Source organism: Arthrobacter sp. ISL-95 (genome assembly GCF_018613695.1).
Lineage (GTDB): Bacteria > Actinomycetota > Actinomycetes > Actinomycetales > Micrococcaceae > Arthrobacter.
Genome location: NZ_JAGGPR010000005.1, coordinates 360,914 through 418,166, shown reverse-complemented (window position 1 = coordinate 418,166; position 57,253 = coordinate 360,914). Strand labels below are relative to the sequence as shown.

Annotated in this window: 52 protein-coding genes, 2 tRNA genes and 1 pseudogene (2 of these 55 cut by a window edge); 24 read left to right on the top strand and 31 right to left on the bottom strand. The window is 62.5% G+C overall.

Annotated features, from left to right (window positions below; translation table 11 throughout):
* The 5 genes from J7I86_RS08130 to J7I86_RS08110 form a co-directional block, all read right to left on the bottom strand.
* On the bottom strand, positions 1-137 hold the start of the coding sequence (locus J7I86_RS08130; protein WP_214818951.1) for an ankyrin repeat domain-containing protein. 256 nt of this gene lie to the left of the window's left edge; only the first 137 of its 393 coding nucleotides appear in the window; it begins with the start codon at positions 135-137; the stop codon falls past the left edge of the window.
* Positions 134-1,219, bottom strand: coding sequence for a folate-binding protein YgfZ (locus J7I86_RS08125; RefSeq protein ID WP_214818948.1), 1,086 nt, complete (start codon positions 1,217-1,219; stop codon positions 134-136). Before J7I86_RS08125 ends, J7I86_RS08130 begins: the two co-directional genes overlap by 4 nt.
* Before the next feature lie 54 nt (positions 1,220-1,273).
* Entirely contained in the window at positions 1,274-1,993 is a 720-nt protein-coding gene (locus J7I86_RS08120; RefSeq protein WP_214818946.1) for a flavodoxin family protein, read from the bottom strand.
* 51 nt (positions 1,994-2,044) lie between these two features.
* Positions 2,045-2,644 (bottom strand): FABP family protein, encoded by a 600-nt coding sequence (locus J7I86_RS08115; RefSeq protein ID WP_142938340.1) that lies wholly within the window; start codon positions 2,642-2,644, stop codon positions 2,045-2,047.
* 166 nt (positions 2,645-2,810) lie between these two features.
* Positions 2,811-3,545 (bottom strand): permease, encoded by a 735-nt coding sequence (locus J7I86_RS08110; RefSeq protein ID WP_214818944.1) that lies wholly within the window; start codon positions 3,543-3,545, stop codon positions 2,811-2,813.
* Positions 3,546-3,805: 260 nt separating this feature from the next.
* On the opposite strand from J7I86_RS08110, the gene J7I86_RS08105 reads away from it, so the two are divergent.
* The 10 genes from J7I86_RS08105 to asd all read left to right on the top strand — a co-directional run bounded on the left by J7I86_RS08105 (position 3,806) and on the right by asd (position 14,051).
* Positions 3,806-4,504: a response regulator transcription factor gene (locus J7I86_RS08105; protein ID WP_214818942.1), complete on the top strand. Its 699-nt coding sequence runs from the start codon at positions 3,806-3,808 to the stop codon at positions 4,502-4,504.
* 244 nt (positions 4,505-4,748) lie between these two features.
* Positions 4,749-5,720: a mycothiol synthase gene (mshD, locus tag J7I86_RS08100; RefSeq protein WP_214818940.1), complete on the top strand. Its 972-nt coding sequence runs from the start codon at positions 4,749-4,751 to the stop codon at positions 5,718-5,720.
* Positions 5,721-5,824: 104 nt separating this feature from the next.
* Positions 5,825-8,074: an RNA degradosome polyphosphate kinase gene (locus tag J7I86_RS08095; protein ID WP_214818936.1), complete on the top strand. Its 2,250-nt coding sequence runs from the start codon at positions 5,825-5,827 to the stop codon at positions 8,072-8,074.
* A gap of 8 nt (positions 8,075-8,082) precedes the next feature.
* A complete protein-coding gene (locus J7I86_RS08090; RefSeq protein WP_214818935.1) occupies positions 8,083-9,051 on the top strand; it encodes an NUDIX hydrolase in 969 nt (322 codons plus the stop codon).
* Positions 9,052-9,138: 87 nt separating this feature from the next.
* A complete protein-coding gene (locus tag J7I86_RS08085) occupies positions 9,139-10,767 on the top strand; it encodes a hypothetical protein (RefSeq protein ID WP_214818934.1) in 1,629 nt (542 codons plus the stop codon).
* Positions 10,764-11,156, top strand: coding sequence for a GntR family transcriptional regulator (locus J7I86_RS08080; RefSeq protein ID WP_214818933.1), 393 nt, complete (start codon positions 10,764-10,766; stop codon positions 11,154-11,156). Before J7I86_RS08085 ends, J7I86_RS08080 begins: the two co-directional genes overlap by 4 nt.
* The gene (locus J7I86_RS08075) at positions 11,153-11,956 is read left to right on the top strand and encodes a thymidylate synthase (protein ID WP_214818930.1); all 804 of its coding nucleotides are present in this window, start codon (positions 11,153-11,155) and stop codon (positions 11,954-11,956) included. The genes J7I86_RS08080 and J7I86_RS08075 overlap by 4 nt, the downstream gene beginning before the upstream one ends.
* Positions 11,953-12,549 (top strand): dihydrofolate reductase, encoded by a 597-nt coding sequence (locus J7I86_RS08070; protein ID WP_214818929.1) that lies wholly within the window; start codon positions 11,953-11,955, stop codon positions 12,547-12,549. Before J7I86_RS08075 ends, J7I86_RS08070 begins: the two co-directional genes overlap by 4 nt.
* A 10-nt stretch (positions 12,550-12,559) precedes the next feature.
* Positions 12,560-12,787, top strand: coding sequence for an NF038396 family protein (locus J7I86_RS08065; RefSeq protein ID WP_214818923.1), 228 nt, complete (start codon positions 12,560-12,562; stop codon positions 12,785-12,787).
* 109 nt (positions 12,788-12,896) lie between these two features.
* Positions 12,897-14,051 carry an aspartate-semialdehyde dehydrogenase gene (gene asd / locus J7I86_RS08060; RefSeq protein ID WP_214818921.1) on the top strand — a complete coding sequence of 385 codons (1,155 nt, stop codon included), beginning with the start codon at positions 12,897-12,899 and terminating at the stop codon, positions 14,049-14,051.
* A gap of 123 nt (positions 14,052-14,174) precedes the next feature.
* On the opposite strand, the gene J7I86_RS08055 is transcribed toward asd, so the two are convergent.
* Positions 14,175-15,305, bottom strand: a complete 1,131-nt coding sequence (locus tag J7I86_RS08055) for a winged helix DNA-binding domain-containing protein (RefSeq protein ID WP_214818919.1) — start codon at positions 15,303-15,305, stop codon at positions 14,175-14,177.
* A gap of 85 nt (positions 15,306-15,390) precedes the next feature.
* Between J7I86_RS08055 and J7I86_RS08050 the strand changes: the two genes are divergently transcribed.
* Positions 15,391-15,870, top strand: coding sequence for a hypothetical protein (locus J7I86_RS08050; protein ID WP_214818917.1), 480 nt, complete (start codon positions 15,391-15,393; stop codon positions 15,868-15,870).
* Between the two features lie 99 nt (positions 15,871-15,969).
* Here the strand turns inward: J7I86_RS08050 and J7I86_RS08045 are convergent, their stop codons facing one another.
* The 7 genes from J7I86_RS08045 to J7I86_RS08015 all read right to left on the bottom strand — a co-directional run bounded on the left by J7I86_RS08045 (position 15,970) and on the right by J7I86_RS08015 (position 21,577).
* Positions 15,970-17,037, bottom strand: a complete 1,068-nt coding sequence (locus tag J7I86_RS08045) for a UDP-N-acetylmuramate dehydrogenase (protein WP_214818915.1) — start codon at positions 17,035-17,037, stop codon at positions 15,970-15,972.
* A gap of 9 nt (positions 17,038-17,046) precedes the next feature.
* Positions 17,047-18,342 (bottom strand): sugar MFS transporter, encoded by a 1,296-nt coding sequence (locus J7I86_RS08040; protein WP_286179478.1) that lies wholly within the window; start codon positions 18,340-18,342, stop codon positions 17,047-17,049.
* A 41-nt stretch (positions 18,343-18,383) separates the two neighbouring features.
* Complete coding sequence (locus J7I86_RS08035) at positions 18,384-18,821, bottom strand: MaoC family dehydratase (RefSeq protein WP_214818911.1); 438 nt, start codon at positions 18,819-18,821, stop codon at positions 18,384-18,386.
* 2 nt (positions 18,822-18,823) lie between these two features.
* Complete coding sequence (locus J7I86_RS08030) at positions 18,824-19,273, bottom strand: MaoC family dehydratase N-terminal domain-containing protein (RefSeq protein ID WP_214818909.1); 450 nt, start codon at positions 19,271-19,273, stop codon at positions 18,824-18,826.
* Between the two features lie 57 nt (positions 19,274-19,330).
* On the bottom strand, positions 19,331-19,555 hold the full coding sequence (locus J7I86_RS08025) for a DUF3188 domain-containing protein (RefSeq protein WP_214818907.1): 225 nt from the start codon (positions 19,553-19,555) through the stop codon (positions 19,331-19,333).
* Between the two features lie 235 nt (positions 19,556-19,790).
* The gene (locus tag J7I86_RS08020; RefSeq protein WP_214818904.1) at positions 19,791-20,711 is read right to left on the bottom strand and encodes a DUF2797 domain-containing protein; all 921 of its coding nucleotides are present in this window, start codon (positions 20,709-20,711) and stop codon (positions 19,791-19,793) included.
* Positions 20,712-20,713: 2 nt separating this feature from the next.
* Positions 20,714-21,577: a CoA ester lyase gene (locus J7I86_RS08015; RefSeq protein ID WP_214818903.1), complete on the bottom strand. Its 864-nt coding sequence runs from the start codon at positions 21,575-21,577 to the stop codon at positions 20,714-20,716.
* A gap of 378 nt (positions 21,578-21,955) precedes the next feature.
* Here J7I86_RS08015 and J7I86_RS08010 point away from each other — a divergent pair, with 378 nt between their 5' ends.
* The 4 genes and pseudogenes from J7I86_RS08010 (at position 21,956) to J7I86_RS07995 (ending at position 25,772) form a co-directional block, all read left to right on the top strand.
* The gene (locus J7I86_RS08010) at positions 21,956-22,981 is read left to right on the top strand and encodes an ABC transporter substrate-binding protein (protein WP_214818900.1); all 1,026 of its coding nucleotides are present in this window, start codon (positions 21,956-21,958) and stop codon (positions 22,979-22,981) included.
* 2 nt (positions 22,982-22,983) lie between these two features.
* A pseudogene (locus tag J7I86_RS23245) lies at positions 22,984-23,870 on the top strand (ABC transporter ATP-binding protein).
* Positions 23,870-24,790 carry an ABC transporter permease gene (locus J7I86_RS08000; protein WP_214818892.1) on the top strand — a complete coding sequence of 307 codons (921 nt, stop codon included), beginning with the start codon at positions 23,870-23,872 and terminating at the stop codon, positions 24,788-24,790. Before J7I86_RS23245 ends, J7I86_RS08000 begins: the two are co-directional and overlap by 1 nt.
* Before the next feature lie 49 nt (positions 24,791-24,839).
* On the top strand, positions 24,840-25,772 hold the full coding sequence (locus J7I86_RS07995) for a TauD/TfdA family dioxygenase (RefSeq protein WP_214818890.1): 933 nt from the start codon (positions 24,840-24,842) through the stop codon (positions 25,770-25,772).
* A gap of 93 nt (positions 25,773-25,865) precedes the next feature.
* On the opposite strand, the gene J7I86_RS07990 is transcribed toward J7I86_RS07995, so the two are convergent.
* From J7I86_RS07990 to J7I86_RS07970, 5 genes are all read right to left on the bottom strand, one after another.
* Complete coding sequence (locus tag J7I86_RS07990) at positions 25,866-26,825, bottom strand: aldo/keto reductase family oxidoreductase (RefSeq protein WP_214818888.1); 960 nt, start codon at positions 26,823-26,825, stop codon at positions 25,866-25,868.
* A 42-nt stretch (positions 26,826-26,867) separates the two neighbouring features.
* Positions 26,868-28,622, bottom strand: a complete 1,755-nt coding sequence (locus J7I86_RS07985) for a glycoside hydrolase family 13 protein (RefSeq protein ID WP_214818880.1) — start codon at positions 28,620-28,622, stop codon at positions 26,868-26,870.
* 77 nt (positions 28,623-28,699) lie between these two features.
* Positions 28,700-29,575, bottom strand: a complete 876-nt coding sequence (locus J7I86_RS07980) for a carbohydrate ABC transporter permease (RefSeq protein WP_214818878.1) — start codon at positions 29,573-29,575, stop codon at positions 28,700-28,702.
* Positions 29,575-30,537, bottom strand: coding sequence for a carbohydrate ABC transporter permease (locus J7I86_RS07975; RefSeq protein ID WP_214818876.1), 963 nt, complete (start codon positions 30,535-30,537; stop codon positions 29,575-29,577). The genes J7I86_RS07980 and J7I86_RS07975 overlap by 1 nt, the downstream gene beginning before the upstream one ends.
* A gap of 24 nt (positions 30,538-30,561) precedes the next feature.
* A complete protein-coding gene (locus J7I86_RS07970; protein WP_214818874.1) occupies positions 30,562-31,809 on the bottom strand; it encodes an ABC transporter substrate-binding protein in 1,248 nt (415 codons plus the stop codon).
* Positions 31,810-32,085: 276 nt separating this feature from the next.
* On the opposite strand from J7I86_RS07970, the gene J7I86_RS07965 reads away from it, so the two are divergent.
* Complete coding sequence (locus J7I86_RS07965; RefSeq protein ID WP_214818871.1) at positions 32,086-33,309, top strand: ROK family protein; 1,224 nt, start codon at positions 32,086-32,088, stop codon at positions 33,307-33,309.
* A gap of 28 nt (positions 33,310-33,337) precedes the next feature.
* Here J7I86_RS07965 and J7I86_RS07960 read toward each other — a convergent pair whose 3' ends face one another.
* From J7I86_RS07960 to J7I86_RS07920, 9 genes are all read right to left on the bottom strand, one after another.
* Positions 33,338-34,906, bottom strand: a complete 1,569-nt coding sequence (locus J7I86_RS07960; protein ID WP_214818870.1) for a Na+/H+ antiporter — start codon at positions 34,904-34,906, stop codon at positions 33,338-33,340.
* 165 nt (positions 34,907-35,071) lie between these two features.
* Positions 35,072-35,728, bottom strand: coding sequence for an NAD(P)-binding oxidoreductase (locus J7I86_RS07955; protein ID WP_214818868.1), 657 nt, complete (start codon positions 35,726-35,728; stop codon positions 35,072-35,074).
* A 65-nt stretch (positions 35,729-35,793) separates the two neighbouring features.
* A tRNA-Met gene (locus J7I86_RS07950) sits at positions 35,794-35,867 on the bottom strand.
* Between the two features lie 62 nt (positions 35,868-35,929).
* Positions 35,930-36,001: transfer RNA gene (locus J7I86_RS07945), tRNA-Thr, on the bottom strand.
* Between the two features lie 130 nt (positions 36,002-36,131).
* Positions 36,132-36,611: a LysM domain-containing protein gene (locus J7I86_RS07940; RefSeq protein ID WP_214818866.1), complete on the bottom strand. Its 480-nt coding sequence runs from the start codon at positions 36,609-36,611 to the stop codon at positions 36,132-36,134.
* A 274-nt stretch (positions 36,612-36,885) separates the two neighbouring features.
* Entirely contained in the window at positions 36,886-39,081 is a 2,196-nt protein-coding gene (locus J7I86_RS07935) for a DEAD/DEAH box helicase (protein WP_214818864.1), read from the bottom strand.
* Positions 39,082-39,475: 394 nt separating this feature from the next.
* On the bottom strand, positions 39,476-40,132 hold the full coding sequence (locus J7I86_RS07930) for an MOSC domain-containing protein (protein ID WP_214818862.1): 657 nt from the start codon (positions 40,130-40,132) through the stop codon (positions 39,476-39,478).
* Positions 40,133-40,164: 32 nt separating this feature from the next.
* Positions 40,165-40,839, bottom strand: coding sequence for a response regulator (locus tag J7I86_RS07925; protein ID WP_214818860.1), 675 nt, complete (start codon positions 40,837-40,839; stop codon positions 40,165-40,167).
* On the bottom strand, positions 40,836-42,377 hold the full coding sequence (locus J7I86_RS07920; RefSeq protein ID WP_214818859.1) for a DUF4118 domain-containing protein: 1,542 nt from the start codon (positions 42,375-42,377) through the stop codon (positions 40,836-40,838). Before J7I86_RS07920 ends, J7I86_RS07925 begins: the two co-directional genes overlap by 4 nt.
* Positions 42,378-42,529: 152 nt before the next feature.
* Between J7I86_RS07920 and J7I86_RS07915 the strand changes: the two genes are divergently transcribed.
* From J7I86_RS07915 to J7I86_RS07900, 4 genes are read left to right on the top strand one after another with little or no spacing between them, the layout of a single operon-like run.
* Positions 42,530-43,228: a Tat pathway signal protein gene (locus J7I86_RS07915; RefSeq protein ID WP_214818858.1), complete on the top strand. Its 699-nt coding sequence runs from the start codon at positions 42,530-42,532 to the stop codon at positions 43,226-43,228.
* A 2-nt stretch (positions 43,229-43,230) separates the two neighbouring features.
* The gene (locus tag J7I86_RS07910; RefSeq protein ID WP_214818857.1) at positions 43,231-44,436 is read left to right on the top strand and encodes a glutathionylspermidine synthase family protein; all 1,206 of its coding nucleotides are present in this window, start codon (positions 43,231-43,233) and stop codon (positions 44,434-44,436) included.
* A complete protein-coding gene (locus J7I86_RS07905) occupies positions 44,433-45,959 on the top strand; it encodes an APC family permease (protein WP_214818856.1) in 1,527 nt (508 codons plus the stop codon). Before J7I86_RS07910 ends, J7I86_RS07905 begins: the two co-directional genes overlap by 4 nt.
* 42 nt (positions 45,960-46,001) lie before the next feature.
* A complete protein-coding gene (locus J7I86_RS07900; RefSeq protein ID WP_214818855.1) occupies positions 46,002-47,177 on the top strand; it encodes an acyl-CoA dehydrogenase family protein in 1,176 nt (391 codons plus the stop codon).
* A gap of 122 nt (positions 47,178-47,299) precedes the next feature.
* On the opposite strand, the gene J7I86_RS07895 is transcribed toward J7I86_RS07900, so the two are convergent.
* Entirely contained in the window at positions 47,300-47,920 is a 621-nt protein-coding gene (locus J7I86_RS07895; protein ID WP_286179474.1) for a TetR/AcrR family transcriptional regulator, read from the bottom strand.
* Between the two features lie 148 nt (positions 47,921-48,068).
* Here J7I86_RS07895 and J7I86_RS07890 point away from each other — a divergent pair, with 148 nt between their 5' ends.
* Genes J7I86_RS07890 through J7I86_RS07875 form a run of 4 tightly spaced genes read left to right on the top strand, consistent with a single transcriptional unit; the run spans position 48,069 to position 54,359 of the window.
* A complete protein-coding gene (locus J7I86_RS07890; RefSeq protein WP_214818848.1) occupies positions 48,069-49,403 on the top strand; it encodes an ABC transporter substrate-binding protein in 1,335 nt (444 codons plus the stop codon).
* Positions 49,400-50,347 (top strand): carbohydrate ABC transporter permease, encoded by a 948-nt coding sequence (locus J7I86_RS07885; RefSeq protein WP_214818840.1) that lies wholly within the window; start codon positions 49,400-49,402, stop codon positions 50,345-50,347. The genes J7I86_RS07890 and J7I86_RS07885 overlap by 4 nt, the downstream gene beginning before the upstream one ends.
* Positions 50,344-51,258, top strand: a complete 915-nt coding sequence (locus tag J7I86_RS07880; protein ID WP_214818838.1) for a carbohydrate ABC transporter permease — start codon at positions 50,344-50,346, stop codon at positions 51,256-51,258. Before J7I86_RS07885 ends, J7I86_RS07880 begins: the two co-directional genes overlap by 4 nt.
* Positions 51,258-54,359: a glycoside hydrolase family 2 TIM barrel-domain containing protein gene (locus J7I86_RS07875; RefSeq protein ID WP_214818836.1), complete on the top strand. Its 3,102-nt coding sequence runs from the start codon at positions 51,258-51,260 to the stop codon at positions 54,357-54,359. The genes J7I86_RS07880 and J7I86_RS07875 overlap by 1 nt, the downstream gene beginning before the upstream one ends.
* Before the next feature lie 69 nt (positions 54,360-54,428).
* Here the strand turns inward: J7I86_RS07875 and J7I86_RS07870 are convergent, their stop codons facing one another.
* The 3 genes from J7I86_RS07870 to J7I86_RS07860 all read right to left on the bottom strand — a co-directional run.
* Positions 54,429-55,871, bottom strand: a complete 1,443-nt coding sequence (locus J7I86_RS07870; RefSeq protein WP_214818834.1) for an MFS transporter — start codon at positions 55,869-55,871, stop codon at positions 54,429-54,431.
* Positions 55,868-56,377, bottom strand: a complete 510-nt coding sequence (locus J7I86_RS07865) for a helix-turn-helix domain-containing protein (protein ID WP_214818832.1) — start codon at positions 56,375-56,377, stop codon at positions 55,868-55,870. The genes J7I86_RS07870 and J7I86_RS07865 overlap by 4 nt, the downstream gene beginning before the upstream one ends.
* Positions 56,378-56,518: 141 nt before the next feature.
* Positions 56,519-57,253 carry the 3' portion of a cystathionine gamma-synthase gene (locus tag J7I86_RS07860; RefSeq protein WP_214818830.1) on the bottom strand. It continues 429 nt past the right edge of the window, so the window shows 735 of its 1,164 coding nt (coding positions 430-1,164); the start codon falls outside the window, past its right edge; it ends in the stop codon at positions 56,519-56,521.

The following is a 57,253-nucleotide window of genomic DNA, read 5'->3' as shown; positions in this document are numbered from 1 at the left end:
GCGGCGTTTGTTAGCGTGGCAGGAGCGCCGGCGTTTAGGTAGCCGCGCAGCAGCTCGGCGTCCCCTTCGCGGGCAGCATCGAACAGGGCATGGGCCAGGGCCAACGTTTCGTCGTCGGGGCCTGTAGCTTGGCTCATCGGTGGGGTCCCTTCAGGAATCCGGTCTGGCGCCCGACAACCTGGCCGGCGTCGGGGGCGACGATCACTTCCTGGGCTGCGATGTAAGGCTCCTCGCCGTCCATCACCGTCAGGGTTTCCTCCGCCGAAATGGACCGCTTAATAACGGCCAAAGCAACAGGGCCCATCTCAAAGTGCTGCGCCACCGATGTCAGAGTACCTACCTTGCGCTCCCCGGCAAATACAACACTGCCAACGGCCGGCAACGTGTGCTGTGAGCCATCAAGCTGCAAGAACACGAGCCGCCGCGGCGGATGGCCGAGGTTGTGGACGCGGGCAATAGTCTCCTGACCCTTGTAGCAGCCCTTGTTCAGGTGCACCGAGGTCCTCAAAAGATCAAGCTCGTGCGGAATAGTCTTCTCATCGGTCTCGGCACCCAAACGGGGCCGCCAGGCAGCAATCCGCAACGCGTCTGCAGCCATGGCACCGGCCAGGGGCAGGCCTTCCACAGCTTGTTCCAGCTCGGCGCGCGGGACAAGGTACTCGAACCAAGGGCGCTCGAGCCCTGGATGTGATTCCTCGGGGACGATGCTGTAGGCATAGCCGCCAGGGCTGACGTGAGGCCAGGGATCCTCCCATACCAAGCCACCGGAAAGCTGTTCCACGGGCTTGGTGGCACCCACCACAGCCCATTGCCCGGAGACGTCCTGGATCTCCACGCGGAGCATGAACTTCATCCTGTTCAGCCACTCGGCCAGCGGACCTGCCTCGGCGGTCTCCACGATCAACCACGTAGTGCCGCCATCGTCAATGACACGGGCATCAAACTCAATCCGGCCCTGAACACTGAGCAGCAGCAGTTCGCTGGCCACCCCGGGCTGGTGGTTGGTGAGTTGCTGGGACGAGAGCGTGTTGAGCCAACTGAGCCGATCCGGGCCTGCCACGGTCACCACGCCTCGATGCGAAAGGTCCACGACGGCGGTACCGGTTGCCAGAGCGCGCTGCTCACGCAACGGCTCGCCATAATGTGCCGCTACGCCGGCGTCGAGGCCGGTATCTTCAACGGCGCCAGGGCGCGACAACAGGGGGCTCTTGTAAGTCATATGTAGTAGAAGTCCTTGCGGCTCAGCGGTATTCCGCGTGTGGCAATTTTCAGTTCAGCGGTATTCCGGGTTTTCGAAATCGAAGCGGGTGCCCGCCTTCCATTCCTCAGGCAGGTTGCCGTAGGCGGGGATTCCCCCGGCATCCCGCAGGAGCTTGGCCATATGGAGCAGGTTCCACGTCATGAAAGTGACGTTCCTGTTAGTAAAATCACTCTCCGGTCCGCCCGATCCTTCATCAAGATAGCTGGGCCCGGGGCCAACCGGGCCAATCCATCCGGCGTCGGCCTGGGGAGGAATGGTGAAGCCAATGTGTTGGAGGCTGTACAGCACGTTCATGGAACAGTGCTTGATGCCGTCCTCGTTGCCGGTGATCAGGCACCCGCCCACTTTGGGGTAGAACGCCCATTGGCCTTTGCTGGTCAACTCGCCCGAGTGGGCGTACAACCGTTCGATGAGCTTTTTGGTTTGTGACGAGTTGTCCCCCAGCCAGATGGGCCCGGCAATCACGACGATGTTGGCGTCGCGAACTTCAGGGTAGATCTCCGGCCACTCATCGGTCTTCCAGCCGTGCTCGCGCATGTCCGGATAGACACCACTGGCAATGTCATGGTCCACCGTCCGGATAAGCCGGGTAGTGACGCCCTGCTTCTCCATGATGTCCCGGCTGATTTTGATCAGGCCATCGGTGTTGCTGAGCTGCGGCGAGGGCTTCAAGGTGCCATTGAAATAGACGGCTTTCAGGCCCCTATAGCCATCCGGTTTGAGGTTATTCACTTTCTGCTCCTTCTGCTGGCTGCTTACTGGAACGTACGGTGAGGCCTCGAGTCAGGAAACCTTGTTGAGGAATGCCGAGGCGTGCGCTTCAAGAGCTTTGCCACTGGCAGCGACGTCCCAGCGCCACAGGAGGTTGCCGTCAACCAAGCCGAAGATCCGCGTCGCCGCCGTGTACTCCTTCGAGTGGCTTCCACGCATCACCATGTCGGTGCTCAGCTGGATCTGGGGTCCCTTGATTTGGCCATAGTAGAGCTCGGTAATTCCGCCAGGATGGGAGATCGACACCGAGATGTCGAAACCGCCCTCCTTGTTGCGACGCTCCTCGACTTCGTCGGCCGTCTTGAGGACGGGGACGATGTCGGCCGGAATAAGGCCGGGGCCGCCGTCGCCCTCTTCAAGCTTCCGTTCCAAAGCCCAGAACCCCGTCTCAACGGTCAAAGGCCGCAACTTTTCGCCGGCGTCATCACTGAGCCAGGTCTCGGCTCTGTACTGCAAGTACGGGAGCCCGTTGTGGGTGAAGGACACGTGCTGGACGAAATGCTCGGAATCCTCGTCTCCGCTGCCGAGCCGGCCGCGGCCTTCCCACTCACCAATGAGCCAGGAAAGGGGGACGAGTTCAGGCGTCAGATCTGTAGGGATCTCAATAGGCACAGCGATTACCTCTGTTGGGCTGCAGGATCAGAAGGGTTACTTCTGGCCCTTGAAAAGACGGTAGACGACAAAACCCGCAAACCAAGCCATGGCGACGCTGGCCAGGCCAAGGAGGACGAGGAAGAAGATTTCAAATGCGAGTACAGACATGATGCAATCCTAACCGTTAGTAGATGAGTAGTTTGTCTATGAAGTAAGCCAAGGCCCCCACAGCCCAAACGGGCGCGACGCCCATTCCTACCGCTGCCGGGATATTGAGTCGCCCGCGCCGGAGGGTGGTCATCCGACGGAAACACACCAGCACAGATCCCACCACCACGCCCACCAACGCTGCGGGAAGCACGGCGATATCCGAGAAGACCAGACCTGCCAGCGGTCCCATGAGTCCGGCCATCACCACGCCGAGGGGAGCCACAATGCGGTCCGGCCAGCGAATGATTCCCACCATCAGCGCCACTGCCGCGCTGAGGCCTGCCACGAGGACCATCTCCCTGACGCCGTTGAACCGCGCACTGGCGATCCACCCCGCGCCCAGGCAATTCAGCAACACACCTGCGGAGCAGCCAAGAGTAGACTCCAGGCGTTGGGCCTGCCCTGTGCCCCGGATCAGCTGGACCACGAACACCGCCATCACGCCCAGGGCCACGAATGCCGGTGTACCGTCCAGGAATCCGGGCGCCGGCATATAGGCGGCAGCCACAGCCGAACCCGCGCCGGAAAGGCCAATAACCGCGGCCAGCGTTTTTTTGGCGGGAACAGCCAGGAAATGCGGCCAGCCGATCCCCACGGCCGCGGACGCCGCGATGCCTGCACCCACCATGGCTTCCCGGGAAACGAAGGTGCTGGCCACGATGGCTGCGAGCGCCACGAGTCCAAATACCCCGATGCTCCAAGACTTCACTGTGTGCCGACCTCAATCCGATGTGCCTTACGACCTCTCGACAATCCTGCCTTAAGCCGGCCCAATATGTCGTAATTCCAGCGCTTGGCTGTCACGAATCCATGTGTCCCAAGGCACTGATGGGTATACTCAGACTTCAACAGCGCAGTGTGTTTGCCGCGATCCCGTTACAACGGGAGAGGCCGGCCATGCGTTGTGACCGACCGGTGAGACTCCGGTTTCGACGCCCGATGATGCGCGTACAGCCCATTGGAGGAACTATGTCGCACATCCTGCTCCTAACGAACAGCACCGGCTCTTCGGTGGACATTTTGCCTGCCTTGGAGTTGCTGAACCACCGCGTGCACATCCTCCCGGCAGAACCCACCGCGCTACTGGAAACCGACCCCACGGACATCGTCTTCCTGGACGCCCGCAAGGATTTGGTGGGCGCCCGCTCGCTCACACAGTTGCTGAAGGCCACCGGCCTTAGCGCGCCGCTCATGCTGATCCTTACCGAAGGCGGCATGGCAGCCGTCTCGTCCGCGTGGGCCGTGGATGACATCGTGTTGGAGTCGGCCGGGCCTGCGGAAGTCGAGGCCCGCATCAGGCTGGCAATGGCGCGTGCCGTGCCCGGCGAAGAGGAAACCCAGACCGAAATCCGGGCCGCCGGCGTCGTGATTGATGAAGCAAGCTACACCGCCCGTGTTAGCGGCCAGCCTCTGAACCTGACGTTCAAGGAGTTCGAGCTCCTGAAGTACCTCGCGCAGCACCCGGGCAGGGTGTTCACCCGCCAGCAGCTACTGACGGAGGTCTGGGGCTACGACTACTACGGAGGCACCCGGACGGTGGATGTCCACATCCGGCGGCTTCGTGCCAAGCTCGGCGTGGATCACGAGAACCTGATCAGCACGGTCCGCAACGTTGGCTACCGGCTTACCCTTGTCCGCCTTACGGACGAAGAGTTGTCCGAAGCCTGATCGGCGCTCGGAGCAAACACGGGATTAGACAAGAAAAAGGCCAGGATCCGCACGGATTCTGGCCTTTTCTCTGTAGTTCTTGGTGGAGGACATACGGGTCGAACGTATCGAGGCCACCCCACTGGTGGATCCCCCCTGCGCTGACTCATGGATGAACCGCAAAGCCGAACGAGATAATGAGACTACCTCCCATTTCCGGGGACTACAAATCACGCGGCTTGCGCCGGACGTATAGCCTTGCATCATGAGTCACGCGCACCCGGAAAACTGGCCCGTACTGATCATCGATGGCGCCTTGGACACCGAACTCCTCAGGGACGTCACGTCCCTTGCCGCTGCCGCCGGGGAGTCCGACGGGAACCCCCCGTTCTCCGAGCAGACGTTGGTCATGCTGCGCGGTGTGGATGCCGGGGACCACTCCGTACTCTCCTTCGTCCTGTACGCCCCTGATGAGGACGCAGATCCGGCCACTGCCGACGACCTGGCGGGCGTCGCCGTCGTCGTCGAAAGTGAAAACGGAAGCGGCGTGCTGGAGTTGGCCGTCCACCCCAGCTACCGCAACCAGGGCGTGGCCGGGAAGCTCTTGAGCGCCCTGCAAGGCAAGCGGGGCCTCAACGGGTTGAGTGCGTGGTCGCATGGCAACCACGAGGCCGCCGCCGAGCTGGCCACGCGCTTCGGTTACGGTCCTGCGCGTGAACTGTGGAAGATGCGGCTGATGTCTTCCACCGCTGAACTACCCGACGCCGGACTTCCGGACGGTGTTTCGCTCCGCGCCTTCGTGCCGGGCCAGGATGAGCAGGCGTGGCTCGCGGCCAACAGGGCCGCGTTTTCCCATCACCCCGAACAAGGTTCCATGACATTGGCGGACCTTGAGGCTCGTAAGGCTGAAGAGTGGTTCGATCCGGAAGGTTTCCTTTTGGCTGTGAATACTGAAGGCGAGCTGTTGGGATTCCACTGGACCAAGGTCCACCCACAGCAAGGTCCGCACCCGGCAATGGGCGAGGTCTACGTGGTGGGTGTGACTCCTGCGGCGCAGGGTTTGGGCCTGGGCAAGGCCCTCACCGTCGCGGGCATCAAACACCTCCAAGGCCTGGGTCTGCATGCCGTGATGCTCTACGTGGACGCCGACAACGAGGCAGCAGTAGCTCTATATCAGAAACTGGGCTTTATCCGCTGGGACACAGATGTGATGTATGGCCTTTTAACCAAAAATTAACCTGACGGGATCACTTGCCGGAAAGCAGGTGACATCTTGGATTCGAGCGTCGGAATTGCTTGTAATGTGGGAGGAAACCCCCGTCCTGAGCTTAGGAGAACCCCATGCAGCCGGACCCCGTCGGCACCGCCGGATCCACCTCGAAGGGCGCAACCCTGCCCCCACGCTTCGGGTCATCGGAAGTGCCGGCCTCGCGAGCCACCCAGGACCGCATCGATATTCCGGAGTTCGCGCCGAGCCTGGAGCCCGAAGGCGACATCTCCCCGGACCGCTTCCTGGACCGCGAGCTCAGCTGGCTGGCATTCAACTCCCGTGTGCTGGAGCTCGCTGAAGATCCTGACCTCTTCCTGCTGGAACGCGTCAGCTTCCTGTCTATCTTCGCCTCCAACCTGGACGAGTTCTTCATGGTGCGCGTGGCCGGCCTCAAGCGCCGTATCGCCACCGGACTCGCCGTCCCCTCCCCTGCGGGACTGAGCCCCATTGAGGTGCTGGAACAGATCAGCGAAGAGGCCCACAAGCTGCAGGAACGCCATGCACGGGTCTTCGCCGAACAGATCCGTCCCGCCCTGGCCTACGAGCACATCCACATCATGCACTGGCATGAACTGGATGAAGATGCCCGGCACCGGATCAGCATCATGTTCCAGGAGAAGGTGTTCCCCATCCTGACGCCGCTGGCTGTGGACCCGGCCCACCCCTTCCCCTACATTTCGGGCCTTTCCCTTAACCTCGCGGTGATTGTGAGCAACCCGATCAGCGACAAGGAACTCTTCGCCCGCGTTAAGGTGCCGGACCAGCTGCCCCGTCTCATTTCCGTGGACGGACCGCGTGCAGGCGCTATCCCGGGCCGGGTGGCGCGGTTCATCGCTTTGGAAGAAGTCATCGCTGTCCACCTGGACAAGCTGTTCCCGGGCATGGAAGTCCTGGAGCACCACACCTTCCGCGTCACCCGTAACGAGGACCTGGAAGTAGAAGAGGACGACGCCGAGAACCTGCTGCAAGCTTTGGAGAAGGAACTCCTGCGCCGGCGCTTCGGCCCGCCGGTGCGGCTTGAAGTCACCACTGACATCAACCCGAACATCAAGGCGCTGCTTATCCGGGAGCTCGGGGTTGAAGAGTCCGAGGTCTACTCCGTACCAGCACCGCTGGATCTCCGTGGACTCTCCGCGATCAGCGCCATAGACCGCGCCGATCTGCACTACCCCAAGCACGTGCCGCACACCTCGCGGTACCTCAACGAGTCCGAAACGTCCAAGGCAGCAAACGTCTTTGCCGCCATGCGGCGCAGGGACATCCTCCTGCACCACCCGTATGACTCGTTCTCCACTTCCGTGCAGGCTTTCCTGGAGCAAGCGGCCGCGGATCCCAAGGTGCAGGCCATCAAGCAGACCCTGTACCGGACATCCGGCGACTCTCCCATCGTTGATGCCTTGATCGACGCCGCGGAAGCAGGCAAGCAGGTCCTGGCCCTCGTGGAGATCAAGGCCCGCTTTGACGAGCAGGCCAACATTTCCTGGGCGCGAAAGCTCGAGCAAGCAGGCGTCCACGTGGTGTATGGCATCGTGGGCCTGAAAACTCACTGCAAGTTGTCCCTGGTGGTTCGACAGGAAGTGGACGGCCTCCGCCGCTACTGCCACATCGGCACCGGCAACTACCACCCACGCACAGCCCGCTACTATGAAGACCTCGGCTTGCTCACTGCCAATGAGCAAGTGGGCGAGGACCTGTCCAAGCTGTTCAACCAGCTCTCCGGCTACGCCCCGAAGTCCACGTTCAAGAGGTTGCTCGTTGCGCCGCGATCGGTGCGGGCCGGCTTGATGGACAGGATTGAAGGCGAAATCCGCAGGGCCCAGGCCGGCGCTCCCGGATTGGTGCAGATCAAGGTCAACTCCATGGTGGACGAAGCCATCATCGACGCCCTCTACCGGGCCTCCCAGGCCGGCGTGAAGGTTGACGTCGTGGTGCGCGGCATCTGCTCCCTGCGCCCGGGCGTCCCGGGACTCAGCGAAAACATCAGGGTCCGTTCGGTCCTGGGCCGATTCCTTGAACACTCACGCGTCTTTGCTTTTGGCAACGGTGGCGAGCCCGTGGTCTACATCGGCTCCGCTGACATGATGCACCGCAATCTGGATCGCCGCGTGGAGGCGCTGGTTCAGCTGGCCAGCAAGGAAGACACGGCAACGGTCATGGATCTGATGCGTCGCTACGTTGACGACGGGACAGCCAGCTGGCACTTGGACAATAGCGGACACTGGACCAGACACCATTTGGACGACGAGGGCAAGCCTTTGCTTGACATGCAGTCCTGGCTCCTGGCCTCCCGCTCACGCCAGCGTGCTGCGGCCCGGCGGTAAGGACACAGTTGAACAGCGATTCCCCCGTGGCGGATCAAACAGACCACCCCGGCGAGCCGGTGGCCGTTGTTGCCGCCGGAGCCATTCCCTGGCGCGTCACCAAGGGTGCCCTAGAGGTTCTCCTGATCCATCGTCCGCGTTATGACGATTGGTCATGGCCCAAGGGCAAGCTCGACGCCGGGGAAACAGTTCCCGAGTGCGCTGCCCGTGAAGTGTGGGAAGAGATAGGCCTGCAAGCCCCGCTGGGCATACCTCTTCCGGCAATTCACTACCACGTCAGTGCCGGCTTGAAGGTAGTCAGGTACTGGGCCGTCAAGGTCAACGGTGCCCAGCTTCGGCCCGATGGCAAGGAAGTGGACAGCGTCATGTGGTGCAGCCCGGAACGGGCGGCCAGCTTCCTGAGCAACCCAACAGATGTGGAGCCGCTGGAGTACCTTCAGAAGGCGCACGTCCGCGGTGAGCTGGATACGTGGCCACTGATATTGATCCGGCACGCCAAAGCGAAGCCACGGTCCTCCTGGACCAAGGCCGAGGGCGACCGTCCTCTGGCCGCCACTGGCCAGAGGCAGGCAGTGGCTGTCCAGCGCCTGTTGGGGGTGTGGAAACCTCAACGTGTTGTCACCAGTCCCTGGGCGCGTTGTGTAGCCACCATCGCCCCCTACGCCAAGGCCAGCGGAGCCAAGGTCAAACTGGTGGAGGCACTCACCGAGCACACCCACCAGCGCTCCCCCAAGAAGACCGCTGCCGCGGTGGAGGCTTTGTTCGACAAGCAATTGCCGATCGCCGTATGCACTCACCGCCCGGCTCTGCCCACGGCCGTGAAGCAGCTGGGCCAACACATGTCGCAGGCACTGCGTGCCCTGCTTCCCTCAACCGACCCTTTCCTTTCTCCCGGCGAAGTGATTGTGTGCCAGGTAGCGCGTGGAACCGAGCGGAAGATTGTGTCCGTTGAGCAGGTCAAGCCGTTCGACGACTGACCCCGCAAGCGGCTTGACCCCTACTTCTTTGTATCAGTAGATTGATACAAAAGATGTGGGGGTCTTGCCGTGGTTGTTCTGCCAACAATGTTTTTCCTGGGACCGGTGGCCGCTGCCATCATCGTGTACCTGTTCCTGAGGATGCAGGTCTGGTCCAAGCCGGATGCCCAATCCGTTGCCTCACATGGACTTTGGGTGGGCATCATTGGCTGGATGGCCAGTTCCCTACAGGGTGCCATGAGCGCCGGGATCATCCGTGCGAATCCCATGGGATCAAGCGCCCCTGCAACTCCGGACCAGATCGCCAACGCACTGGCCTGGCCGATTGTTGCGAGCCTGGGCGTCCATGCGCTGGGTCAACTAAGTTACCCCGCGCCGAAGGCACCAAGCAGGTACGCAGAGCTTAAGATCCGGAGAATCGGGGACTTCCTTCCGCGCAAGCTTGCTTGGACCACAGCAGCCATCTTCGGCTACGCAGCCTTGGCCATTGCCTGGATTGCAACGCTCCCCGGCCATTCATCGGTGCTGCCTACGCCGCCGGGCCAGGCGCCGCCTATGGACAACGGTTACATGGACCAAGGACAGGACGGCCGGATTCAAGGATCGGAACTAGCCCTTTGGCTCGGCGGGGCTTTGATTGTCCTCGCTTTGGGAACGTGGCTGGTGCTCCTCCTGATCGCCCGCCGTCGCCAATTGGAGACGCTCGACGGCGACGACAACCGAACGCTCCGGACGATCGCCACCAACCGGCTGCTTCGGACCGTAGCGACCATCGCTGCCGGGCTGGCCACCATCGCCGGTAACTTCGCATCGCAGCCGGCACCGGGGGCGGCGTGGCAGTCGTCTTGGTTCAACGTGCTGGGACTGATCAACATGGCAGTTCTCGCGGCAATGTGGTGGTGGCGGGTGCCTGAACTTCCCTCGATCCTCAAAGCACCTCAAGCCACGAGCGCAAAAACCCTTCGTTCCGATCCTCTAACCCACGGGGCCGCCCGGCTCAGCATCTCCCTTGGCGCAGTGTTGGGCGTAGTGGGCGGGCTTGCACTTGTGGCGGGCGTTGTGGCGATCCTGGTTGCCTCCCACCCCCTTAACCCGTGGGCTTTTCCCACCGTAACCGCCTTTGCCGCTGCCGCCCTTTTGATAGTCATTGCGGCCGGCGAAATGCTGTTGGCGCGAAATTATGGACTACCCGAAGCCCAAGTCCATTGGCCGCGGCAGCCCGTTTCGCGAGGGCTGCTCTCTTTCGCGATCGGAAGCGCCTTGATCTTTGCCGTCGCCGTGGCTTTCGCCGTGGCCGCGGAAGCGCAGCCATTCGCCCCCAGGACATGGCCGGCTGCCCTTGTGCTCTCCGCGGTAGTTGCCGCCTCAGCTGCGGCTGCCATCATTGCCGTGCGCCGCCGTCGTGGTATCCCGGAAAGTGAGGGCGAGGCCGGCCTGGACGCCGCGTTGAGGGCCATCAGCCTGTACCGAATCGTGAGGACACTGGCTGCTTACTGCTTGGGGCAGGCAGCCGCGCTGCTTCTGATCACCGGCGATGCTTGGTACAGCGTGTTTTCACCAGGCAGCGGCGAATACCCGTTGGCGCCCAGCCCGGCTAACACCGTAGGCATGGTCTTGGCTGCCATCGCCGTGATCGTCGCAGTGATACCGGTCCGCAGCTTGCTTGCCACCATCCCCCGCGCCGAGCCCGCCAACCTTGGGGAACGGGCCCAATGACTGCCGGGATCACCGTGGATCTTGCCGATCCCGTGCCACCCTTCGAACAAATCCGCCGCCAGCTCAGTTCACTGATAGCCGTGGGCGCCCTGGAACCCGGAAGCCGCCTGCCCACAGTGCGCAGCTTGGCCGCGGACCTCGGAATCGCCGCGGGAACAGTGGCACGCGCCTACAAAGAACTCGAGCAGCAGGGATTGATCGAATCACGACGACGGAACGGGACGGTCGTCGTCGGCCCGCCCCGGACGCAGCACGGCACTGTCCGGGCGGACGCTGCGGTGATGGACGCCGTCGACGGTTTGATCCGGACGGCTCGCGACGCGGGCATTCGTGACGACACTCTCATAGATCTGGTTCGAGGCAGGCTGACCAGTAAGCTGGACTCGTGAGCATCCCCACCCCCTATGAAGACCTCCTGCGCGATGTCATGGCCAACGGCACGCACAAATCGGACCGCACCGGAACCGGAACGCGCAGCGTTTTCGGCCGCCAGTTGAGGTTCGATCTTGCCGAGAGCTTCCCGCTGATCACCACCAAGCGGGTCCACTTCAAATCCGTAGCTGTGGAGCTCCTGTGGTTCCTGCGCGGGGACTCGAACGTGAAGTGGATGCAGGACCAAGGCGTCTCCATCTGGGACGAATGGGCGGACGCCGACGGCGAGCTGGGCCCCGTTTATGGCGTGCAGTGGCGGAGTTGGCCAACGCCCGACGGCGGACACATCGACCAGATCTCCGAGCTCATGACCAATCTGGCTGCCAATCCCGACTCCCGGCGCCACATTGTGTCCGCGTGGAACGTTTCCGAGCTCAAGGACATGGCATTGCCCCCGTGCCACGCGTTCTTCCAGTTCTACGTTGCGGATGGCAAACTGTCCTGCCAGCTTTACCAGCGCTCCGCGGACACGTTCCTGGGCGTCCCCTTCAACATTGCCTCCTACGCCCTTCTGACGCGCATGGTGGCGCAGCAGCTTGGACTTGAGCCAGGCGAATTCGTCTGGACCGGCGGAGACGTCCACGTTTATGACAACCACGTTGAGCAGGTTGCCGAGCAGCTCAGCAGGGAGCCTTATGACTACCCGCAGCTGAAGATCCTCCGCACACCGGATTCCATCTTCGACTACACGCTGGATGACTTTGAAGTGGTGGACTACCGCCACCACCCCACCATTAAGGCGCCGATCGCGGTATGAGCACGTCTTCCGAGACTCCTTCGCAGCTTCCCGGCGTCATCTTCACACAGGAGACCGCCGCCGGCATGACGGGCATCGGCATGGTGTGGGCCCAGACCAGGTCCGGCGTGATCGGCAAAGACGGCTCCATGCCGTGGCACCTTCCCGAGGATTTGAAGCATTTCAGCCAGCTCACCACAGGGCACCCCGTCATCATGGGCCGCAAGACCTGGCTGTCCTTCCCCGAAAAGTACCGTCCCCTTCCAGGCCGTACCAACATCGTGGTGACCCGCAACGCCGAGTGGGCTTCCACGCCCGAGGCGGAGGGCGCCGTCGTGGTTTCCTCCCTTGACGCCGCGCTGCTGGAATCGCAGTTCGCACCGGGTGGTCAAAAAGTATGGATCATCGGCGGCGGCGAAATCTTTGAACAATCCATGGGCATCGCCAACCTGGCGGTCGTCACCATCATTGACGCCGAACTGGAGGGTGACACCTACGCACCCGAGCTCAGTGATGATTGGACCTTCGACGCCGTAGCCCCGGCAGAAGGCTGGCTCACCGCCAAAAACGGCACCAACTACCGGTTCACCACGTGGCGCCGGAACGAAAGCTAGGAAAGCCCGCATGCTGAAAAAACCCGAAACCCTGTTCGTGCTGGGCTACATGCTGCTGCCGCTCTTCGCCTTGATCTCCGCCATTGTGGGACTCACCATGATCCTGGGCGGCAACAAAATTGCGGGGATCATTGTGCTGATCGTCGTCACCCAGGTGTTTACCTTCGGCGCGTTCTTTGCCCTGCGCAAGCGCAAAGCTGTGCTTCTGCAGGAACACGACGCCGACAGCCTCTTCTAGAACCGCTGGAGCGGCCGCCGGCTCTTTCCCGGGCACGTCGCGGCGTCGTGCAGTGCGTGCGTGACGTAACCAACAGCGGCAGTTCGCTCCGAAAGTTTAGACTTGGTCAATGACTACAGCAGCTAATCCGTCCGTTGGACTGGTCGGTTGGCGTGGCATGGTCGGCTCCGTCCTGATGCAGCGCATGCAGGACGAGAACGACTTCGCCAACATCAACCCGGTATTTTTCTCCACCTCGAACGCAGGAGGTGCCGCCCCGTCCTTCCTGAGCTCTGCCGCTGGCGATCCCGGCAAGCTCGAGGATGCGTTCGATATTGAGACGCTGGCCAAGCTGCCGATTATTGTCACCGCCCAGGGCGGCGACTACACCAAGCAGGTCCACGGCGAACTCCGCAACCGCGGCTGGGATGGCCTGTGGATCGACGCTGCGTCCACCCTGCGCATGAACGAGGACTCGATCATCGTGTTGGACCCCATCAACCGCGATGTCATCGACGCCGGCCTGTCTGGCGGCGTGAAGGACTTCATCGGCGGCAACTGTACGGTTTCCTGCATGCTGATGGGCCTCGGCGGCCTCTTCAAGAACAACCTGGTGGAATGGGGTACTTCCATGACGTACCAGGCTGCCTCAGGTGGTGGCGCCCGGCACATGCGGGAACTCCTCAACCAGTTCGGCACCCTCAACAACGAGGTCAGCAGCGAACTGGAAGATCCCGCATCGGCCATCCTCGAAATCGACCACAAGGTCCTCGCTGCCCAGCGCACCGGCGTTGACGCCACCCAGTTCGGTGTGCCGCTGGCCGGCTCCCTCATTCCGTGGATCGATGCCGACCTCGGCAACGGCCAGTCCAAGGAAGAATGGAAGGCCGGAGTTGAGACCAACAAGATCCTCGGCACCGGCAACGGCACCGCAGGCAAGGACCACATCGCCATGGACGGCCTTTGCATCCGCATCGGTGCCATGCGTTCACACTCCCAGGCCCTCACGCTCAAGCTGCGCGAAGACCTGTCCGTGACGGAAATCGAGAATCTCCTGGCCAAGGACAACGAGTGGGCCAAGGTTGTCCCCAACACCAAGGAAGCCTCAATGTCGGACCTGACCCCCGTAGCTGCCTCCGGCACACTGGACATCCCCGTGGGCCGTATCCGCAAGCTCGAAATGGGCCCGGAATACATCAGTGCCTTCACCGTGGGAGACCAGCTCCTGTGGGGTGCAGCCGAGCCGCTCCGCCGCATGCTCAACATTGTGACGGGCAAGCTCTAGTCCTGCCCGGCTTAGGACCTCGCTAACCCGCTGTTTCGTCGCCGCCCCGCAACGGAACAGCGGGTTTTCCACTTCTTTGGCGAGCCCGTTCGAGGCTCAGCCGGCTTCGCCGGCTCAGCCTGCTCAGCCTGCCATGAACTTCAGGTAGGCACGGCCTTGGGCTTGGAACGAGCGCTCAGCCGCTGGACCCAGCTCCCCCGCGAACGGCTCAGGCGTGGCGCCTATGGCCTTCCCGCTCACCGTCCTCGCCCACGTTCCCACCACTTCGCCGCCGGACACCATGATCCGTTTGAACACCCCGTTCTTGCCCGGCACCACCAACTCCGCGTACTCAGGAGCCAGCACCAGGCTCCTGTCCTGGTAGCCGAGCAGGAACTCGTCGAACCCCGGAAGTGCCAGCAACGAGCGCGAGCCGGGGACGCCGTCGTCGAGCATTGCTGCTGCCTCCGGTGAAAGCCAATAGCTGCTGCCGCCTAGCTGCAGCTCAACCAAACGGTCCTGCACCTCATTAAGGGCTTTGCGCGCTTCGGTGAGTGGAACTTGGCTCCACCACGCGAAATCCCTGATGGTGGCCGGGCCGTGACTTCGGACATAGCGGAACAGCAGTTCAGCGATCCCCTCTTGGCGGTCCAGCTCCCTCGAGTACGGAATCCACTCGTCGAACGGCACGAACAGTTGTTGTACACCCACTTTGCCGTTTGTCCCCGCCATGGGACCTTGGACCAGCCACGCGCGCTGGCACAGACTCCCCAACAAATGAATGCCCCGCTGGGCTTTGGTGATTTGGCCGGCGTCCTCGAAAGCCTGGAACAGCTGCTCCCGGCTTGCTCCCGGCGCACCCCCTGCTTTGAGGACCTCAGCGGTTTTGTAAGCGATGTCCCGGCAATGGCTGATGTCGTCGGCCGTGATGCCGAGTTCACGGTGGCGACCAGCCAGGGAATTCATCAGCCGGTCACCGGTGATGCCAAGAATCCAGCGGAGATCTTCCGGGGCCAGCACATGCAGGGTGCCGCGCATCGGCCACGAGCGGACCACCGTCCCGGCGTCGAGGGCTGCCCGAACGTCCGACGCAGCCGTGCCGGGTACGCGCTGCCCAACCGCCCACAACGCTGAGCCGAGGTCCTGCGCTTGCATGCAGGTCATCCACCGGACCGCATCCGGAACGGTGGGGAAACCGTCGCCCAACAAGCCTTGGCTGGCAAGCCGCAACCGGCCCATGACGCGCGGAGTGGGATCGGTTCTCTCGGCAGGCATGATTCATCCTAAAAGGACCAGCCGGCACAGGGAACCTTGTCGCGCCTCCCAGCCGTCACCCAGCAGTAGATCCTAGGATGGGTTCATGCTTTTTGGTGATCTTGCTCCGTTCGTGCGGCCGATGAGCCGGTGGTTGGCTACCGCCGGCTGGTTCTGCACGCTCGCCGGGCTTGCCGCCGGGCTGATAGTGGCGGTAGGAACCGGTGTGAGCCTCTCTCCCGCAATGCAGGCAATCCAGACGGTCAGCCTGGTGGCAACTGCAGCTGCCGCGGTTCTCATCGGAACCGCCGCCGCCACGCAGCCTGTAGCCGACCGCGACGACGACGCCCCCGAGCCCTGGTTCTACCCGGCGGCCGCCGCGCAGGTCCGGAGCTTCCTCCTCGGAGCGATCGTCCTGCTCCTGGGCTTGGTCGGCTTCGCTGCTGCCGGACTGTTCATGCCCAGCGGACCGTCACCGCAAAGCATCGCGTTCAGCCAGATCTTCCTGTTGGGGGCCGTCAGCTGCGGGCTTACGTTCCTGCTGCTCAACAAGGTCCTGCCGATCGCGGAGCGGCGCACGCGCTGAGTTTGGCTTCGACAGCTGGCGCCGAGGGGCGGGATCTCAACCGAAAGACCACCTCAAAGCCCCGAGAGCTAACCCCTCATGGGCGGGTAAGCGCCAGCGCTAGAGGCTAACGCCGATCAGCAAGGGTTCCGGGTGCAATTCAATACCAAAACGCTCGACGACGCCGGCACGCACCTCACGCGCGATAGCCACCATGTCCGAGGCCGATGCTGAACCCCTGTTGGTGATAGCGAGAGTGTGCTTGGTGGATAGTGAGGCCCGTCCACCGGAGACACTGGAACCTTCGAGTCCGAAACCCTTGCCGAATCCTGCCTGATCGATCAACCAGGCAGCGGAAAGTTTTACGAGGCCGTCATCCCCTGCGGGATATTTAGGCGCGTTGTCCGGCAGAGCGGAGGCAATATCCGCAGGCACGATCGGGTTGGTGAAAAATGAACCCGTGGAATACGTGTCGCGATCTGTTGCGTCGAGGACCATTCCCTTGGACGCGCGGAGACGGAGGACTTCCCTGCGCACATCGTTGGAGTAAGCACGCTTACCGGCTTCGACACCCAGCACACGAGCTAGTTCCGCGTACCGGATGGGGGCACTCATCCGCCCCAATGGCAGCTGGAACTCTACGGTCAGCACAACATAGCGGGGCGAGCCCTCAACCGTGGTCTGCTTCAGGATGGAGTCGCGGTATCCGAATTTGAGCTCGGAGCTGGTGAACGTTTGCACTGCATTGCGTTCGCGGTCCCAGGTGCGGACAGCAGCAATGGTTTGTGAAACGTCTGCGCCGTAGGCCCCCACGTTTTGCACGGGGGTAGCTCCGGTGGCACCCGGAATTCCGGACAACGCTTCCAAGCCAGACCAAGCATGCAGCACCGAGTGTTCCACCAGTGCGTCCCAGTTGTGTCCTGCTTGCACTACTACCGACACGCCTCCGCAACTGTCTTCGGAGTTCACGGTGAATCCCTCGGAAGCGATCTTCAGGACAGTACCTGCATAGCCGTCGTCGGAGATCAGCAGGTTGGAGCCGCCGCCGATGATCAGGATTTTTTCGCCCGCAACGTCAGCCGACCGGACGGCGTCGATGATCTCTGCCTCGGTACGGGCCTCAACATAGTTGCCCGCGGGGCCACCAACGGCAGCAGTGGTCAGTTCGGAAAGCAGCATTTGGGTCACCAATCAAGCCTAACGGGCTTCGTTAGGCTGGGCGGACTTCGCCGCCTTCTGGCCAGCCAAGGGTGCCAGGAAGAAGCTGACCACCAGTAGTACAAGAGGCGCCAGCAGCGAGTGCAGGATACCGAAATGCTCAGCCAACAATCCCAGGAGCGGAGGGCCGCACAAGAAAGCACCGTAGCCAATGGTGGAAACCACCGACACACGGGCTGCTGCGTGAACCGGGTCATCGGCGGCGGCAGACATTCCCACGGGGAAGCCGAGCGAAGCGCCCAAACCCCACACCGCCAGCGCCACAAAAGCGAGCCACGGAACCGGAGAAAACACGAAGAGCGAAAGACCCACGACGGCGGTGGCCGAGCACCCGCGCATCACCACCACACGCCCAAAACGGTCCAGGATGACCGTTCCTGCGAAGCGGCCAATGGTCATGAACGTGACAAAGAGCCCGTAGCCCACAGCACCTGCGGCATCGGACTGCCCGTAACCGTCAGCCAGCGCCAGAGCCACCCAGTCCCCCGCGGCTCCTTCGGCCAATGCCAGGCCGAGGACCAGGACGCCAATCAGTAGAGTCCGGCGGTCGCGCCAGGCAAGAGCCACCAGCCGCTTGTTGTCCAGCGGAGCAGCAGCTTTCTGGGCGTCCGGCTGCGAGCCCGCCGGGTCGCCGGAGATGATGGGTAGCGGACCCGTGGAGGGATCCTGGAAGGTATCGGTTTCTTCAGGGCGGTATGTCTGCGAGGCTGCAGCGGTCTTTTCTGCACGGAACCAGAAGGTTGCGGTGACCACGGACGACGTTACAACTACGCTGGATATCAGGAAATGCCAAAACACCGGCATGTGGATGGCCGCAGCCCATGCGCCGAAGCCGGCAGCGGCCACAGTTCCGAGGCTGAAGGCACCGTGCAGGTGCGGCATGATGTGCCGCTGCAACTCGCGTTCGAGCGAGGCCCCTTCCACATTGGACGCGGTGTTCCAACTGGCCGTGCCCAAACCCAGAATTACCAAACCTGCTGCCACCACCAGCGGGCTGGCAGCAATGGAGGTGCCAACACCCACCGTGACAAGGCCCGCACCCACCATGCTGCTGCCGATCCTCGTGGTCAGCTTGGGGCCGAGCCGCAGCACAATCAGCCCCGAGGCCGAGATCGAGATGAACGAGGCCACTGTCATGCACATGAGCAAGAGGCCAATGCCACCGGGCGTGAGATTCAGTCCGTCGCGAATGGCGGGCAGGCGGGAAACCCACGTGGCGAAGGCGATGCCACTGGCCGCGTAGGAGGCAAGAACAGCGGCGCGCCACCGTGACATTTCAGTCGATGTGGCGCGCCGTTGCGAGGAGTTCGGTTGGTTCAAGAGACCTTCACAACCGCCTGAGACTTCATGAGGACCTTCTGTCCGCCCGCCACGACAGTGAGGTCGACGCGCGCGGTGCGGGCATCGACGTCGAGCGCTCCCACAACACCTGTGACGTCAATGACAGCGCCGGCCTGATCGGTGCCGGTGGTATCGGCGACGAGGACGGGCTTGGTGAAGCGGGTCTGGTAGTCGACGACGGCGGCGGGGTCGCCGGCCCAGTCGCTCACCAACTGCACTGCGGCGCCCATGGTGAACATGCCGTGGGCGATGACGCCCGGGAGTTCCACGGAGGTAGCGAATGCTTCGTTCCAGTGGATCGGGTTGAAATCGCCCGATGCTCCGGCGTACTTGACCAGGTCCTGGCGGGTGACATCAATGCTGCGGGTGCCGATTTCCTGGCCGACCGTCAGTTCTTCGAATGTGGGGCTCATGGTTACTGTCCCTCTCCGCGGACCAGAATGGACGAGGTTGTGGTGGCGACCTTTTCGCCGGCTTCGGTGGAAATCTCGGAGCGGGTGGTGATCATGGCTCCCCCGCCCATGGCCCGGACGCCGTCAACGTGCAGTTCGGCCACCAGGCGGTCGCCGGCGACGATGGCGCGGTGGTGCGTGAAGCGCTGATCGGCGTGGACCACCCTGGAGAAATCGATGCCCGACTCCGGATCCTGGACCAGCTGCGCATCAGCACGCTGGGCGACGATGATGGCAAACGTTGGCGGGGCAACGAGGTCGCTATGGCCCAAGGCCTTGGCTGCCTCAACATCGAAATGCGCCGGGTTGCTGGCTTTTACAGCCGTGGCGAACTCGCGGATCTTTTCACGGCCGACGTCGTATACCTCTGCGGCAGGGTAGCTTCGGCCCTGCAAGTCCGGATTGATACTCATGCTCCAACCCTATCGGCCCCGGGAGCCCGGGTGCAGCGCGTTGGTCAGGTGAAGACGCTACTTCTTGTAGCTCTTGCGGATCTTCTGGCCCCGAACCACCAGTCCAGTCACGTGAAGCAGCAGGCCCACGCCAATGACGGGCAGCGAAGCAAGAGCCAGGCCCTGGTTCCCGGAGGCGTTCCCCACAATGGACACGACAAGCCCGACGGCGATCAGCCCCATGGCGCTGAAAACCAGCACTTTGTAAGACGTGGAGGCCGTAGCCCAAATTTGTTCCAGCACCGTCCAAGTCTACGGGGTGCGTTGCGGGGCAGGGCGTTGTGGGGCCCGCTTTGCGCCCCCGCACCCAGGAATACCCCGCAGAGCGGTCCCCACAACGGGAAGGGGATCGCCCAGGGGTTAGCTCTCGCGGGAAAGAGGATCCCAAAGGGTCGAGAAGTCGCCCCTCGACGGGCTCATAGGGAGTGGGCTCGCGGGTGGGCGGACCTCGACGGATGGATTAAAAAGGCCGGATGGATTAAAAAAGGGAGTCCTGCAGCGCCGGGATTTCCGTGGTGTGGGGGCCGAACTCGATTTTGCGGCCCTTCAACGCACCCAGGTCTGCCACGAAGCTTCCCTCTACCTCGTTTCCCGTTGCGTCAGGCAGGCCCGCCAGGGCGATTGCCCCGGACAGTGAGTGGATCCGCAAGCCGTGCCCGCCGCCGTCGAACGTTGCAGGATACGGATGGCGACGACTCCCCTGGGCGCCGGCACCACAAAGCCGCTCCGCCAAAGCGGGTCGCTCCCACTCTTCCTCCACAACGGCGTAACCCGTCATCGCCAGGCCACTGAGCAACTCGCGGACCCGGCCGGCATGCTGACGGTTCAACGCCAAAAGCTCGACGCCGGCACGCGGCTCCACGAGGCTGGCGGCCTTGGAAGCGGAACGGACTTGCTGGACGAGACCGAGTTCGCGCGTGACCGTGTCCTCCAGAACACGAACAACGCGGCCATCCTCAGCGTGAGCCACATAGGACGCGTGAACAGCGCCCTGTTCAGCGAGCCGGTTCCATTTTCGCGGTGCGGAGGCAGTCCCCACTTTGGTGGCACCGTTCGCAAAGGTGGCCAGATAAAGCCAGTGGGGCTGCATCAGGTACGCACGGAGGCCAGTGGGAACGGACGTTCCGCGGTGGAAGTCGTGCATGAGCCGGGAGTCGTCGCGCGAAAAGCAGGCTCCGCACTGCTTCCCACGCTCGGCGGGAGAACCGCTGCGGCAGGGAACGTGCGTCCGATCCCCCGGGCCGTGAACTTTGGTGTGGCCAAGGCACCACAGGCCGGGGATAACGCGCAGGCCCAGGGCTGAGCCCTGGGCCAACGCAACATCAGTGAACTCCGATTCCGGCGTGAACAACCGCAGCGAAGGGGACGGAGAATCCCACGCGACTCCGTGGACAAGCATGCTTACAGGGAGGGCTGGACTCCGAAGGCCACTGCGAGCTTCATGATCTTCTCAGCACGGCCCAAACGCGGGAGGTCCGAGCCATCGCGGATGACACGGCCGTTGGCTTCGAAGTCGCTCATGAAGTCCGTGGCCCAGGCAACGTCCGAAGGCGTGGGGCTGATGACCTCGTTGATCACGGTGGTTTGGTCGATGGCCAGGCAGAGCTTGCCGGTCATGCCCATGGTCACGGTGATGCCCGTCTGCTCGCGCAGGATGGGGTGGTTGGTGCCGACGGTGGGGCCGTCGATGGGGCCCGGCAGGTTACCTACCCGGCTGGCGACAACCAGCTTGGCGCGCGGGTAAGCCATGGCCTCCGGGGTGGCCGCCATGCCGGTGTCGCGGCGGAAGTCGCCGGAACCGAAAGCAAGGCGGAAGGCACCCTGCGCACGCGCGATGTGGTTGGCTTCCTCGATGCCCAGGGCGGACTCAACAAGTGCTACAACGGGAGTCTTGCCGTCCATGCGGTGGTAGGACTCGGTCACTTGGTCGGCGGACTCGGTCTTGGCCAGCATGACGCCGAGCAGGCCCGGAGTGCCGCGAAGGCCCGCGAGGTCATCGGCCCAGAACTTGCTGGTGGCGTCATTGATGCGGACCCATGCCTTGCCGCCGGCGGTCAGCCAGTTGACCACGTTCTCGCGGGCAATGTCCTTCTGGGAAGGATCAACGGCGTCTTCGATGTCAAGGATGATGGCGTCTGCCCGTGAACCCGCGGATTCGTCAAAAAGCTCCGTCTTCATGGCATTCACAAGGAGCCATGAACGGGCGATGTCGGCGGGAATATTGCGGGTAGGCCGAACTGATTCGGCGGCGATGCTAGACGTCATGTATCTACCGTATCCGTCCTGCAGCCCGCACAGCGAAGAATTGCACTCCGTTGTGAGGATCAATACGAACTAAACCCCATATGACTGTGTGGTCCGGCAGTATGAACGCTCGACGGCGGTACCCGCCAGTCATATCCGGCCCGCCTGTCGCTGTTGTTCATGGGGCTCAACACTGCGTCTTTGTGTCCCAGCGTTGCCGGGAATGGCCCCGGATTTCCTTCCATTTCGGGCTGTTTCGCAGCGTTGCCGGGCGTTACCGCGGCACTTCCCAGCCAGCGTCGGGATGGGTTTATATCGTTCCCATGCCGTTGCACAGGTTCCCAAGCTCGTGCGTCAGCCGGCCACCCAACAGAGTCCAACCCATCGAAAGTAGCTCCCATGAAACTGCACCTGCCCCTGCTGAGCGTCGCGGCCGCCGTCGTACTAGCGCTGACGGTGTCCGGCTGCGGCGGTGCAGCCGAAGCTGGACAAAACGGTCAAGCTGGCAACGAAGTCAAGGAACTTCGGTATCAAGGCTCCGCCAACAACGTCACCTTCCCTGAACTCGCTGCAGACCTCGGATACCTCGGGGACCTGAAGTTGAACTGGGTTGGAAACACCACAAGCGGCCCCCAGGACATCCAGTCCGCAGCCACCAACCAGACCGACTTCGGTGGCGCGTTCTCCGGCGCGGTGGTCAAACTCATCGAAGCCGGCGCACCGGTCAAGGCTGTCACCAACTACTACGGCTCCGATGAGAAGACCTTCAGCGGCTACTACGTCAAAGCCGAAAGCACCATCAAGGAACCGCGGGATCTGATCGGCAAGAAAATCGCTGTCAACACCCTGGGCGCACACCACGAAGCCGTCATCAACACCTGGCTGACCAAGAACGGACTCAGCCCCGACGAGATCAAGCAGGTCCAGTTGGTCCCGCTGGCACCGAACGATACTGAGGAAGCCATCCGCCGCGGGCAGGTGGACGCCGGAACTCTCGGCAGCGTGCTGCAGGACCGGGCCGTCGAGGCCGGCGGACTGAGGTCGCTGTTCAGCGATGTTGAGCTGTTCGGAACCTTCGCGGGCGGACAGATCGTGCTCCGCAATGACTTCATCGACAAGAACCCGAACACCACCCGCACCTTCACTACGGGCGTTGCCAAAGCCATCAAGTGGGCAGCGGAAACACCCCGTGACGAAGTCATTGCCCGTTTCACCAAAATCATCGATAGCCGCGGACGCAATGAGAGCACCGCCAACTTGAAGTTCTGGAAGAGCCCAGGAGTCCCGGACGCAGGCGTTATCAAGGATGAAGACTTCACCCGCTGGGAGGCCTGGCTCAGTTCAGCCGGCATCGTCAAGGACAAGCTGACGCCTTCCAAGTACTACACGAACGAGTTCAACGAGCTCGCCGCAGCGAAGGGATAGCCATGACAGCGAAAATCAGCCTCCGGAACGTCACCAAAGAGTTCACCGTCCGGGCCACCAAAACAACAAGTGCCACCCGTCTTACCGCTATCGATTCCCTCAGCCTGGACGTCCGCGACGGCGAGTTCCTCACACTGGTGGGGCCCAGCGGTTCGGGCAAGACCACGCTCCTGGACCTGCTCGCCGGCCTCTCCACTCCCACATCCGGTGAAGTGCTGGTGAATGGGAAAGCCGTCACCGGGCCGGGCAAGGACCGCGCCGTGGTGTTCCAGCAGTACGCGTTGTTCCCGTGGCGGACTGCTTCGGCAAATGTCTCGATCGGCCTTGAGGGCGGGGGCCCGGACGGCAAGAAGCTGATCGCCGCGCACGGGCCGCGAAAGCCAGCGAATATCTGGCGCTGGTGGGGCTCGCGGGCTTCGAGGACCGCTACCCACACGAGCTCTCCGGCGGCATGAAGCAGCGAGTGGCGATCGCCCGCAGCCTGGCTTACGAGCCGGATGTGCTGCTGATGGATGAACCGTTTGCTGCCTTGGATGCGCAGACCCGCGAGCAGCTTCAGGATGAGCTCCTCAGAATCTGGAAGGCCACGGGAAAGACCATCGTCTTCATCACCCACGGCATCGATGAGGCCGTGTACCTCGGCGAGCGCGTGGCTGTGCTGAGTGCCAGGCCCGGCCGGCTCAAGGAAATCGTGGACATCAACATCCCGGACCGCGACGGCGACGAGGACATCCGCTCTCACCCTGCGTTCGTTGAACACCGCCACCAGGTGTGGACGCTCCTGCATGACGAAGTCCGCCGGGCCCAGGACGCGGGCCACCGCAAGATCCTGCCTGATGGCAGCGCGCCTGACGAACCGGCAACCACCACCGAAAGGAGTGCCGCCTGATGACCACCACCCTGACGCAAACAGAAGCCGCGCCCAAGGCGGGCAAAGCCGCTGACCCTAGTCCCGCCGTCGAACTTTCCGTTACCCAGGCGGCAACTGAAGAACGCACGACGCCGGCACCCGGCTTGGTGCGACGAGTTACCGGGGCGGTGGGGTCTGGTCTGTGGAAGTCCGCAGCGGTCCTGGCTTTCCTGGCGCTGTGGGAACTTGGACCGACGTATTTAGCGAGCCCCTCCACCCGGGTGTTCCTCCCCCCACTGCACGAAGTGCTGGTGGCCTGGGGCAGGCTTTTTGAAGCCGGCACCATCCAGGGCCACATTGCTGCCAGCCTCACGCGCTCGGTTGCCGGTTTCGGCGCGGCACTGGTGGCAGGTGTTTCCCTGGGCCTGCTGATCGCGTGGTATGGACGCCTGAATTCTGTCCTGAACCCGCTGCTCGAGCTTTTCCGCAACACCGCGGCGTTGGCTCTTCTTCCCGTGTTCACGCTGCTTCTGGGCATCGGCGAGGAATCCAAGATCAGCATTGTTGCTTACGCTGCGTTCTTCCCGGTGCTCCTGAACACCATTGCCGGTGTGAAGACCGTGGATCCGCTCCTGATCAGGGCAGCCCGTTCCCTGGGTCTCAACAGTTTCAGGCTCTTCCAGAAGGTCATCCTGCCCTCCGCCGTTCCCACGATCTTCACAGGTATCCGCATGGCCGGCACCGCATCCATCCTGGTGTTGATCGCCGCTGAAATGGTGGGAGCTAAGGCTGGCCTGGGTTATCTGATCGTGAACGCGCAGAGCAGCTTCCTCATCCCGGATATGTACGCCGGCATCCTCACAGTGTCCTTGCTGGGGCTCGGCGTGAACTTCCTGCTGGTAGCCCTTGAACGGCATTTCTCCCGCTGGCGGACCGCTGTTGGAGCCGCCGCTTCCTGACCCACCCGCGGCACCCGCCGCAACCATCACAACAAGTAAGGAACACGTCATGACCGTCATTACCGAAACCAAACTCGAATTCGCGAAGCTCGGATCCCGCATCGGCGCCGAAATCCGTGGCCTGGACATCAGCGGAGACCTGAGCGAAGAAACTGTGGCCCACATCAGGGCAGCCCTCAATGAGCACAAGGCTTTGGTTTTTCGCGAGGCCAACATCCTCACCGACGAGGCCCAAGTGAAGTTCGCTTCGCATTTTGGGCCGCTGACCAAGGCACACCCCACTGTTGCTTCGGTGGACGGGGAAGAGAATGTCCTTCCCGTGGACAGCGAGAACGGCTCGGCCAACAACTGGCACACGGACGTTACTTTCGTGGTCAACCCGCCGCAGGCCTCTACCCTCCGCAGCATTGACCTCCCGGCATACGGTGGCGAGACCTTGATTGCGTCCTCGGCCGGCGCCTACAAGGACCTCCCGGAGGAGTTGCGCAGCTTTGCCGACAACCTGTGGGCCATCCACACCAACGACTACGACTACTCGGTGCCCAAGAACCTTGAGCACTCCAACGCGGAGGAGCGTCGCAAGGAGTTCACCCGGTTGAAGTTCGAAACCGCCCACCCCGTGGTGCGGGTCCACCCTCTGACCGGCGAGCGCGGATTGTTCATTGGGGGCTTCGCGCAGCGGCTCAGGATCGTGGGTTTGTCCAACACCGAATCCAAGGACATCATCCGTCTGCTGCAGGCGTACGTGACGCGTCCGGAGAACGTTGTCCGGGTGAACTGGGAGCCCAACCAGGTGGTCCTGTTCGACAACCGCATCACGCAGCACTACGCCCCGGACAACTACGACGGCCAGCCGCGCAAGCTCAACCGCGTGACCATTGCCGGGGACATTCCGGTGAGTATCGATGGCAAACCGAGCCAGGCCTTGCAGGGTGACTCCAGCACGTATTCCGTGGTTGCCCCGGTCAGCCAAGGCTCCTAGTCATGTGTGCCTGTTGCCACCAACTGAGTCGCAGTTAAGGACGTCGTGACCTCATAACGTCCCCAACTGCGACTCAGTTGGGTTAAAACCGGTTCAGGGGATGTTGTTTCCCCGTGCCGCCACCCACAGGCCGTACCACTGGGCGCGGGTCATGGTGGCAGCGACGGAAGTGGCATCGGCGCATGCCTTGATGCGCCCGGGGTTGGTGGTCCCAACTACCGGCGAGATCATGGCCGGGTGTTTCATCAGCCAACCCAGCAGCACTGATTCCGGCGTGGTGTTCTTATCCCCTGCCAACTGTTCAAGCATGTCCGCCGTAGCAGATTCGGCCGGCGAAAGCTCCGCAGACGGCGCACCCGTATAACGTCCCTGGGCCAGGGAGCCGTACGCCTGTAGTTCAATCCCCCTGGCACTGCAGTGCTCAAGAGTCCCGTGCGGGAAGCTGTAACCCACGCCCTCTGCATGGTTGACCAGCACAGTGCTCTCCAGCCAGTCCCGGCGCAGCAGGCTCATTTCCAGTTGGTTCGCCACAATCGGCGTCTCCAACTCACCTTGCAGGAAGGCGATCTGCGCACTGGACATGTTGGACACACCCAACTGCCGCACCTTGCCTTCGGCCATCAACTGCCCGACGGCGTCCGTCACCTCGCGCGGGTCCATCAAGGGATCGGGTCGGTGCAGGAGCAGCACGTCCACGTATTCCGTTTGGAGCCGCTTCAGGCTCTGGTTGACCCGTTCAAGAATGGCGTCCCGGCTGAGGTCGTAATGCGTCTCCAACCCACGCTCCCCCAGCCTGATCCCGCATTTGGTCTGAAGTCGGATCTTTTCGCGCAGACCCTGCGAACGGGCGAGGACTTCACCAAAGACGGCCTCGGACTTTCCGCTGCGATAGATATCCGCGTGGTCGAAAAGCTCAATGCCAATTCCGTGCGCGGCTTCGATCACCGCAGCGGCCTGATCGATCTCCGACGCCCCATAGGACGTACCGTCCCAAGGACCGCCGAGTCCCATGCAGCCATAAATGAGGCGTCCCCGCCCGTTCGCTTTCGTCATACTTCAGTATTGTCCGCAGCGCCGCAGTATTGTCCGCAGGCCTTAGGCGTTGCTCACAATCCACGCCGTGGTGTCCGAAGGCAGCTTGCCGTCCTCCAGCGGGCCGCTGGATACCACCACGTTTCCGTCAGGAAGCTCTACAGGCTCGCTGCCGAAGTTGGTCACCGTGTGCCAGCCACCGGGGCGGCTGAAGTGCAGCACATCCTGGTTGCCGGTCTCCACCCACTGAAGTTCCTCGTCGGTATGGAGTTCGCTGCGCAGGCTCAGTGCCTTCCGGTAAAGCTCCAGGGTGGAACCTTCCACGCCCTCTTGCTTGGACACGGCGTAGTCCTTGAACCACTCCGGCTGTGGGAGGTGTGCTTTAGCCGCACCGAAACCGAAGGACGGACCTTCCCCGGTCCACGGCAGCGGCACGCGGCAACCATCCCGGCCAATTTCGACGCCGGGGTTGCGGAAGAAGGACGGGTCCTGGCGTTCGGAATCAGGAATTTCCGCGACTTCACGCAAACCGAGCTCTTCCCCTTGGTAGAGGTAGGCAGATCCGGGGAGCGCCAGCAGCAAGAGCGTTGCGGCGCGTGCACGACGCAAGCCGAGTTCGACGTCGAGCTCCTCAGCCGGGGCACCGGCCAGCAGCCAGCCCTTGCCGTCCTGGCCCTTGGGCTTGCCGCCGGTGATGTCCTGCGCCGCGTTGGTTCCCTGCGCTACGGAACCACCCTTGGGCAGGCCGTAGCGGGTGGCGTGACGGACGACGTCGTGGTTGGAGAAAACCCACGTGGACGATGCTCCGGATTCCTTGGCCGCCACCAGGTTGTCCGTGATGATTTTCCTGAACGAGGAAGCATCGTAGTCAGACTGCAAGAGGTCGAAATTGAAGGCCTGGCCCAGTCCTTCGGGGCTGGCGTAACGGGCGCGGCGGGACTCGTGGACCCAGGCCTCGGCGACGGCGGTGCGCGGCGGGTTGTACTCGTTGAAGAGTTTGCGCCACTCGGCGTAGACCTCGTGCACTTCGTCGCGGTCCCAGAACGGGTGGGAGCCGTCGGTGAAGCCGTCCGTACCGTGGGCCTTGGCTTCGAGGTCTGCTTTCATGGGCAAGGGTTCGGACAGGTCCTTGGCCATGCCGTGGGCTACGTCGATCCTGAAACCGTCCACGCCACGATCCGACCAGAAGCGCAGCGTCTTCAGGAAGTCTTCCCGGATTTCCGGGTTCTCCCAGTTGAAGTCCGGCTGCTCTTTGGCAAAGATGTGCAGGTACCACTGGCCGGGCGTGCCGTCAGGCTCGGTGATCCGCTCCCAGATGGGACCGCCGAAGACGGAGTCCCAGTCCGACGGCGGCAGCTCGCCGTTCTCGCCCCGGCCCTCGCGGAAGATGTAACGGTCGCGTGCCGCGGAACCCTTGGGCGAGGCCAGCGCTTCCTTGAACCATTCGTGGCGGTCCGAGGAATGGTTGGGAACAATGTCCACCACGATCTTGATGCCTGCGGCGTGCAGAGCTGCAGCCATCTCATCGAAGTCCTCAAGGGTTCCCAGCTTCGGGTCAACATTGCGGTAGTCGTCCACATCGTAGCCGCCGTCCGCGAGCGCCGATGGATAAAACGGACTCAGCCAGACGGCGTCGATACCCAGCTCTTTCAGGTACGGGACTTTGGCCGTGATGCCCTTGATGTCTCCGAGACCATCACCATTCGCGTCGTAGAAGCTGCGCGGGTAGATCTGGTAGACAGCCGCTTGGCGCCACCAGTTCGGATCGGACGTGCGGTCTGCGTCGGTTCGGTGTGCCTGAGTGGCGGAAGTGCTCACGAAACTCCTTTGATTTAGTATCTAAATTTATCTTCGGGACCAGTATGAAACGCCGGTCCAGTGAAGGTCAACAATGGTCAGCCCTTTACAGCGCCCTGCGTCACACCGGCCATGACCCACCGCTGGGTGAACAGGTAGGCAACGATCGCCGGCGCCATAGCCATTAAGTAAGACGCGAAGGACACGTGATAGTTGTTGCTGAACTGCGTTTGGAATAGGTTCTGCCGTACGGGAAGCGTCTGCATGGCCGGATCGGAAATAATCAGCGACGGCATCATGAAGTCATTCCATGCGTAGAGGAAAGCGAAGATCCCCACGGTGGCACTCATCGGCGCCAGGAGCGGGAAAATCAGCTTCCAAAAGGTTTGCCACGTAGTTGCGCCGTCGATCCTTGCGCTCTCCTCCAGTTCCATCGGGATGGAGCGGAGAAATGCCGTGAAGAGCAGCACGCTGAAGCTCAACTGGAACATGGTGGCCAACAGAATGACGCCGAAAGGGTTGTCCAGGCCGAGGCGGCCTGTGAGCTGGATCTGCGGCAGCGCAACCACGGGGAACGGAATGAACATAGCCCCCAGCAGGTAGAAGAACGAGTACCTGAACAGCCGCCGTTCCCAATTCCGCACTATCGCATAGGAGGCGAAAGCGGCCAGCACGATCGTGGCAAGAACGGTCCCGGCCGTCACCAGCAAAGACATGGCGGCACCCACCGGAAAGTTCGTCAACGTCCATGCTTGGACGAAGCCGTCAAGACTGAGCGGGGCAGGGAAGGAAAAGGCGTTGCCATCCACAGCCTGTCCTTGGGTCTTGAACGCCATGGAGACCGTGACGTACAAGGGCAGGAGCACTGTCACCGCGCAAAGAACCAGGACGGTGGTTGCCGGCCAGTTCACGCGTTCAACTGTGGAGCCGGATTTTTTGGTCATCACTTTGTTGGTCATGGATTCGTTGGTCATTACAGTGCATTCCGTCCGCGAGTCAGCGAGAGCTGCAGGAGAGAGATCAAGATGGCCACCACGAAGAAGATGGTGGCGTTGGCCATCTGGTAGGCGTAGTCGCCGCCGTTGAAGCCGGAGATGACGGTCATGGCGATGCTCCGGGTAGAGGTTCCCGGGCCTCCGTTGGTCAAACCAACGATGATGTCGTAGGCGTTGAGGAAGCCCTTGAAGCCGAGAATGATGTTGATCACCACGTAACCGGCCACCAGTGGGAGGGTGATCTTCACCAGTTGCTGGAATTTACTTGCGCCGTCAATTTCAGCGGCTTCGTAGACGTCTCCGGGCACCGCCACAAGACCGGCAATGTAGATGAGCAGGGCCCCTGGAACTGCCTGCCAGGCCGTGACCAGCACGATTGCTATCCACGCCAAGTCAGGGTTGGCGAGCAAGCTGCTTTCCAGCCATGGAATACCTGCAGCAGTACCCAGGGAGGGCAGGGAGTTCGAAAACAGGAAGTTGAAGACGTAGGCGATGATGATGCCGGAGACCACCATGGGGATCACGAAAACGGTCCGCAGGGCTGATTTCATCCGGATGCGCGAGGTCAGGCCGACGGCAAGCAGGAAAGCGACAACGTTCACGGCAATCACTGTGACGATGGAGAACCCGAAGGTGAAGAGGTAACTCTGCAGAATGGCCGGGTCGCTGAATATTGCGATGTAGTTGGTCAGGCCGATGAACTCCCAGTCGCCGATGCCAATGGAGTCCGTGAAGCTGAAGAAGATGCCAATGATGCCGGGGATGGTGATGGCCAGGGTGAAAAGGATGAGGCTGGGCACCAGGAAGAGGTAGAAGATGGGCTCAACGCCCCGTTTCCTGCGCTGGTTTTGGGGACTCTGAGTTTGGCGGCTTTGCGGTTGGGAACTCCGGGTTTGGCGGTTCTTCCCGGAGGTGGTGGCTGGGGTGCTGATGCTGGACATGTGTCTGACTCCCTATGGTCTGCACTACTGGCGGAAGGCCAGGCGCGCCCAATCTGCGTCGAGGGTACGGAGGGTGGCTGCAGGGGACGCGCCGAACACGATTGCCTGCGTGTAGTTCATGATGGGGATGGTCCGGGGAACCAGCACCGATGGGCCCTGGTACACCTTGGCCTCGTTGTAGTACTCCACCATTCCTTCAACCCGGGGATCTGGAACGTTGGCCGAATCCTTGGTGGGCGTGAAGCCCAGCTGGGATTTGTTGTAGGCATCAATCACCTCGGGCCGGTACAGGAACTCAAGGAAGTCGCGCGCAGCGTCCTTATGTTTGGAAGCTTCCGGAATCCACGCCGCGAGGTCTACATTGACGCGGACGCGCAAGTCCTCGGGGTCCTCAGTCATCGGCAGCGGGAAGGTTCCGAGCTTCAAGTCCGGGGCGGTCTTGGCGATCTCACTGAACGCCCACGGGCCTTGCAGATACATCGCCGCCTTGCCCTGTGAGAACGCCAGGTTGCCATCGCCATACGCCCGGCTTGCAGCGTCCTTGTTCACGTAGCCCTTTGCCAGCGTCAACATCTTCTGGACGGGCTGATCAAAGTCCTTTTGGAAAGACGCCGAAGACTCCGGGCCGACGTCCACACCTTCAGCGTCCAGCTTCTTGAAGAAGGCAAGGGTGTCCAACTGGCCGCCTACTGAATAGTCGAACCACCCTTGGGCGATGGTCCAGTCATCCTTCCATGTGGCATAAAACGGTGTTACCCCTGCCGCTTTCAGTGCTTCGCACGCTGCGATCAATTCGCTCCAAGTGGTGGGCACCGCAATGTTGTGGGCAGCGAAGATTTCCTTGTTGTAGATCACGGAGGATGCCATGACCGAGTACGGCAGGGCACTGGTCCGCCCCGGATAGGAACCGTACTGATCCATGAGCGGCTTGAGGTCCTCGCGGATGCGGGAGGCCGCTTCAGTTCCTGACAGATCGCTCAACGCTCCGCGTTGGACGAACCGGGACGTTTCCATGTTGTAGTTGGCGAGCGCAATGTCCGGCGGATTGCCGCGAACGAAACTCGCGGACACGACGTCGACGCCGGAAGTGTCGAGGACCACCTCGGTGTCATCCTGGGAAGCGTTGTAGTCGGCAACCAGTTTGGTCATGAAACCAATGGCTTCCCGTTTGCTGAAGGTGAAGCGGATGGTCGCCTTGCGCGTATCTCCCGAGCCCGAATCTCCGGTGCAGCCTGAAAGAAGGCCGGCTACCAGCGCCAAGCCCAACCCCATCGCTGCTAAGTGTTTCCTGCGTGTTATTTTCACCGACGCCGTAGCCCTTTCGTCTTGCGGACCTCAATGGCCGCCTTGCATCGTGCAGTGGAGCGGTGCAGCGCCACCCGAAGTTTAGATAGGCGGTAAATTTATTACCTATCGCTAACCATGGTGAGTGATCTCTGACACAGCGTCAAGCGATCGGGGAAATGCGTCGTCATCTAAATTTATGCACTAAATTTAGAGAGACCGCCCTATCATTCCGCTGGACGGCTGAAGAATGGGAGTCAACGAATGCAGCCCGGGACCGCACCGTCAACGCAACTGGTACGCAGGGTGAACGCCAGCGCAATGCTTAAGGCCATGCGCGGCGCCGGGATCGTTACGGGAACCGAACTCATGGCTGCCACCGGCCTCTCACGTGCCACCGTCATTTCCATCTGCGACGAGCTCGTCCGCCTCGGCTGGCTCCAGGAATTGGAGAACCAGCGAGGAACCGGTGACTACGTCAAGGGCAGGCCGGCGCGGCGCTTCGCTTTCGACGACAGCGCTGCAAGCGTGATCGGGATCGACATAGGCGCCAACAAGATCACGGCGATCGTGGCTGACATGGCCGGAACGGCCCTATCCCAGGTGACGATGCCGTTCCGCGCCTACAACGTCCCGGCCGATGAACGCGCAGACGTATTGGACCGGATCGCGGCCGATGCCTTGGAGAAGGCCGGCGTTTCCGCAGATTCCGTCCTCGCCGTATCTGTTGGCGTGGCCGCCCCGGTCAGCCGTCAGGGCGAGGTCCTCACGGCCCAGGAGTTCTGGAAATCCTTTGATGTGCGCCGGATCGTGTCCGAGCGCCACGGGTGGCAAGTTCTCCTGGAAAACGACGCCAACCTCGCAGCCCTCGCAGAACGCTGGCAGGGCAGCGCGCAGGGCGTAGACAACCTCGTGGTCATGCTCGCCGGCGATCGTCTGGGGTCCGGCATCCTGGAATCAGGCCGTTTGCTCCATGGGCAGGTCGGCGGCTTCGGTGAGCTGGGATACCTGGACAACGTGGACGGGGTGGGTGACACCTACGGAATCGCCCACTATGCCACATTGTGGGGCCGGGAAGTCCTTGACTCGGGCGCGGAAACAACGCTGCGCGCACTATGCGACGGCAATCCCCAATCCCTGACCGCAGAGATGGTCTTCAGGGCAGCAGCGGAAGGCGACCCGGCAGCCTGTGAGGTCCTGGACCGCATGGCGCACCGCATGGCCCGGGTCATCGGCTCCATCAGCACGTTGGTCAATCCGGAGCTTGTGGTCATTGCCGGAGCCGTCGCAGCATCTGCCCATGCCCTGCTCCCGGCCATGGAAAAGCAGGTGCAGGAGTTCACCTTCACTCCCCCGCGCTTGGCAACTTCCGAACTCGGAGACGGCATAGTGTCTCTCGGTGCAATCCGCCATGCCCTGGACTACGTGGAAGAGCATGCGCTGGACCTCTACCCGGCATCATTGCCACAGCCGGTGACAACGGGCTGATCCGGCCTGAATCAGAGTCGGCACTGACCTAGTCCGGCATCGACATCGTCCGCAGGTCCAGTTGGCGGAGTACCCTGTCAGCTACTTCCGGATCGGTGCCTGGCTCGTTACGGGCTGCCACCACTTCCTGACGGGCAGCATCGAGGGCGATGGTCTGTACGGCAATGGACAGTTCCCGCCCACGCTTGCGCTTCTCGGCGGTCGTCTCATTCTGCAAAGTGCCATCCAGAAGCTCCGCGTGCAAACGACGCATCTTCTCCTTGACCAGGGCCACCTTCTCTGCCGGCAATTCCTTCATGAGGTCGTGGTCCTTCAAGGCCGCCACGGCGGCGGATTGGGCACGTCTTGCCAGTACCCGGGCTGCGTCCTGTTGGTGCGAGCTGTCCTCCGTGGCCTTGAGGACCCGCATCAGCCACGGCAGCGTGAGGCCCGGCAGGACCAGGGTGGCCAGGAGGACGGCGCAGGCAATCACCAGGATTTCGTGCCGGGCGGGGAAGTCGCTTCCATCGGGCAAGGTCATCGGCAGGGCCAACGCCAAGGCCAGCGTTGCAAGTCCCCGCATGCCGCACCAGGTCAGGATCAGCACTTCCTTGGGAGACGTTGGAAAGAGATTGCGCCGCCTGCGGGCGGTCAGGGAGAGCAAGCCCAGCCACAGGAAGCGCACCACGAACACCAGGATGCAGACCACAACGGCCATGCCGATCATCCCGAATATGGCACTGCCTTCATCACGGATCACGTGACGGATTTCCAAGCCCACCAGGCCAAAGGCCAACCCGGTTGCCAGCAACTCCACCACATCCCAGAACGCGGTGCGCGTGATGCGTTCAGCAGCGTCCTGCGGCCGCGTATGGCGCTGCAGTTCCAACGCGGTAACGACGACGGCCACCACACCTGAGGCGTGCAGTTCTTCGGCGAGGATGTAGGCGGCAAAAGGAACCACCAAAGTAACGGCGCTGCGGGCCACCATTGAGGTCACCAGTTTGGTGACGAACTTTGTCAACCAGCCCATGGCTATGCCGATCACAACAGCCAGCGCCGCGCCGATGACAAACTGCGGAATAACCTCTGGGCCCACTTCCTTGCCGGAGATCGTTGCCGCCACAGCTGCCTGGAAGATCACGATTGCCGCGGCATCGTTGAAAAGTCCTTCGCTCTGGAGGACCGTAATGAGCCGCCGGGGCATGTGCACGCGGCCCGCCACGGATTCCACCGCAACGGGGTCCGGAGGTGCCACCATGGCACCCAGCGCGATCGCGGCGGGAATGCCAATGCCTGGGATCATGAGCCAGGCAGCGCCGGCCACTACAGCGGTGGACACCACCACCAAGGCCACAGCCATCAGGAGAAGTGTCCGCCAGCGTACGCGGAAAACCGCCCAGGAACTCTTCTGCGCCGTAGCGAACAGCAAAGGCGGAAGGAAAATGGGCAGGATCAGCTCGGGCGAGATCTCAAACTCCGGGAAACCCGGAATGAAGGTGAGTCCAACAGCCAGAAGAAGCATGAGGACCGGGTAGGGAAGCCGAAGCCTGTCCCCCAAGCCCACCGCAACCACCGTCGCAAGCAGCAACCCGACAATGAGCGCCAACTGATCCACTTTCCTGCTTCCCCTGAAGTTGCACGGCACTTCCCCAGGCCCAAGCCGAAAAAGTTCCCTACCAACATATCCCGGTGAGGGGGTATATCAGGCTCTGCAAGCACCTACCACTGCCCGGTTGAACGCCCGCGCACTGGCACGAGCTCCTGAACCGAAGGGTCCGGGTCAGCCTTCCGTGAGGGCGTCCACCACGTCCTTGGTTCCATCTTTGAACGCGATGGTCCGGTGGATGGTGCCCGGCAGCTCCAGCACTGCTGCCGTGACCAAGGCAACATTGGCCCTCGAGGTCTCCGTACCGTTGCCGGGGTTCTCCGGGTCAGTCTGGATCAAGCCCGTGGCAGGCTCGTCGGTCAGGGTTCCCGGGCCCAGGACGGTCCAATCCAGATCGGTAGCGCGAAGGTAGTCATCTGCGGCCGCTTTGGCCTCGGCGTAGGCAAAGAACGGGTTGTCCGCGGGCACTCCGTGGTCCTTCGCGGCGCCAATGTAGGACACCATCACGTACCGCTTGACGCCTGCCTCGGCCGCAGCGTCCATGGAGCGGATGGCAGCGTCACGATCAACGGCATAGGTCCTGGCAGGATTCCCCCCGCCGGCTCCGGCTGACCAGACCACGGCGTCGTGGCCTTGGAAAGCTTTGGCGAGTTCCGTCGTCGTCGAATTTTCCACATCCAGCACCTCAGCAGAGGCGCCGGTGTCCGTGACGTCTGCCACATGATCGGGATTTCGAATGAAAGACGTGACGTCGTGACCTTCGCCACTGAGAATGCGGGACAGATGCAGGGCCACTTTCCCGTGGCCGCCAATGATTGCGATTCGGCTCATGGACCCATTCTGTCCTACCAAACGAAAAAAGACCCCGCAGGCGAAAGCTGCGGGGTCTTGCTCTGTAGCGGTGGGGAGGCTCGATCTCCCGACCTCACGATTATGAGTCGTGCGCTCTAACCAACTGAGCTACACCGCCACGAATGAGAAAAACCTGTGTCAAGCCGGTCAAAAACCGCCTTGACACAGGCCCTCATCCAGAGCCCCCCACCGGAATCGATCCGGTGACCTCGTTCTTACCAAGAACGCGCTCTACCACTGAGCTAGGGGGGCAACGAGTAAATACTCTACCGGACGTTTTCAGAAGCTACAAATCGGCGAAAAAACGCGGAAAAACGGCGCCGACACAATTTGCGAAGACGCATGTTTCCTGATCTATTTTCGCTTCTTTCGGCGGGTGGAATCAGGGAAGCCTGAGCACCTGTCCGGGGTAGATCCGGTCCGGATTGGGCACAGTGTCCGCGTTGGTGGCGATCAGCGGCCCGAGGTCAACGCCGTACTGCGCAGCGATCCCACTCATAGTGTCGCCCTGCTCGACCACAACCTCCGTGACCCTCGGTGCCACTGGTCCTGGCTGCCCCGTCCCTGCAGCAGCCTCAGCGGCGGCTTCCTCCGCTTGCGGGCGGACTTCCGGAGCCTCAGGATCCAAGCCCTCATTCGCGGCCTCCTGCGCTGCTGCAGCGTCCGCAGCCGCCTGCTGCCGGGTGGCCTGAGCGGCTGCAGCTTCCGCCGCGTCCTGATCCGATGCCTTAACCTCGACGGCGGCAGCATCCTCCACTGCCTGATCCTCCGCAGTCCGGCCAACCGGAGCCGCCTCGCGTTTTTCCTCAGCTCCCTTGCCGCCGAAGCCCAGGTTCTTCCTCACGTTGTCCAGCAATCCCATGGAGCACCCTCTTGTGTTCTGCTTGCGTTAAGCCGTGTCTTTAAGCCGTGCCTCGATCGTACGGCGACGTGATGTCCCATGGAACCCGCTCTTGTTCGATCTCCCCGCAGTACAACTGCGCGAACCACGAACAGGCCCGGGAGTGAGGAGTAATGAGTGAGGCGTTAAACACGTCAGGGGGTCGGCTCGAAAGCCGACCCCCTGACGGGAACTACTTAGTGATGCCCACTCAGGAAGTGGTTATCACCAGCGAGTGTTTACCACTTGCGGGTGTTTACCATTTGCCCTTGCGGTTGAAGTCGCGGTTGCTGCCTTCGCCGCCGGTGCGGGGCTTGCGGGCGCCGTCACCGTGACCGCCGAAGCGGGATCCGCTGGCCTGTCCACGGTCGCGGTCGCCGAAGCTGCCTGCGGTGCGCTCTGAACGGTCGCTGTAGGAGCGGCCGCCGCGGTCTGCCGAGGTACGCTCGCCGTCGGACTTGCGGAAGTCCTTCTTGAAGCCACCGGCACCCTTGAAGTTTCCGCCGCCACGGTTTTCGCGGTCGCCATAGCCACCACGTCCACCGCCCTGGTAGCTGCCACGATCGCCACTGGGCTTGCGCCCGTTGTCCAGCTCAAGGTTGATCAGCTCGCCACCGATGCGTGTGCGGGAGAGAGCGCGCAACTGATCCGCGCTCAGGTCTGCGGGGAGCTCCACCAAGGAGTGGTCCGAGCGGATGTCGATTCCACCGATCTGTGCGGAGGAGATGCCACCTTCGTTGGCAATGGCGCCAACGATCGAACCCGGCATGACGCGCTGACGGCGTCCCACGGAGATGCGGTAAGTGGCGTTGCCCTCGGTGAGTGTACGGGTGGGGCCACGGGAGCCGAAGCCGTCCTTGGAACGCTCGCGCTTCTGGTATTCAGGAGCTGCAGGCAGTTCCTTGACCAGCAAGGGCTGTCCACCTTGAGCCATCACGGCCAAGGCTGCAGCGATCTCGGAGGCCGGCACGTTGTGCTCTTCCTCGTAAGAAGAGATGAGGTCACGGAACGCTGCAACATCCTCGGACTCAAGGGTCTCCGTGATGCGCTCGGCGAACTTGCCAAGGCGCAGCGTGTTGACGGTCTCAGCGGTGGGCAGGTGCATCTGCTCCACCGGCTGACGCGTGGCCTTTTCGATGGAACGCAGCAGGTACTTCTCACGCGGCGTCATGAAGAGGATGGCGTCACCGGAACGGCCTGCACGGCCCGTGCGCCCAATGCGGTGCACATAGGACTCGGTGTCGTGGGGGATGTCGTAGTTGATCACGTGGCTGATGCGCTCAACGTCAAGGCCACGGGCCGCGACGTCGGTAGCAACCAGGATGTCGATGCGGCCTTCCTTCAGTGCCTCAACAGTGCGTTCGCGCTGCTGCTGCGGGATGTCGCCGTTGATGGCGGCAGCCTGGAAGCCGCGGGCCTTGAGCTTGTCCGCAAGATCCTCGGTAGCCATCTTGGTGCGAACGAAGGCGATGACGCCGTCGAACTCTTCAACCTCAAGAATGCGGGTGAGGGCATCGAGCTTGTGCGGGCCCATGACCTGAAGGTAGCGCTGCTTGGTGTTGGCGCCTGTGGTGGTCTTGGACTTCACCGAGATCTCGGCCGGGTTGTTCAAGTACTGCTTGGACATGCGGCGGATCTGGCCCGGCATGGTGGCAGAGAACAACGCAACCTGGCGGGTTTCAGGAGTCTGCTGGAAGATCTGCTCCACGTCATCGGCAAAGCCCATGCGCAGCATCTCGTCAGCTTCGTCCAGTACCAGGTACTGGAGCTCGGACAGGTCCAGGGAACCCTTGGCAATGTGGTCGATCACACGGCCGGGGGTGCCCACAACAACCTGTGCACCGCGGCGCAGGCCGGCGAGCTGGGGACCGTAAGCGGAGCCACCATAAACCGGGAGGACGGTGAAGTCATCAATGTGCTTGGCGTAGGAGGTGAAAGCCTCTGCCACCTGAAGGGCAAGTTCACGCGTCGGAGCCAGGACCAGGGCCTGGGTCTTGCGGGACGGGCCGTTGAGGTCGTGGAGTTCAGCCAGGCGGGACAGCGCAGGAACAGCAAAAGCTGCGGTCTTGCCGGTACCGGTCTGGGCGAGGCCAACAACGTCGCGGCCTTCGAGGAGCAGCGGAATGGTGGCCGCCTGAATGGGGGACGGCTTTTCGTAGCCGACATCCTGCAGGGCGGCCAGAACGCGTCCGTCGATGCCAAGATCGACGAAGCGGACGCCTTCTTCTTCCTCTTCTTCTGCCTTCGGGGCAGGAGCTTCGGTGAAGGCGGGGGCTGCAGTCTGAGCTGCAGGAGTCTCGACGGGGGCAGCGGCAGCAGCCGGTGCTTCAGCTTCGGCGGGAACGGAGGTCTCTGCTACAGCAGCGGACTCGGGGGTCGCTGCATCAGCGGACTCGGCGGTCTCTACATCAGCGGCCTGGGCGTCGAAGTTTTCGTTGAGATTTTCGGTCATAGGGGGAAATTCCTCATCCATAGGGCAGTCGGCGCGGCCCGGTTGGGCTTGGCCGCATTACTCGTCGCGAGAAACAGGAAAGGTGCCCTGCTTTCGCAAGAAGTCCGGCGCTATCGCAATCCCATGGCAGGACTTCCCGCTGCATCTCTTGGCTGCTATCCCAGCAGTCTGTACAGCGTTTTCTTTAGCCGGCTCTCCCTATGAAAATGCCCACACACATTTGCGGGCCCCAACACTTACCAGTCCTGCCTCAAGAATTGGGCAGGATAAAGGGATTTCCGGAGTGGGGGATATTTCAAGTGTAGGGCACAAAGGGCCCTCACCGCGACTTGAGGGACGACAAAGGCCGGGTGAGCTTGTTCACACCCGGGTCTCCAGCCGCCACGGCACCGCTTTAGAGCCCGTTTTTGCGCAATATTCTGTCGAAGACGGGGTGGTAGTCCTCCTGCAATCGGATCTCGCCGTCGGCATCGGCATCCAGGAGTATCTGCACTAGTTCCGGGGTGGGTTCGCTGAACCACTGGCCCACAGTAATGCCATGTTTGGGGACGAAGGTGCGGTGGATGTGGTCTCCTGCGGAGATGGTGCCCGTCTTGATCACCCGGAGATAGGTTCCAACCCGGCCGGCCTGCGTGAAGCGTTTCACCCATTGCGGCTCGCCGATCACCCGTTGGAAGGTTGCGCAGGGCACGCGAGGGGACGTGACTTCCAATTCCACATCCAAGCCGATCTTCCAGCGTTCGCCGATGACCGCCCCGGTGGTTTCGATTCCGGTGACGCGCAGGTTCTCGCCGAAAATCCCGGCGGGCATCTCCCGCTGCAGATCACCTGACCAATAGTCCGCATCCTCCTGCGAATACGCGTACAGGGCTTGATCTTCCCCGCCGTGATCCACCCGGTTTGCCTGCACATCCCCGTGAAGCCCAAGCTTATGAACCTTGACCGGCCCCTCCACCGGGCGCTTGTCCAAGCCAGTGACGCCCACACTCCCCGCGGGGTCGGGCAGCAGCTGGTGCACACGACAGACGGCGAGGAGGGATGCGGTGTTCATGGTCACCAGTGTACGGACGTGTGTCGCCAGTATTAAGGATCGAAACGGTAGCCCATGCCCGCTTCCGTGTGCAGGTGGCGGGGTTCGGCAGGATCCCGCTCCAGCTTCCGCCGCAGCTGGGCTATATATACGCGCAAGTACTGCGTTTCCTTCGCGTAGGCCTGCCCCCAAACCTGGGTGAGGATCTGCTGCTGGCTCACCAGCTTTCCCTTGTTCCGGACCAGCAGTTCCAGGATGTTCCATTCCGTGGGTGTCAGCCGCACTTCCTGGCCGTCCTTGACGATCTTCTTGCCCGCAAGGTCCACCATGAAGTCCTTGGTGGCCAGCGTTGGTTCCTCATGTTCGGTAACGACCCGGCGCGAGGCGACCCGAAGCCGCGCAAGCAGCTCATCCAAACCGAAAGGCTTGGTCACGTAGTCGTCCGCACCGGCGTCGAGCGCTTCAACCTTGTCCTCCGAGGCGTGCCGTGCGGACAGCACAATGATGGGCATACTGCTCCACCCACGAATGCGTCGGATGATCTCCACCCCGTCCATGTCCGGCAAGCCGAGGTCCAGCACCACGATCTCCACGGGTTGCTTGGCGGCCGCTTCCAAGGCGTCGGCGCCGTTTCCCACAGTCAGCGCCTGGTAGCCATGCGCTTGAAGTGTCACCTGCATGGCGCGGGCAATACGGGCTTCATCCTCAACGATGAGCACCAACGTCATTGCGCACCCCCGGTCCACAGCGGCAAGATGACCACCATGGTCAAGCCGCCGCCCGGCGTCGGCTCCGCAGCGAGCCTGCCGCCCATGGCCTCGCTGAACCCCTTAGCAACCGCCAGGCCCAATCCGATCCCGCCACCAGCGCTGATTCCACGTCCCGGGGACGGCGACGACGACGGCGAATCACCGAAGCGTTGGAACGGCTGGAAAATATCCACCACTTCCCTGTGCCCTACTCCCCCGCCGTGATCGATGATCCGGAGTTCGCTGGCAGGCCGGTCACCCAAGGTGATCCCCTCCCCCGTTCTGGCAGTCAGGACTACATCAGAGTCCGGCGCATATTTCACGGCGTTCTCCACAATGTTGGCCACCACGCGCTCAAGCATTCCGGCGTCGGCCTGCACCGGAGGAAGGTTGGGCGGCAGTTCATTGCGCAACCGCTCCCGGGGAACGCCCCGCAACGCCTGCGGCAGCACTTCCGCCCACACAATGCCCGACAACAGCGGATTGACCGCGTCCGCCGTAATGCGCGACATATCCAGGAGGTTGTCCACCAAGTGGTCCAAGCGGTCGGCATACTCCTCGATGGTTTCCAGCAGCTCGCGTTCCACGTCCGGCGGGAAGTTCACATCCTCCTGGCGCAGGCTGCTGACGGCGAGCTTGATCCCGGCCAACGGAGTCCGCAGGTCATGCGAGACAGCGCGCAGAATGGAGGTCCGCATCTTGTTGCCCTCTGCCAACCGCAAATTGTCCCGTCGGCTTTGCACCAACTGCTGCCGATCCCGGACGGCCACCACGAAAGCCCCGAACGCGGCCAGCATCCGTTGCTGGTGGGCTGACAATGGACCGCCCCGCAGCAGCAAGGTGTAGTGGGGATCGACGACGGCGGCATGGTCTGCGGCGGCATGGGTCACCGGCGGATTCGGGCCGGCACCCGCCAGGACACGCCACTCTGGCTGCGCACCGGCTGATGCGCCCTGCTGTGATGAACCTGGCTGCAATGAACCCAGCAGTGTCACCGCTTCCATGCCCAGGTTGCTGCGCACCTTCTCAAGGAAGGACTCCAGACTTCCATCAGAACTAAGGATGCGCAGGGCGAGCTCACTCAGTGCCGTGGCCTCGGCCCCGGAACGGGCTGCTTCCTGCGCCCTGCGGCTGGCCAGGCCCACTGCGAGCGCAACGCCGCAGGCAACCGCCAGGAAAACCACCAAGGTGAACAAAGTGGTGGGATCGGCGATGGAGAGGGAACCAACCGGGTCCGCGGAAAAGTAGTTCAGGAGGAAGCTACCCAGCACTGCGGCCACCACGGCCGGCCACAGACCACCGATAGCAGCCACCGCAACAGCTACAGCCAGTTGCAAAAGCATGATGATGGCGAAGTTGCGGAAGCCGAGGACCGTGACCATCAGTTCGATGCCGGGCGGCAACAGAACAGCCAACAACAAGCCCGTGACGACCCGTCCGCCCCCAATGCCACGGACCGGCGGGAGCCGCAGCAGCACGCCGTCGTCGCCGTTGCTGTTTGCTTCAGGTCCCGCCATGGCTACATCCTTGCATGCTTCCAAACATGGGGACTTATCCCCATTTACGGCTGTGAGCCATGCCTGCGCGGCACACAGCGACTAAGCTTGCTCTCAGTATTCTGGTCCGGCGTGGCGCCGGACACTTCAACGGTCTATCCAGGGGGATATACATGGGCCCGAAAGACAGCCCTGATGCAGCCGGCAATAACGGCGGCAGCAGGGACAACAACGAAGACTTCGCGGCGGGCAACAATCCGCCCAAGCCTCCTCCTTGGCAGGTGCCCAAACCCGAGCTCCACCCTGAGCTGTTTACGCCCGTCGAAAAAGAACCTCAGCAAAGCAGCACCGGCAAGCGAAAGAAAATGCCCGCCGCTGCACCCCAAGCTGGGACCGGAGCGCCCAAACCCGGCCAACCTCTCCCCGTGGTTGACCCCTTCGCCAAAGAGCGCGAACGCGGTGAGGCTGAGGCGATCAAGAAGAAGAAGCGCCTGCAGCGCCGCACCGTGGTGGTGGGCTTGGGCGTGACTGCCCTCCTGGCCGGAACCATTACTGCAATCGTGGCAAGCAACGAGCAGGAAGCCGAATACGCACAAGTCTGTTTCAATGAGGAAACCGGCGAGCGCGTTGACGACAACCAGTGTGACAACAGCAGCTCGGCAGGCCGCAGCTCAGGGGTTTACGCGTGGTACTTCTACTCCCGTGGAGCCAGTGTGCCCGCCGTGGGACAGAACCGCAGCTCGTACCCGAGTTACACCAAGAACGTGCCTGCAGGGGCCAAGTCCTCCACTGGTTACAGCACCAAGGGCGGCACGGTCAGCCGCGGCGGCTTCGGCAGCAGCTCCAAAAGCGGCGGAAGCTCGGGGGGCTAGGCGTGCGTCGACTGCCCTCCGCGCCCAGGCCGGACTGGAAGCAAAAGATCGAAGAACAGGGCCTGGTATTTTCCACTACCACCATGCCCGATGGCCGGAAAATCGAATACTGGAACGAGTCGGCCTACTACGAATTCACCGAGGACGAGGTGGAAACCCTCGAGAAGACCGCCGAAGACATGCACATCATGTGCTTGGAAGCCGCGAAGTATTTGGCTACCGGGGCCATGGGCGATATCGGCATCGGGCAGCAGGCTTTGGAACTGGCAGGGGAGTCGCTGTTGGCCGCGGACATGGACATTTACGGCCGCTTCGACTTCATCTATGACGGCAAGGGTGGTCCGGCCAAAATGCTGGAGTACAACGCCGATACCCCTACCGGGTTGATCGAGGCTTCAGTGGCCCAGTGGTTCTGGCTGCAGGACGTCTTCCCGGAAAAGGATCAGTGGAACGGAATCCACGAGGCCCTGATCCGTCAGTGGAAGAAGCTGCAGTTCCGCACCGGCATGAGCACCCTGCACGTTGCCCACTCGGAAGCGGAGGAATCCGGCGAGGACTGGATGACGGCCGCTTACATGCGGGACGTTGCGAGCCAGGGCGGCTGGACCACCATCGGCATCAATATGTCCGATATCGGCTGGGATCCCAACCTGAACCGGTTCGTGGACCTGGACAACTTTATGATCAGCACCATGTTCAAGCTGTACCCGTGGGAACTGATGATGAAGGAACCTTTCGGGCACCGTCTCCTCCAGCGCGCCCACAACCCGCGCTGGGTTGAGCCGGCGTGGAAGATGCTGCTGTCCAACAAAGCCTTGCTGGCTGCGCTGTGGCACCTCTACCCCAACCACGAGAACCTGCTGCCCGCCTACCTCGGAGATCCGGGTCCTCTCAAGGAATGGGTGGCCAAGCCGCTGCACGGACGAGAGGGCGACAACATCCGCATTCATGCCCCGGGCATCGACATCCAGCAGCCCGGTGGTTACGGGCGCGAAGGCTGGTGCTTTCAGCAGTACCACCCCCTCCCCGATTTCGATGGCAACCATCCTGTCCTGGGCCTCTGGGTAGTGGATGGCGAATCCGTGGGCTGTGGAATCCGCGAATCCGACGGACCCATCACGGACTACTTCTGCCGCTTTGTTCCCAACACCATTGACGCCCCGGCGCCCATCGCGCCCCCTGCTACTTCCTACGGAGCTGCACTATGAGCACTGAAACCTCGACGCCGGGTGGCGGCTCAGCGGGCGGCGACCGTACCGCCGTCGTACCTTCCAAAGGCCTCCACGCCGGGATCCTGGACCTCGGCGACTCCGTCATGCTGGGCCTTGCATCTACCGCGCCTGTTTACTCGCTGGCGGCAACGCTGGGGCTCATCGTCGCCGTCAACGGCAACTACACTCCCCTGATCCTGATCCTTGGCTTCATCCCCGTGCTGTTCATTGCCTATGCGTTCCGTGAGCTCAACAGCGCTATGCCGGACTGCGGTACTACGTTCTTCTGGGCCCGCAAGGCCTTTGGTCCGTGGGCTGGTTGGCTGGGCGGCTGGGGAGTGGCCCTGGCGGGTGTGGTGGTGCTGGCCAACCTGGCGCAAATCGCGGGCAAGTATCTGTGGCTGCTGATCGGCGACGGTTCCTTGGCTGATAACACGTGGCTGGTGACTGCAACTGGTGTGCTGTTCATTGTGTTCATGACGTATGTGAATCACCGCGGCATCCGGCTGGGCGAGCATGTCCAGCGCACCCTGACCTACATTCAGTACATTTCCCTGGGCATCTTCGCGGTGGCCATTGTTTTCCGGATCGCCGGTGGAGCGCCTGAAGGGCAGGCCTTCGACTTTGAGTGGTTCAATCCGGCCGGCGCCTTTGCAGATCCCGGCGCCGTGGTTCACGGTGTCCTGCTGGCGCTGTTCATTTACTGGGGCTGGGACACATGCCTGGCACTGAACGAGGAAACGGAAAACCCTGCCAAGACCCCCGGCCGAGGCGCCGTAATCTCGGCCACCGTCCTGCTGGCGATCTACGTCTCCGTGGCCCTCTTGGTGATGATGTACGCCACGATCGGTTCCGACGGCATCGGGCTGGGCAATGAAGCGAACCAGGATGACGTCTTCCTGGCCATGAAGGACGTTGTGTTGGGCCCCTGGGGCTGGCTGATCATTGTGGCCGTGCTTGCGTCCGTCTTGTCCTCCACACAGACCACCATCCTGCCCACCGCCCGCGGAACCCTGTCCATGGGTGTTCACGGTGCGCTGCCTCCCCGCTTCGGCAAGGTCCACGAGCGCTTCATGACTCCGGGCTTCTCAACCCAGGTGATGGGTGCGGCGGCCGTGGTCTACTACGTTGCCATGAGCTTCCTGAGCGAAAACCTGCTCTCGGACTCCATCAGCGCCATCAGCTTGTTCATTGCCTTCTACTACGCGCTGACCGGCTTCTCCTGCGTATGGTTCTTCCGCTCCACGCTCCGGGATTCCGCCAGGAACCTGTGGTTCCGCGGCATCCTGCCGTTCCTCGGTGCACTGTCCCTCACTGCGGCGTTCTTCATCTCCGCAGTCCAGATGTGGGACCCGGCTTATGGAGACACGCAGATCTTCGGCATTGGCGGGGCTTTTGTCAGCGGCGTGCTGTTGCTGACCTTGGGCGTAGTTTTGGCGATCGTTTGCCGCTTCGCGCCCTCCACGCGGGGTTACTTCACGGGTGAGCGGGCCGAGGTTGGAGTGGTACGCGGCGAGTAGGCTGCGCTCCTGACCCTTGGCTTTGCCGCTTAGGATGCTGGAATGAGCGATTCAACGACGAACAACTCCGACGTCCTTGCCCTCGATTCCCTGCTGACGGCGGACGAGCTGGCTCTTCGCGAGCGGGTTCGCGACTTCACCGCGCAACGGATCCGCCCCAACATCGCCCGTTGGTATGAGGACGCTCATTTCCCTCGCGGGATTGCGCCGGAGTTAGGTGAGCTCGGCGTCTTGGGCATGCACTTGGACGGTTACGGCTGCCCCGGACGGACCGCCGTCGAATATGGTCTTGCAGTGATGGAACTGGAGGCCGGCGACTCGGGAATCCGTACGTTCGTCTCGGTTCAGGGCTCCCTTGCCATGACGGCTATCCATAAGTGGGGTTCGGAGGAGCAGAAAGAGCAGTGGCTGCCTCGAATGGCCGCCGGCGAGCTGATCGGTTGCTTTGCGCTGACAGAGCCGACGGCGGGTTCTGATCCATCGTCCATGACCACTTATGCCCGGCAAACGGCCGACGGCTGGGTTCTGGATGGCGCCAAACGTTGGATCGGCCTCGCGTCCATTGCGGACGTCATGGTGGTGTGGGCTAACACGGAGGACGGCATTCGCGGGTTCCTGGTCCCCGCCGGAACATCGGGGGTGACCGCGACGCCTATCGAGCCGAAGCTCTCCATGCGCGCTTCCATTCAATGCGATGTAACGTTCGACGCCGTGAGGCTGGGTCCTGAGGCCATCCTCCCGGGTGCCTCGGGACTCCGTGGACCGTTCTCGTGCCTGAACGAGGCACGCTACGGGATCGTGTGGGGCGCCATGGGAGCTGCCCGGGACTCTTACGAAGCTGCTTTGGAGTACGCCGGCAGCCGGCTCCAGTTCGGCAGGCCCCTGGCCGGCTACCAGCTGACGCAGGAGAAACTGGTGAACATGCTGGTGGAGATCCAGAAGGGCACCATGCTGGCCCTTCACTTGGGCCGGTTGAAGGATGCCGGGCATCTGGAGCCCCAGCAAATTTCCTTGGGCAAGCTAAACAACGTCCGCGAGGCCATCAAGGTCGCCCGCGAGGCCCGCACCATCCTGGGCGGCAACGGCATCACCTTGGATTACTCACCGCTGCGGCACGCCAACAATCTGGAATCCGTGCGGACCTATGAAGGAACGGATGAAGTTCACACCCTGATCCTGGGCCAGCACATCACAGGTATCGGGGCCTTCCGCGGCTAACGTTGTGGTGCCCGCTCTGCGTGCTTTGTTGAGGAAATAGAGCGCAGAGCGGACCCCACAACGTTCACGGAACTAGAGGACAGCACATCGGCTTGAGCGCTCCATGGGACGTTTGCTGATACTCAGCTGGCCGAGGGCTCGGGGAGGACCACCAGGCTGAAGTAGCCACGCAGTCCCTTGACCACGTCCACTTCGTCGGGTGCCAGCAACCATTGCGTTTGCAGCCCGTCCCACAGGGCAACCAGGGACATCGCAGCCAATTCAGGATCAACACCGGGCCGCAGCCTGCCCTCGGCAGCCAGCTCGGCAAAACGCTGCGCGTAACTCTTGCGCAGACGTTCGAAGCGCTCGGTGAAGTACACCCTGCCGGGATGCGAATCCGTGACAGACTCCGCGCACAGAACGATGTACAGCTCAACCACGCCCGGAATATTCTCGTTGAAGAGCGCCGTCCGGAGTACGGAGTCAACCAGGCCCTCTTCCATGTCATCCGGGAAGGCATCACCGGTGATTTCGTCGCGGCGCTCCAGGACTGCCATCAGCAGATCGCGCTTGGACGGGAAGTAGTGCAGCAAACTGGTCTGGCTCAGCCCTACCTTGTCGGCGACTCCCTGCAGTGACCCGCCGCGGTAGCCGTGCGCAGCAAACACCTCGTGGGCAGCATCAAGAATGGTCCGGCGCCGTTCTTCGGATTTCGCGTAGGGGCCCCGCCGCGCTGCGCGGCCCACGTCCTTTGTGGTCATGGCTAGCCAGTGTACATGCGTGTTTCGACTCAAAGATGAAATTCGAGTCACTACTCGAATTTTCTGTTACCGTGGTCACACTTGCCGCGGGGGGCCCTCGAATCCAAGCCCGCGCCATCGTCAACCTGACACGAAGAGGTGAAGGCTCATGACCCGATTCACGCGAAGACAACTCCTGGGCGCAGGCCTGGGAACAGCAGCCATGGGCCTGCTGACCGGGTGCGCTACTCCAGGAATGCAGTCCGTCAACGCTGCACCAACCATCCCCGCCGCCGGCGAACCCGTGCGGCTGAGCTATTGGGCTTGGCTCAAGGATTTCCAGAACGTCGCAGATGTTTGGAATTCAGCCAATCCCAACATCCAGGTGGACGTAGTGTGGATCCCAGGCGGCAACAATGGCGGATACCAGAAGCTTTACTCGGCCCTGGCGGCAGGAGGCGGACCGGACCTGGCCCAGGTGGAGTTCCGGTCCATCCCGGAGTTCATGCTGGTAAATGGCCTGGTTGACCTGAGCCGTTACGGCGCCAACGACCACGCTCACTTGTACGACCCCACCCTGTGGAAGCAAGTCAGCTACACCGGAGGGGTCTACGGCATCCCCCAGGACGCGGGCCCCATGGGCATGTTTTACCAGCCGGCCATCCTGGACAAGGTGGGCGGAGTCGCTCCGAAAACTTGGGACGAGTGGGCTGCGTTGGCCACCGAACTTCGCTCCGTGGACAGCTACCTGGACTGCTTCCCCATCAGTGATGCTTCTCCGTTTGCCTCTTTCGCGGGGCAGGCCGGCGCGCAGTGGCTGCGCCCGGAGGAGGATGGTTGGGTCATCAACATGACCGACGACGCCACACTCAACACCGCGCGTTTCTTCGACAAAGCGATCGACGACGACCTCGTTACTACCGCCTACGGCGCCTTCTCCCCGGGCTGGTTTGCGGCTGCCGGCAAGGGTGGTATTGCCTCGACCATTACAGGCAGCTGGGGTGATGCGTTGGTTCAGGGTGTCAGCGGTTCCGAAGGAAAGTGGCGCGCAGCATCGATGCCCATCTGGGGCGGTACGGGGTTTGGATCCAGCTACTTGGGTGGTTCCACAGCTGCAGTCCTGGCCAACAGCAGACACCCCAAGGAAGCACTGGAGTTCGCCGTGTGGCTGACCACCTCCAAAGAGGGAATTGACGCCCAGATCAAGAACAGCGGCATCGGCTGGTCACCCAACCCCGACTTCATCGGCACGGATCGGCAGCAACCGTCGGCTTTTTTCGGCGGCCAACGCTACAACGAGGAAGTCTTCGTCCCCGCCACCCAACAGCAGAACCCTGACTGGTCCTGGTGGCCGGTAACCCAGCAATCCTTCAACATCCTCAGCGACGGTTTCCGCAAGAAAGCCTTCGGCACCTCCTTGGTGGATTCCATTGCCGCTTCTGAGCAGCAGATCATCACCGTTTTCAAGAACAAGGGCCTCACCATCCGGAAGGAAACGGCATGACCACCACCCGCACCGCACCCACAGTGCAGCGTCCCGCCGCCCCTGCACGCGGAGGCAAGAGGGCCAGCGCTGCCGCACGCGCTCCTTGGCTTCTGCTGGCCCCGTTCCTGGGACTCTTCGTCCTCACTTTCCTGCTGCCCATTGTTGTGGCCATCATGTCCAGTTTCAGCAAGGTGACCCGCAGCGGACTCTTCGGTGAGGCCGGCGTGACCAGTGAGTTCGCCGGTTTCAGTAACTATGCACAGGCCCTGGCCGACGGCAGCTTCGTCGCATCCATCGGTCGGATGCTCCTGTTCGGCGTGGTCCAGGTGCCCGTGATGATCGTCCTGTGCACGGCATTGGCCCTGATGCTCGAATCGGCCTCGGCAAAGTGGCCGGGCTTCTTCCGTGCCGCCTACTTCCTCCCCTACGGCGTCCCCGGCGTCATTGCAACCATCCTGTGGTCCTTCCTTTACGTACCCGGGCTCAGCCCGCTGTTCGATGTCGCCAAGATCGTTGGCCTCACCCCGGACTTCCTCGGCGCCAACAGCGTGCTGTGGTCCATCGCCAACATCGTCACGTGGAGCTACACGGGCTACAACATGCTGATCATCGTGGCGCAGCTCAAAGCCATCCCGGTGGAACTCTACGAGGCCGCCAAGGTGGACGGCGCCTCCACCTGGCGCGTGGCCCGAAGCATCCAGCTCCCCCTGATCCGACCTGCACTCATGCTCACCACGGTGTTCTCCATCATCGGAACACTGCAGCTCTTCGCTGAAGCCCAGGTCCTCAAGACGGTGGCTCCGGCAATCGACAGCCAGTACACGCCGAACCTCAGCGCCTACACAACAGCCTTTGCGTACAACGACTACAACGTCGCTGCAGCCCAGTCGGTCATCATTGCCGTGGCCGCATTTGCCCTCTCCTTCGCCTTCCTCGCACTGACGAACAGGAAGTCCTCATGACCGCCACAGCCACGAAGCCAACCACCACGCCGGTCCGCAGCAAAGCTTCGGCAGGCCCGGACCGTACGGCCGGACGACGGCGGTCGTCCACCGTCATCGTCACCGCACTCTTAGTGGTGGTGGCCCTTTACTTCCTGATTCCCGTGTACTGGGTGTTTGTGGCCTCCACGAAGTCCACGGCCGATCTCTTCTCCACCAACGGTTTCTGGTTCGCTCCCACGTTCTCCTTGTGGGAGAACATCGGCCGCGTGCTCAGCTATGACAACGGCATTTTTGGCCGCTGGTTCCTGAATTCTGCGATCTATGCCGGAGTGGGCTCCCTTATGGCCACATACTTTGCTGCGGCCGGCGGCTATGCCTTGGCGAAGTACGAGTTCCGCGGACGGAACCTGGTGTTCGGCACCATCCTGGGCGGGGTGCTGGTCCCGGGCACGGCTACTGCATTGCCGCTCTTCCTGCTGTTCAGCCAGATGGGCCTGGCCAACACTTACTGGAGTGTCCTGCTGCCATCGCTGGTATCTCCTTTCGGCCTGTTCCTCTGCCGCATCTACGCCCAAGCCACCGTGGATACCTCGCTGATCGAGGCCGCCAGGATCGACGGCGCCGGGGAGCTCCGGATCTTCCACACCATTGGGCTGAAGGTTCTGACGCCGGCCCTGGTCACTGTGTTCCTGTTCCAGCTGGTGGGGATTTGGAACAACTACTTCCTGCCGCTGGTCATGCTGTCCGACTCCGAGCTCTACCCCATCACCCTCGGCCTGAACAACTGGCTGAGCCAGGTTGACCGTTTGCCCGAATTCTATGAACTGACCACGGGCGGGGTGCTGCTTTCCATCATTCCGCTCAGCATCGCCATGGTTGTCCTGCAGCGTTTCTGGCGCGGCGGGCTGACAGAAGGAGCCGTTAAGTAATGACCACGTCATTGGACGCCAGCTACATCACTGAAACCGGTCCGGGCACCGGCAAGAGACTCCCGGCCCGCTCCTGGTTGCACACCGACGCCCCAACCCTGTCCCTGAACGGGCAGTGGCGTTTCCGCCTACTCCCAGGGGCTCCGGGTACGCCCGGTGGAAGGGGCGTTCTTCCCGCGGGTGAGGCAATCGAAGGCGTGGGCGAGGAAACCCTGGATGACTCCAATTGGGAGCAGATCCCGGTACCGGCACACTGGGTTCTGGAGGGCGAGGGCCGCTACGGCAACCCCATTTACACCAACGTCCAGTTCCCCTTCCCTACCGATGCACCCCATGTCCCGGATGAGAACCCCACCGGCGATTACCGCCGACGGTTCGATCTACCTGCGGAGTGGAATGACGCCGAACGCCTCGTCCTGAGGTTCGACGGCGTCGAATCCCGCTACAAGGTATGGCTCAACGGCAACGAAATCGGCGTAGGGACCGGTAGTCGCCTGGCTCAGGAATTCGACGTCACCGAGGCAGTGCGCGTCGGACACAACGTGCTGGCCGTGCGCGTCCATCAATGGTCGGCGTCGAGTTATGTGGAGGACCAGGACCAGTGGTGGATGCCGGGCATCTTCCGCGACGTCACCCTCCAGGCCCGCCCCAAGAAGGGCATCAACGACGTCTGGTTGCGGACGTCATACACTGCCGGCTCAGGCACCATTGATCCCGAAATCACTGCAAACAATGCCGCCTACCCGGTGCGGCTGTCAGTTCCGGAACTGGACGTCGACGTCGTCTGGGACTCCCCTGCCGACGTCGCCCCGGTGGAGATCACCGGCGTCGAACCTTGGTCCGCAGAGGTTCCGCGCCTCTACAACGCAACGGTGGAAAGCGCGGGCGAGACTATTTCTCTGCGCCTGGGCTTCCGTACGGTGGAGATCAAGGGCGATCAGTTCCTGGTGAACGGCAGGCGCGTGGTGTTCCACGGCGTGAACCGTCATGAGACGCATCCTGACCGTGGGCGCGTGTTTGACGAAGACTTTGCCCGCGCCGACCTCGCGTTGATGAAGCAGTTCAACGTCAACGCCATCCGCACCAGCCACTATCCACCGCATCCTCGTTTGCTGGACATCGCCGACGAAATAGGTTTCTGGGTGATCCTTGAGTGCGACCTTGAAACTCACGGCTTTGAACGGCACGGTTGGGTGGGCAACCCCAGCGACGACCCCGCGTGGCGTGAGGCGTATGTGGACCGCATGGAGCGCACCGTGGAGCGGGACAAGAACCACCCCTCAATCGTGATGTGGTCCCTCGGCAACGAGTCCGGAACGGGCGCCAACCTCGCCGCCATGTCCGCGTGGACGCATGCCCGCGACGCCGGCCGCCCCGTCCACTACGAGGGAGATTACACCGGCGCCTACACGGACGTTTACTCGCGCATGTACTCCTCCGTGCCTGAAACTGAGGCGATTGGCCGCGACGATTCCGACTCGCTGCTGCTGGGCTGCTCCGCAGCGGAGTCCGCACGGCAGCGCACCAAACCCTTCATCCTCTGCGAGTATGTCCACGCCATGGGCAATGGCCCCGGCGCCATTGACCAGTACCAGGACCTGGTGGATCTCTACCCGCGGCTCCACGGCGGATTCGTGTGGGAATGGCGGGACCACGGCATCCGCACCACCACCACTGATGGGACTGAGTTCTTCGCCTACGGCGGAGACTTCGGCGAGGTAGTCCACGACGGCAACTTCGTGATGGACGGCATGGTCCTCTCCGACTCCACCCCCAGCCCGGGGCTGTTTGAGTACAAACAGATCGTCGCTCCCCTGCGGTTGGGCTTCTCGTCCGAAGCATCCGACGGCGGCACTCGCCGTTTCGTCTCCGTCGCCAACCTTCGGCACACCGCCGACGCGTCCGACGTCGTACTCCGTTGGCGTACGGAGGTGGACGGCATCTTGGGTTCCTCCGGAGAGCTCGACGTCGTCACCGCGGCAGGTGCCACTCTCGCCGCGGGGGATTCGGCGCTGATCGAATTGCCGGAGATCGGGGTTGTGGATTCCGGCGGTGTGGCATCCGGCGAGCAGTGGCTGACCGTTGAGGCGGCACTACGCAAGGACACCTCGTGGGCGAGGGCAGGCCATGTCCTCTCCGCTGCGCAGCTGGAACTGACCACAACGTTTCCGCGTTCGGCAGCCCCTCGCCCCTTGGCATCCGCCGAACGGGCAGCTTCGCCGGCTTCCGGGACCGCTTCGCTGGGCTCTGCTGTCTTTGAGGACGGCAGGCTCGTCTCACTGGCCGGGCTTCCGGTGTCCGGGCCGCGGCTGGAATTGTGGCGTGCTCCCACTGACAACGACGCCGGGGCAGGCCGGGGCAGCTACGATCTCGCCGATCCTTGGCTCAACAAGGGCGACGGCGTTGCCGCACCTTCAATGGAAAAAGTGTGGCGCGATGCCGGTTTGGACCGACTCACGGCTCGGGTGGAGAAGGTTACTGCCAGCGAGTCCGGCGTTGTGGTCCGGACTCGTTACGCCGCTGCTGACGCCGCGCTTTGGGTCTCTGTGGAGGAGAACTGGCAACTGTCCCACGGCGAACTATGGCTCCGCTTGGACATTGTTCCCAGCTCCGGATGGGACATCATCTGGCCGCGGGTGGGGGTGCGCTTTGACCTGCCCGGATCAGTGGACGGTGCGTCGTGGTTCGGCGCCGGCCCCCGCGAGTCCTACCCGGACAGCATGCACGCGACGCTTGTAGGCCGCTACTCGGCGGGCATCGATGAGCTTTCAGTGAATTACGCCAAACCGCAGGAAACGGGACACCGCAGTGCGGTTCGTACGCTGGACTTGCAGAACACCGGAACGCCTTGGCTGGAGTTCCGCGCCGTCCCCGATTCCCGTGGGCGGCTGCCTGGTTTCACTCTTTCCCGGCACACGGCGCAGGAGATTTCCGCGGCAGCCCACCCGCACGAGCTGCCGGCAAGCAAGGGCAGCTACTTGTACCTCGATGCCGCGCAGCACGGGCTCGGGTCCAGGGCGTGCGGACCGGACGTGTGGCCGGACTACGCGTTGCGCCCGGAGGCACGTACGCTGACGTTCCGGATCACCGAAGCGGGCTAAGCCTCCGTTGAGGGGCCTGCTTTGCGTGCTTTGTTGAGGAAACAGAGCGCAGAGCGAGCCCCGCAACGTTCACGCAACGGCGACAGGTTTCTTCTTCGCTGCGTCTTTGCGGATGGTGGCACTGATGACCGCAGCCACGGTGCACATGGCGGCTGCACCCAGCCAGGCGTAGTTGTAGTGCCCTGTGGCGTCGCGGATGAAACCGGCCAGGAGTGCGGCCACGGCAGCACCCAGCTGGTGGGCTGCGAAGACCCAGCCGAAGACCACGGAACCGTCAGCGCCGAATACCGAGCGGCAGATAGCTGCAGTGGGAGGCACGGTGGCTACCCAGTCGAGCCCGTACACCACCACGAAAATGATCATGCTCGGCTCAACTGACGAGCCCAGCAGCAGCGGCAGCACCAGCAGGCCGATGCCCCTGAATTGGTAGTACACGGCCAGCAGGACCTTAGGGTTGAACCGGTCAGTCAGCCAACCGGACGCTATGGTCCCCACGATGTCGAAGATCCCGACGACGGCCAACAAACCTGCCGCTGTGGTGTCGGGCATGCCGTGATCGTGTGCCGAAGGAATGAAGTGCGTACCGATAAGTCCGTTGGTAGTGGCCCCACAGATAGCGAAACCCGCAGCCAAGGCCCAGAACGTGCGAACTTTGCTCGCGCGCTTGAGGACCTGCAAGGCACGGATCGCGGCGTTGGGGGAATCCCCCGAGCCGGCCGACACAACCACAGCGGCGGGCTTGCCTGGCGTCGTCGCCGTTGTCCCGGCGTCGGCCGCTGTACCGTCAGGTTCCGCGGCGCTGGTCTGCTCGGCATCAACTTTTTCGGCACCGTACGGCAACACCCCGACGTCGGCCGGTGAGTTCCGCAGCCAGCGCAGCACCAGCGGAACCACTGCGAGCGCCCCTGCTGCGATGAGCAAGGACGCACCACGCCAGCCCGGGTTCTGGGCGAGCGCTGCGATGAAGGGCAGGAACACCAACTGGCCGGCTGCACTGCCGGCGGTGAGGATGCCGATCACCAGGCCACGGCTTTTGGCGAACCACGTGTTGGCAATGGTCGCGGCGAAAACAAGGGCCATGGAACCCGTGCCCAGGCCGATCAGCAGCCCCCAGGTGAGCAGAATCTGCCAGGACTGGTTCACGAAGACAGTCAGTGCTGATCCGAGCCCGATGAGGCAGAGAGCCAGCGAGGTGACCTTGCGGACGCCGAAGCGCTCCATCAGGGCCGCCGCGAACGGGGCCGTCAAACCGAACAGGACCAGGTTGATGCTCACGGCCAGGGACAGCACCGTGGTGGACCAGCCGAACTCCTCCTGCAGCGGCACCATGAGTACGCCGGGCGCTGCACGGAATCCTGCGGCTCCAACCAGTGCCAGGAAGGCAACTCCTGCCACGATCCAGGCGGGGTGGAGGCGTCGGTTCTTATTTGCGGACGATTTCCCGGGCGGGGTTTTTCCGGCAGGAGTCCCTGTTTTGCCGGGCGGGGTCCCTGTGACGTCGGGAGCGGTCATGCGGGGATCTCCGTTTCAGAGGGTGCGACGGCGAGCGGCAGCGGGTGCTCGCTGCGCTTGAAGCTGTGCCAGCTGGTGTTGGCAGCGGTCAGCCGGGTGCCGCAGTTGGTGCAAGTGTCCGCCGACATTGTGGCTTGCCCGCAATCAGTGTGGATGACTTTCATGTGGGACACCTCGTTGGGGGCGTCCAGGTGTTTCTCGGCCCAGATGATGATGGCATTGAGGACCGGAAGTGAGTCCTCCCCTTTAGGGGTGAGCACGTATTCCTGCCGTGTGCGGGCGCCGTCCTGGTAGGGGCGCTGGGCGAGCAGTCCGGCGTCGAGGAGCCATCCGAGGCGTTTGCTGAGGACGTTGTCGGCTACTTCGAGGCGTTCCTTGATGGCATCGAACCGGCCGTTGCCGAAGAAAACCTCCCGCAGCACCAGGCTCCCCCAGGGGTCGCCAAGGACATCGAGGCCGCGGGCAAGGCTGCACGTGCGGGCAGACCAGTCAGAACGAAGAGGCATGCGCACAAAGCTAGCTGACTTTTCTAAAGAAAGCTAGGTGCGTAGGACCATCAACAACTCCGGCCCTTGTTCGTCACCCACGCCGTAAAACGGTGAGGAGTGCGAACAAGAGCCGGGTACGTCGGGCCTCGCTTGGAGGGACTAGCTGATCTTGGCGAACGCCTGCTCGAGGTCCGCGATCAGGTCCTCCGCTTCCTCGATGCCGCAGGAAAGACGAAGCAGGTTGACCGGAACAGCCAATTCCGTACCTTTCACCGAGGCGTGCGTCATTTCCGAGGGGTAGTTCATGAGGGACTCGATCCCGCCCAAGGATTCCGCCAGCGTGAACACGGATGTGGATTCGGCAACCGTGCGGGCAGCCGCTTCGCCACCCTTGAACTGAACGGAAACCATGCCACCGAACTTCTTCATCTGCTTGGCAGCCAGACCGTGACCGGGGTGGTCCGGGAGGCCCGGGTAGAGGACGGCTTCCACCTCGGGACGCTGCAGCAACCATTCGGCCACCGCCTGTCCGTTCTCGCTGTGGCGGTCCATGCGAACGCCCAGCGTCTTCAAGCCGCGGGTAGTCAGGAAGGCATCCATCGGACCGGACACTGCACCCACGGCGAATTGGATAAAACCGATCTTCTCGGCAAGCTCGGCATCCTTGACCACAATGGCACCGCCCACCACATCAGAGTGGCCACCGATGTATTTGGTGGTGGAATGAACCACAACATCGGCACCGAAGGAGAGCGGGGTCTGCAAGTAGGGAGACGCGAAGGTGTTGTCCACCACCAGGAGGGCACCGGCGTCGTGCGCCACGGCGGCAAGTGCCTCGATGTCCGTGATTTTCATCATCGGGTTGGACGGCGTCTCCACCCACACCAGCCGCGT

Coding starts and splice junctions, on each gene's coding strand:
- J7I86_RS07935 (WP_214818864.1), bottom strand. CDS start 39,081: ATGACCGAAAATCTCAACGAAAACTTCGACGCCCAGGCCGCTGATGTA.
- J7I86_RS08105 (WP_214818942.1), top strand. CDS start 3,806: ATGTCGCACATCCTGCTCCTAACGAACAGCACCGGCTCTTCGGTGGAC.
- J7I86_RS08125 (WP_214818948.1), bottom strand. CDS start 1,219: ATGACTTACAAGAGCCCCCTGTTGTCGCGCCCTGGCGCCGTTGAAGAT.
- J7I86_RS08020 (WP_214818904.1), bottom strand. CDS start 20,711: ATGCTTGTCCACGGAGTCGCGTGGGATTCTCCGTCCCCTTCGCTGCGG.
- J7I86_RS07980 (WP_214818878.1), bottom strand. CDS start 29,575: ATGACCAACGAATCCATGACCAACAAAGTGATGACCAAAAAATCCGGC.
- J7I86_RS08080 (WP_214818933.1), top strand. CDS start 10,764: ATGACTGCCGGGATCACCGTGGATCTTGCCGATCCCGTGCCACCCTTC.
- J7I86_RS07925 (WP_214818860.1), bottom strand. CDS start 40,839: ATGACGTTGGTGCTCATCGTTGAGGATGAAGCCCGTATTGCCCGCGCC.
- J7I86_RS07975 (WP_214818876.1), bottom strand. CDS start 30,537: ATGTCCAGCATCAGCACCCCAGCCACCACCTCCGGGAAGAACCGCCAA.
- J7I86_RS07995 (WP_214818890.1), top strand. CDS start 24,840: ATGACCGTCATTACCGAAACCAAACTCGAATTCGCGAAGCTCGGATCC.
- J7I86_RS08010 (WP_214818900.1), top strand. CDS start 21,956: ATGAAACTGCACCTGCCCCTGCTGAGCGTCGCGGCCGCCGTCGTACTA.
- J7I86_RS07940 (WP_214818866.1), bottom strand. CDS start 36,611: ATGGGATTGCTGGACAACGTGAGGAAGAACCTGGGCTTCGGCGGCAAG.
- J7I86_RS07915 (WP_214818858.1), top strand. CDS start 42,530: ATGGGCCCGAAAGACAGCCCTGATGCAGCCGGCAATAACGGCGGCAGC.
- J7I86_RS07970 (WP_214818874.1), bottom strand. CDS start 31,809: ATGGGGTTGGGCTTGGCGCTGGTAGCCGGCCTTCTTTCAGGCTGCACC.
- J7I86_RS07870 (WP_214818834.1), bottom strand. CDS start 55,871: ATGACCGCTCCCGACGTCACAGGGACCCCGCCCGGCAAAACAGGGACT.
- J7I86_RS07865 (WP_214818832.1), bottom strand. CDS start 56,377: ATGCCTCTTCGTTCTGACTGGTCTGCCCGCACGTGCAGCCTTGCCCGC.
- J7I86_RS08070 (WP_214818929.1), top strand. CDS start 11,953: ATGAGCACGTCTTCCGAGACTCCTTCGCAGCTTCCCGGCGTCATCTTC.
- J7I86_RS08000 (WP_214818892.1), top strand. CDS start 23,870: ATGACCACCACCCTGACGCAAACAGAAGCCGCGCCCAAGGCGGGCAAA.
- J7I86_RS07930 (WP_214818862.1), bottom strand. CDS start 40,132: ATGAACACCGCATCCCTCCTCGCCGTCTGTCGTGTGCACCAGCTGCTG.
- J7I86_RS08030 (WP_214818909.1), bottom strand. CDS start 19,273: ATGAGTATCAATCCGGACTTGCAGGGCCGAAGCTACCCTGCCGCAGAG.
- J7I86_RS07880 (WP_214818838.1), top strand. CDS start 50,344: ATGACCGCCACAGCCACGAAGCCAACCACCACGCCGGTCCGCAGCAAA.
- J7I86_RS07875 (WP_214818836.1), top strand. CDS start 51,258: ATGACCACGTCATTGGACGCCAGCTACATCACTGAAACCGGTCCGGGC.
- J7I86_RS08050 (WP_214818917.1), top strand. CDS start 15,391: ATGCTTTTTGGTGATCTTGCTCCGTTCGTGCGGCCGATGAGCCGGTGG.
- J7I86_RS08035 (WP_214818911.1), bottom strand. CDS start 18,821: ATGAGCCCCACATTCGAAGAACTGACGGTCGGCCAGGAAATCGGCACC.
- J7I86_RS07920 (WP_214818859.1), bottom strand. CDS start 42,377: ATGGCGGGACCTGAAGCAAACAGCAACGGCGACGACGGCGTGCTGCTG.
- J7I86_RS07965 (WP_214818871.1), top strand. CDS start 32,086: ATGCAGCCCGGGACCGCACCGTCAACGCAACTGGTACGCAGGGTGAAC.
- J7I86_RS07885 (WP_214818840.1), top strand. CDS start 49,400: ATGACCACCACCCGCACCGCACCCACAGTGCAGCGTCCCGCCGCCCCT.
- J7I86_RS07905 (WP_214818856.1), top strand. CDS start 44,433: ATGAGCACTGAAACCTCGACGCCGGGTGGCGGCTCAGCGGGCGGCGAC.
- J7I86_RS08085 (WP_214818934.1), top strand. CDS start 9,139: ATGTTTTTCCTGGGACCGGTGGCCGCTGCCATCATCGTGTACCTGTTC.
- mshD (WP_214818940.1), top strand. CDS start 4,749: ATGAGTCACGCGCACCCGGAAAACTGGCCCGTACTGATCATCGATGGC.
- J7I86_RS07900 (WP_214818855.1), top strand. CDS start 46,002: ATGAGCGATTCAACGACGAACAACTCCGACGTCCTTGCCCTCGATTCC.
- J7I86_RS07895 (WP_286179474.1), bottom strand. CDS start 47,920: ATGACCACAAAGGACGTGGGCCGCGCAGCGCGGCGGGGCCCCTACGCG.
- J7I86_RS08095 (WP_214818936.1), top strand. CDS start 5,825: ATGCAGCCGGACCCCGTCGGCACCGCCGGATCCACCTCGAAGGGCGCA.
- J7I86_RS07890 (WP_214818848.1), top strand. CDS start 48,069: ATGACCCGATTCACGCGAAGACAACTCCTGGGCGCAGGCCTGGGAACA.
- J7I86_RS08065 (WP_214818923.1), top strand. CDS start 12,560: ATGCTGAAAAAACCCGAAACCCTGTTCGTGCTGGGCTACATGCTGCTG.
- J7I86_RS08015 (WP_214818903.1), bottom strand. CDS start 21,577: ATGACGTCTAGCATCGCCGCCGAATCAGTTCGGCCTACCCGCAATATT.
- J7I86_RS08040 (WP_286179478.1), bottom strand. CDS start 18,342: ATGTCACGGTGGCGCGCCGCTGTTCTTGCCTCCTACGCGGCCAGTGGC.
- J7I86_RS08055 (WP_214818919.1), bottom strand. CDS start 15,305: ATGCCTGCCGAGAGAACCGATCCCACTCCGCGCGTCATGGGCCGGTTG.
- J7I86_RS07990 (WP_214818888.1), bottom strand. CDS start 26,825: ATGACGAAAGCGAACGGGCGGGGACGCCTCATTTATGGCTGCATGGGA.
- asd (WP_214818921.1), top strand. CDS start 12,897: ATGACTACAGCAGCTAATCCGTCCGTTGGACTGGTCGGTTGGCGTGGC.
- J7I86_RS07955 (WP_214818868.1), bottom strand. CDS start 35,728: ATGAGCCGAATCGCAATCATTGGCGGCCACGGGAAAGTGGCCCTGCAT.